44 protein-coding genes and 2 tRNA genes (1 of these 46 running past the window's edge) are annotated in these 57,671 nt (G+C 56.6%); 26 read left to right on the top strand and 20 right to left on the bottom strand.

The window, feature by feature from the left end:
• From RSF91_RS00230 to RSF91_RS00205, 6 genes are all read right to left on the bottom strand, one after another.
• Nucleotides 1-1,129, bottom strand: the 5' end (the start) of a protein-coding gene (locus RSF91_RS00230; RefSeq protein ID WP_332566531.1) for a type I restriction endonuclease subunit R. The gene continues 2,084 nt to the left of window position 1, outside the view; the window shows 1,129 of its 3,213 coding nt (coding positions 1-1,129); its start codon is at nucleotides 1,127-1,129; its stop codon lies beyond the left edge, outside the window.
• 23 nt (nucleotides 1,130-1,152) lie between these two features.
• Nucleotides 1,153-2,457: an McrC family protein gene (locus RSF91_RS00225; RefSeq protein ID WP_332566530.1), complete on the bottom strand. Its 1,305-nt coding sequence runs from the start codon at nucleotides 2,455-2,457 to the stop codon at nucleotides 1,153-1,155.
• A complete protein-coding gene (locus RSF91_RS00220; RefSeq protein WP_332566529.1) occupies nucleotides 2,454-4,820 on the bottom strand; it encodes an AAA family ATPase in 2,367 nt (788 codons plus the stop codon). The genes RSF91_RS00225 and RSF91_RS00220 overlap by 4 nt, the downstream gene beginning before the upstream one ends.
• A gap of 191 nt (nucleotides 4,821-5,011) precedes the next feature.
• Nucleotides 5,012-6,448, bottom strand: a complete 1,437-nt coding sequence (locus RSF91_RS00215; RefSeq protein WP_332566528.1) for a PDDEXK-like family protein — start codon at nucleotides 6,446-6,448, stop codon at nucleotides 5,012-5,014.
• 149 nt (nucleotides 6,449-6,597) lie between these two features.
• Nucleotides 6,598-7,884, bottom strand: a complete 1,287-nt coding sequence (locus tag RSF91_RS00210; protein WP_332566527.1) for a restriction endonuclease subunit S — start codon at nucleotides 7,882-7,884, stop codon at nucleotides 6,598-6,600.
• Nucleotides 7,874-9,433 carry a class I SAM-dependent DNA methyltransferase gene (locus RSF91_RS00205; RefSeq protein ID WP_332566526.1) on the bottom strand — a complete coding sequence of 520 codons (1,560 nt, stop codon included), beginning with the start codon at nucleotides 9,431-9,433 and terminating at the stop codon, nucleotides 7,874-7,876. Before RSF91_RS00205 ends, RSF91_RS00210 begins: the two co-directional genes overlap by 11 nt.
• A 297-nt stretch (nucleotides 9,434-9,730) precedes the next feature.
• On the opposite strand from RSF91_RS00205, the gene RSF91_RS00200 reads away from it, so the two are divergent.
• Both RSF91_RS00200 and RSF91_RS00195 read left to right on the top strand, forming a co-directional pair.
• Entirely contained in the window at nucleotides 9,731-10,813 is a 1,083-nt protein-coding gene (locus RSF91_RS00200; RefSeq protein ID WP_332566525.1) for a ParB/RepB/Spo0J family partition protein, read from the top strand.
• A 221-nt stretch (nucleotides 10,814-11,034) separates the two neighbouring features.
• Nucleotides 11,035-12,492, top strand: a complete 1,458-nt coding sequence (locus RSF91_RS00195; RefSeq protein WP_332566524.1) for a hypothetical protein — start codon at nucleotides 11,035-11,037, stop codon at nucleotides 12,490-12,492.
• A gap of 122 nt (nucleotides 12,493-12,614) precedes the next feature.
• Here RSF91_RS00195 and RSF91_RS00190 read toward each other — a convergent pair whose 3' ends face one another.
• Nucleotides 12,615-12,851 (bottom strand): helix-turn-helix domain-containing protein, encoded by a 237-nt coding sequence (locus RSF91_RS00190; RefSeq protein ID WP_332566523.1) that lies wholly within the window; start codon nucleotides 12,849-12,851, stop codon nucleotides 12,615-12,617.
• A gap of 152 nt (nucleotides 12,852-13,003) precedes the next feature.
• On the opposite strand from RSF91_RS00190, the gene RSF91_RS00185 reads away from it, so the two are divergent.
• The 6 genes from RSF91_RS00185 to RSF91_RS00160 all read left to right on the top strand — a co-directional run bounded on the left by RSF91_RS00185 (nucleotide 13,004) and on the right by RSF91_RS00160 (nucleotide 21,575).
• Nucleotides 13,004-13,432, top strand: a complete 429-nt coding sequence (locus tag RSF91_RS00185; protein ID WP_332566522.1) for a hypothetical protein — start codon at nucleotides 13,004-13,006, stop codon at nucleotides 13,430-13,432.
• Between the two features lie 413 nt (nucleotides 13,433-13,845).
• Entirely contained in the window at nucleotides 13,846-14,328 is a 483-nt protein-coding gene (locus RSF91_RS00180; RefSeq protein WP_332566521.1) for an HAD domain-containing protein, read from the top strand.
• Nucleotides 14,329-14,364: 36 nt separating this feature from the next.
• Nucleotides 14,365-16,734 (top strand): DNA polymerase II, encoded by a 2,370-nt coding sequence (locus tag RSF91_RS00175; protein ID WP_332566520.1) that lies wholly within the window; start codon nucleotides 14,365-14,367, stop codon nucleotides 16,732-16,734.
• Nucleotides 16,735-17,266: 532 nt separating this feature from the next.
• Nucleotides 17,267-18,445, top strand: a complete 1,179-nt coding sequence (locus RSF91_RS00170) for a hypothetical protein (RefSeq protein WP_332566519.1) — start codon at nucleotides 17,267-17,269, stop codon at nucleotides 18,443-18,445.
• Nucleotides 18,435-20,201, top strand: a complete 1,767-nt coding sequence (locus tag RSF91_RS00165; RefSeq protein ID WP_332566518.1) for an ATP-binding protein — start codon at nucleotides 18,435-18,437, stop codon at nucleotides 20,199-20,201. Before RSF91_RS00170 ends, RSF91_RS00165 begins: the two co-directional genes overlap by 11 nt.
• 253 nt (nucleotides 20,202-20,454) lie before the next feature.
• Nucleotides 20,455-21,575 (top strand): IS3 family transposase gene (locus tag RSF91_RS00160; protein ID WP_332566517.1). Its coding sequence is split into 2 segments (ribosomal slippage): nucleotides 20,455-20,716 and nucleotides 20,716-21,575, totalling 1,122 coding nucleotides; the frame shifts between segments, so codons are not numbered across the junction.
• Between the two features lie 62 nt (nucleotides 21,576-21,637).
• On the opposite strand, the gene ampC is transcribed toward RSF91_RS00160, so the two are convergent.
• A complete protein-coding gene (ampC, locus tag RSF91_RS00155; RefSeq protein WP_332566516.1) occupies nucleotides 21,638-22,801 on the bottom strand; it encodes a class C beta-lactamase in 1,164 nt (387 codons plus the stop codon).
• Between the two features lie 277 nt (nucleotides 22,802-23,078).
• On the opposite strand from ampC, the gene RSF91_RS00150 reads away from it, so the two are divergent.
• A complete protein-coding gene (locus RSF91_RS00150) occupies nucleotides 23,079-23,702 on the top strand; it encodes a tyrosine-type recombinase/integrase (RefSeq protein WP_332566515.1) in 624 nt (207 codons plus the stop codon).
• A 223-nt stretch (nucleotides 23,703-23,925) separates the two neighbouring features.
• Here the strand turns inward: RSF91_RS00150 and blaOXA are convergent, their stop codons facing one another.
• A complete protein-coding gene (gene blaOXA / locus RSF91_RS00145) occupies nucleotides 23,926-24,726 on the bottom strand; it encodes a class D beta-lactamase (RefSeq protein WP_332566514.1) in 801 nt (266 codons plus the stop codon).
• Between the two features lie 587 nt (nucleotides 24,727-25,313).
• Nucleotides 25,314-25,390: transfer RNA gene (locus RSF91_RS00140), tRNA-Pro, on the bottom strand.
• 524 nt (nucleotides 25,391-25,914) lie between these two features.
• On the opposite strand from RSF91_RS00140, the gene RSF91_RS00135 reads away from it, so the two are divergent.
• The gene (locus RSF91_RS00135; RefSeq protein WP_332566513.1) at nucleotides 25,915-26,973 is read left to right on the top strand and encodes a porin; all 1,059 of its coding nucleotides are present in this window, start codon (nucleotides 25,915-25,917) and stop codon (nucleotides 26,971-26,973) included.
• Nucleotides 26,974-27,064: 91 nt separating this feature from the next.
• Here RSF91_RS00135 and RSF91_RS00130 read toward each other — a convergent pair whose 3' ends face one another.
• From RSF91_RS00130 to RSF91_RS00115, 4 genes are read right to left on the bottom strand one after another with little or no spacing between them, the layout of a single operon-like run.
• Nucleotides 27,065-27,763: a hypothetical protein gene (locus RSF91_RS00130; RefSeq protein WP_332577748.1), complete on the bottom strand. Its 699-nt coding sequence runs from the start codon at nucleotides 27,761-27,763 to the stop codon at nucleotides 27,065-27,067.
• Entirely contained in the window at nucleotides 27,760-28,749 is a 990-nt protein-coding gene (locus RSF91_RS00125; RefSeq protein WP_332566511.1) for an MlaD family protein, read from the bottom strand. Before RSF91_RS00125 ends, RSF91_RS00130 begins: the two co-directional genes overlap by 4 nt.
• 13 nt (nucleotides 28,750-28,762) lie before the next feature.
• The gene (locus tag RSF91_RS00120; RefSeq protein WP_332566510.1) at nucleotides 28,763-29,566 is read right to left on the bottom strand and encodes an MlaE family ABC transporter permease; all 804 of its coding nucleotides are present in this window, start codon (nucleotides 29,564-29,566) and stop codon (nucleotides 28,763-28,765) included.
• A 57-nt stretch (nucleotides 29,567-29,623) separates the two neighbouring features.
• The gene (locus tag RSF91_RS00115; protein WP_332566509.1) at nucleotides 29,624-30,097 is read right to left on the bottom strand and encodes a Cd(II)/Pb(II)-responsive transcriptional regulator; all 474 of its coding nucleotides are present in this window, start codon (nucleotides 30,095-30,097) and stop codon (nucleotides 29,624-29,626) included.
• A gap of 39 nt (nucleotides 30,098-30,136) precedes the next feature.
• Between RSF91_RS00115 and RSF91_RS00110 the strand changes: the two genes are divergently transcribed.
• The 8 genes from RSF91_RS00110 (at nucleotide 30,137) to RSF91_RS00075 (ending at nucleotide 37,468) form a co-directional block, all read left to right on the top strand.
• A complete protein-coding gene (locus tag RSF91_RS00110) occupies nucleotides 30,137-32,254 on the top strand; it encodes a heavy metal translocating P-type ATPase (RefSeq protein ID WP_332566508.1) in 2,118 nt (705 codons plus the stop codon).
• Nucleotides 32,255-32,362: 108 nt separating this feature from the next.
• Nucleotides 32,363-32,791, top strand: a complete 429-nt coding sequence (locus RSF91_RS00105; RefSeq protein ID WP_332566507.1) for a hypothetical protein — start codon at nucleotides 32,363-32,365, stop codon at nucleotides 32,789-32,791.
• 116 nt (nucleotides 32,792-32,907) lie between these two features.
• Complete coding sequence (locus RSF91_RS00100; protein ID WP_332566506.1) at nucleotides 32,908-33,261, top strand: hypothetical protein; 354 nt, start codon at nucleotides 32,908-32,910, stop codon at nucleotides 33,259-33,261.
• Nucleotides 33,258-34,691 (top strand): TolC family protein, encoded by a 1,434-nt coding sequence (locus RSF91_RS00095; protein WP_332566505.1) that lies wholly within the window; start codon nucleotides 33,258-33,260, stop codon nucleotides 34,689-34,691. The genes RSF91_RS00100 and RSF91_RS00095 overlap by 4 nt, the downstream gene beginning before the upstream one ends.
• 1 nt (nucleotide 34,692) lies before the next feature.
• On the top strand, nucleotides 34,693-36,078 hold the full coding sequence (locus RSF91_RS00090; protein ID WP_332566504.1) for a multicopper oxidase family protein: 1,386 nt from the start codon (nucleotides 34,693-34,695) through the stop codon (nucleotides 36,076-36,078).
• 14 nt (nucleotides 36,079-36,092) lie between these two features.
• Nucleotides 36,093-36,575: a cupredoxin domain-containing protein gene (locus RSF91_RS00085; RefSeq protein WP_332566503.1), complete on the top strand. Its 483-nt coding sequence runs from the start codon at nucleotides 36,093-36,095 to the stop codon at nucleotides 36,573-36,575.
• 21 nt (nucleotides 36,576-36,596) lie between these two features.
• The gene (locus tag RSF91_RS00080) at nucleotides 36,597-37,088 is read left to right on the top strand and encodes a DUF411 domain-containing protein (RefSeq protein ID WP_332566502.1); all 492 of its coding nucleotides are present in this window, start codon (nucleotides 36,597-36,599) and stop codon (nucleotides 37,086-37,088) included.
• A gap of 23 nt (nucleotides 37,089-37,111) precedes the next feature.
• The gene (locus RSF91_RS00075; protein ID WP_332566501.1) at nucleotides 37,112-37,468 is read left to right on the top strand and encodes a copper-binding protein; all 357 of its coding nucleotides are present in this window, start codon (nucleotides 37,112-37,114) and stop codon (nucleotides 37,466-37,468) included.
• 499 nt (nucleotides 37,469-37,967) lie between these two features.
• Here RSF91_RS00075 and RSF91_RS00070 read toward each other — a convergent pair whose 3' ends face one another.
• A complete protein-coding gene (locus tag RSF91_RS00070; RefSeq protein WP_332566500.1) occupies nucleotides 37,968-38,963 on the bottom strand; it encodes a porin in 996 nt (331 codons plus the stop codon).
• Between the two features lie 511 nt (nucleotides 38,964-39,474).
• Between RSF91_RS00070 and potE the strand changes: the two genes are divergently transcribed.
• The 5 genes from potE (at nucleotide 39,475) to RSF91_RS00045 (ending at nucleotide 45,921) form a co-directional block, all read left to right on the top strand.
• The gene (potE, locus tag RSF91_RS00065) at nucleotides 39,475-40,824 is read left to right on the top strand and encodes a putrescine-ornithine antiporter (RefSeq protein ID WP_332566499.1); all 1,350 of its coding nucleotides are present in this window, start codon (nucleotides 39,475-39,477) and stop codon (nucleotides 40,822-40,824) included.
• Between the two features lie 47 nt (nucleotides 40,825-40,871).
• Nucleotides 40,872-43,160, top strand: a complete 2,289-nt coding sequence (locus RSF91_RS00060; RefSeq protein WP_332566498.1) for an Orn/Lys/Arg decarboxylase N-terminal domain-containing protein — start codon at nucleotides 40,872-40,874, stop codon at nucleotides 43,158-43,160.
• Nucleotides 43,161-43,269: 109 nt separating this feature from the next.
• Nucleotides 43,270-43,812, top strand: a complete 543-nt coding sequence (locus tag RSF91_RS00055; RefSeq protein ID WP_332566497.1) for a hypothetical protein — start codon at nucleotides 43,270-43,272, stop codon at nucleotides 43,810-43,812.
• A 210-nt stretch (nucleotides 43,813-44,022) separates the two neighbouring features.
• Nucleotides 44,023-44,493, top strand: coding sequence for a GreA/GreB family elongation factor (locus tag RSF91_RS00050; protein WP_332566496.1), 471 nt, complete (start codon nucleotides 44,023-44,025; stop codon nucleotides 44,491-44,493).
• 225 nt (nucleotides 44,494-44,718) lie between these two features.
• On the top strand, nucleotides 44,719-45,921 hold the full coding sequence (locus tag RSF91_RS00045; protein ID WP_332566495.1) for a leucine-rich repeat-containing protein kinase family protein: 1,203 nt from the start codon (nucleotides 44,719-44,721) through the stop codon (nucleotides 45,919-45,921).
• Between the two features lie 8 nt (nucleotides 45,922-45,929).
• Here RSF91_RS00045 and RSF91_RS00040 read toward each other — a convergent pair whose 3' ends face one another.
• Nucleotides 45,930-46,781, bottom strand: a complete 852-nt coding sequence (locus RSF91_RS00040) for a MetQ/NlpA family ABC transporter substrate-binding protein (RefSeq protein ID WP_332566494.1) — start codon at nucleotides 46,779-46,781, stop codon at nucleotides 45,930-45,932.
• A 199-nt stretch (nucleotides 46,782-46,980) separates the two neighbouring features.
• Nucleotides 46,981-47,817 carry a MetQ/NlpA family ABC transporter substrate-binding protein gene (locus RSF91_RS00035; protein WP_332566493.1) on the bottom strand — a complete coding sequence of 279 codons (837 nt, stop codon included), beginning with the start codon at nucleotides 47,815-47,817 and terminating at the stop codon, nucleotides 46,981-46,983.
• 163 nt (nucleotides 47,818-47,980) lie between these two features.
• Here RSF91_RS00035 and RSF91_RS00030 point away from each other — a divergent pair, with 163 nt between their 5' ends.
• Nucleotides 47,981-49,006 carry a P1 family peptidase gene (locus tag RSF91_RS00030; protein WP_332566492.1) on the top strand — a complete coding sequence of 342 codons (1,026 nt, stop codon included), beginning with the start codon at nucleotides 47,981-47,983 and terminating at the stop codon, nucleotides 49,004-49,006.
• Here RSF91_RS00030 and RSF91_RS00025 read toward each other — a convergent pair.
• Nucleotides 49,003-51,306 (bottom strand): DUF1631 family protein, encoded by a 2,304-nt coding sequence (locus RSF91_RS00025; protein ID WP_332566491.1) that lies wholly within the window; start codon nucleotides 51,304-51,306, stop codon nucleotides 49,003-49,005. The two genes, RSF91_RS00030 and RSF91_RS00025, sit on opposite strands and share 4 nt — an antisense overlap.
• 48 nt (nucleotides 51,307-51,354) lie before the next feature.
• Nucleotides 51,355-53,016: an energy-dependent translational throttle protein EttA gene (gene ettA, locus RSF91_RS00020; RefSeq protein WP_332566490.1), complete on the bottom strand. Its 1,662-nt coding sequence runs from the start codon at nucleotides 53,014-53,016 to the stop codon at nucleotides 51,355-51,357.
• Nucleotides 53,017-53,281: 265 nt separating this feature from the next.
• On the opposite strand from ettA, the gene RSF91_RS00015 reads away from it, so the two are divergent.
• Together RSF91_RS00015 and RSF91_RS00010 are read left to right on the top strand one after the other, a co-directional pair.
• A complete protein-coding gene (locus RSF91_RS00015; protein WP_332566489.1) occupies nucleotides 53,282-55,198 on the top strand; it encodes a DEAD/DEAH box helicase in 1,917 nt (638 codons plus the stop codon).
• 216 nt (nucleotides 55,199-55,414) lie between these two features.
• Entirely contained in the window at nucleotides 55,415-57,163 is a 1,749-nt protein-coding gene (locus tag RSF91_RS00010; RefSeq protein WP_332566488.1) for a M14 family zinc carboxypeptidase, read from the top strand.
• A 109-nt stretch (nucleotides 57,164-57,272) separates the two neighbouring features.
• Here RSF91_RS00010 and RSF91_RS00005 read toward each other — a convergent pair.
• Nucleotides 57,273-57,349 (bottom strand) — tRNA-Arg (locus RSF91_RS00005).
• Nucleotides 57,350-57,671 lie beyond the last annotated feature (322 nt).

Below are 57,671 nucleotides of genomic sequence, written 5' to 3'. Positions count from 1 at the left end.
CAATGCCGCCCGAAGGCCGGTTTTCCAGCAACTGGCGCAACTGCTGGCGCGTATGGGCTTGCACGGGCTGCTCTCGCAGCAGGTCTTGGGCCAGGCTGAACACGCCAAACAACTGGCCGTCCAAATCATTGCGGTCGGTGATGACCACAATCGTCGGGTTCTGCAACTTAGGTTCTTGCAACACACGCGCCGCAAAGCAGGTCATGGTGATGCTCTTGCCTGACCCCTGTGTGTGCCACACCACCCCGCCCTTGCCGCGCACCGTGGCTGCTGCCCCCTTGTCTGCGGCCTGCAGCACGCGGGCAATGGCCGCACGGACTGCGTGGTACTGGTGGTAGCCCGCCACCTTTTTAATCAGCCTGCCGTCATCCTCAAACAGTACGCAATAGCGCAGGTAGTCCAGAAAAATCTCAGGTGCCAACACGCCCCGCACCAGAGTCTCCAGCTCGCTGAACTGACCCAGAGGGTCAATCTCCACACCGTCAATCGTGCGCCACTGCATATAGCGCTCCCGGTCGGCTGAGAGCGACCCCATACGCGCCTCGGTGCCATCGGCAATCACCAGCAGCTCATTGGTGCGAAATAGCTCAGGGATTTGCTCTTTGTACGTCTCTATCTGGTCATAGGCCATCCAGATATCCGCATTCATATCAGCGGGGTTCTTCAGCTCCAGCACCACCAGCGGCATGCCATTGATGAACAGCACCACATCCGGCCTGCGCGTGTGGCGCTGCCCTTTGATGCTGAACTGGTTCACCGCCCAGAACTGGTTATTGGGCACATTGCCCCAGTCCACCAGCTTGGCAAAGTCGCCCCGGGTCTCGCCGTCCACCTGATAGCTCACTGGCACGCCATTGACCAACAGCTTGTGAAATGCACGGTTGGAAGGCAACAAGGCTGGCACGCCCAAATCCAGCACCTGCGCCAGCGCATCCTCACGCGCAGCCTGAGGCATTTTGGGGTTCAGGCGCTGCAAAGCTTCGCGCAGGTTGTCTTGCAGCACCACCTGCTGGTAGTTGCTGCGCAGCGGGGTGTCGCCATCGGGGGCAATGTCCAGGCCATAGCGAATGGTGTAGCCCACCTCCTCCAGCCAGCCCAGTGTTTCTTGCTCTAATTGGTCTTCGGTCATTGCCTCTTTACTCCCCCAATCACTCAACTTGCGATCTTTGACGTATATGACTGCACAAACCCAGCAGGCTGCGCCAGCAACAGCTCTTCTTGGTCTAGGTCAAATGGAACCACATGCAGTTGCAGCTCTCCAGGTAAGGTGAATTCTGCAAGTGCAGCCTGGAAGTTCTGCCAACGCGGATACACCAGATACATCACCCCTTTGCCGCGCATGTAGGTCGTCCCGTAGGCCAGCATTTGGTACATATCACTTGGCGCTATACCGTATTTGCTCTTTCCATCGGATTGCGATTGTTCAAGCCGCTTCCATTTAGTGTCCAGCACAGCCACGGCACAGCCTTGGCTATCTCGCACGACTAAATCAGGCTCTAATTGAAACATTCGCTTTCCGCAGTGCATCGCTAGGAAGTGCTGGCGCTGCTGGGCATGAAGCGCATAGCCTTTTGCCATCTGCTTGTGCAGCGCGCGCGTCACAAAGCTTTCAAATAATTTTTCCATCGGAAAGAGCAAGCTCACGCCCAGCGAATCTCCCTTCAAAGCCAACGGCATGCTCTCGCCCAACACCAACTCACACCAGGGCTTGATAGCCTGATAACGCGCCATTAAGCGACCTGTACCCCAAGCCCGCCAATCTTGCTCCGGCAGCCGGCTTGGCGGAATTTCGTTCAACCGGTGGCTTAGTTCATTGGCCAGCCGCCAAGTGACAGGCTGAGCCGTCGCCTTGCGCACCCGCTCCAAGGCCAAACGCAGCAGCCGATTGGCTGCTTGGTCAGGGGAAAAAACGTCATGCCGTACATGGAAAAGGTGCGCTTTTGTCACGGGTTGACGCATTTGCGCCAGCGTATTGAGTTGCCCCCGTAAAAATGGCAACTCCTCATCCAGCCGCACATAGTCTGAACGCAGACCTTGCTGCAGCAATTGCTGCAAATGCTCCACAAACTGAGCCATCACCCACTCAGTCAGTGGTACGTTGAAACGCTCCAGGGCTGCGGTAGATGTTTCCTTGCCTGGTAAATCCAACAGCGCAGCCACCATCTTGCACAGCAGCTTGCGGCTACTGTGCACATCACTGGCATCAGAAAAAGTCTTGGGTAACACCTCTAAAGTGGTGCCGCAAGGAGTTTGCACTACGCCAACCAGGCTATTGAGCCTGAGCCAAGACTGCCCCTCAATCTCCAACAACCTGGCACCGCCTTTGCTCAACCTTCCCTGCAGCTTGCAAAGCCAGGCAAAAGCCGATACGGACACCTGGTGAGTGTCCAGCGACGGAGTGCAACTGGCCGTGGTGAGCTTGGCGTACTCACGCACGGTGATGGTGGTTGAACTCAATTGTCGCTACCCACCAGCGCTACAGCCTCTTGAAGCACTTGAGCGGCTTCTGCGTCAGTAGCTGCCGCGCGCACCTTAATCACCTGGGCATAGCTTTCTAAAGACTCAAAAGCCAATGGATTGATGCACCAGCGTTTATCCACGGCTTGCACACCATCGTTCGTGCCGAATAGCTCGTCTAGACTCTTGCCATGCCTTTGCACAAAGGCATTCGCTTCAGGCTTGCGATGGTCATTCAGCACCCAAGCAATTCTCTCCCAGTCATCAAAGAAATACTCTTGCAGCAAGGGCAGGACCCGGTTTCTGAAAATCTGCGCCAGCACCTCTCGCGTTGAAGCCTCTCTCAAAGGCATGAAGTACGCGTGCCCCAACTGATGCTCGCGGTCAAGCAATGCCTCGATGCGCTCGTTCATCACCGTCAGTAATTGCTCCACATCCACGCTCACGTTCCCTTCTTGCACCACGACTGTATGCAAAGTGCTGGGGTCAGGCATGAGCTCTTCAAAGTCGAAGCGGCGGCGCAGAGCTACATCCAAGCCAGCCAAAGAGCGGTCGGTGGTGTTCATAGTGCCAATGATGTAGACATTGCTAGGCACGGAAAACTTGGTTTTCGAATACGGCAAAGTGACCGACAAAGCCTCTGGCGCACCGGCGCGCTTGGATGATTCCAGCAAAGTAATCAGCTCGCCAAAAATGCGCGACACATTGCCTCGGTTGATCTCGTCAATCACCAGCACGCGCGCATCGTTTGTATGCGTTGAGGCTGGCGCGCTCCCAGGCTGCACGGCCAGTTGAGCCATGGCTGCAAGCACGTTCTCGTAGCCGTTAATCAAGAACTTCTCAAGAGGAGCATCAGGCACGATATCAAACACCCGCTTTTGGCGAATGTCATCGACTGTCAGTTGACCACTACGCACATAGCCAATCAATGTCTCTATGGGATTGCGCGGCAAATGCAACACCTTGTCCGCATCGCGTGGCTTGCTCAATTCAATCAAGTCATCGCTAATGCGCAGAACCTTATAGCCTGTGCCGATTGTTTGGCCCACATAGAACGGGAAGGCGGAATCTGCCGCAGAGACTGCACCCAGCAAATGCTGCAATTTCTCGCGCACCAGGTTGGGGGCATTCAACGCATATAGCGTCACCTGGCTAAAAGCTCGCTCTAGCAACTCAGAGCAAGGCAGCGATGGACTATATTGACGCAACCACCGCACTTGACGGCGCTGTGCATAGCCGTCATCGTGAACCTCATGCACCCCGGCATATTCGTAATCACTGGTGACCTCGCCAATCGCGCGGAATTTGTAATTGCCGTCACTCACGACAATTAAATCCCCCACCTTCATCTTCACAACAAAGGCTGCCACGCTCGTGACCGCATAGTCGCCGCTGGCCACATCAACGCCTGCCTGCTTATATTTGGCAAGCACGTCTTGTCGGCTCTTGCTTCCGCTGAAATCAATATCACCGCCATAGCCCAGCAAGACATAGCCGCCTTGTAGACACTCGTCATAAATTCCAGCATCCGCACCCTGTGTATTGCCTAAAGACATCTTCCACACCTGGCGCTGCCCAAGATCTATAGCGGCAACCACAGGAGCTACGGTGGTCGCTGCGGCTACTTCGCACAGCGACTTAAACACCCCATCCACCACTTGGTAGCTCAGTTGTTTAGTTTCCTCATCACTGATGGCCCGAATCCCCTCCACAAAATCTTCGTAGCTAAAGCTTTGGTGAAAAGTCGTGAACTGAACCCTGCCTTGTGCGTGTAGCGCGTCAAAGCGCTGCTTCATCTGCTCTCGAAGTTCCTTGGCGGGCAGGCCTTGCCTGTGCAAATCCTCTAGCCAATGGGGTTCCAAAATTTCCAGTGCCTTTCTCACAGTCGCATAGGTCTTACCTGTACCGGGCGGGCCAAACAAGATTTGATTGAGTGCAACTGCTGCTGTTTTTTTCTGTTTTTTTTGAGGTTGCACCGTCATTGGCTCCGTCTGGGCCTTAGCGGTCGCCATAGATCCGCTGGAGGCTGCTGGTTGAAAAGAGAGTTGATATATTTTGTCGCCGGTCTTGGTAATAAGCGCCTTATCACCATCTTTTAATCCAGAGCGTGCAAACAGGCCATTAAAACGCGCTTGAATCCGCTTTCGATTGGCAAGAATAACGGACTGTATGGACTTGCCATTGGGTAAATCCAACGTAAATTGATCTTCGGATGGCGTGCTTTCGTCTACAGCAATACAGCTACCGGGAAATAGGGTCTGTTCACTGGGGATTTTGATATAGCCATTGCGCACAGCTCCATCGCTCAAAATGACCTCTAACCGGCTGTCTGGCTTATCGCTAACCAACTCGCTACTACTCATCATTATTTTCTCAAGAACTAGAACTACAACAATAGCTCACTCAAAAGGCGGTCCCCAGCGCTGTCACCCACTGCACCCTCTCTAGCGCCGAGCCATTTTCTGCGACAAGACCCGCTAAGCAGGACGACGTAAAGCCGCAATGGAGTTGCAATTCAAGTCGCGCTCCAACTCCAACCGCTAATCGCAGCCATTTATTGCACCTGCGCTAAAGCCGCGGCCAGCTCAGCGTGGCGCTGCAAGACGAGCGACACAAAATCCCCGTCGCCTTGCTCGCGCTCCATGGAAAGCCATGGGTGCACAATTTCCTCTGGACTATCGTCTGCACAGCCCTCCGGGGTAAAAACTGGGTCCGTACTGAAAAAAGACCACAGCGGCCAGCCAGCCTCTACATCCTCAGCCTTAGGCAAAGCCACCTGTGCTTTCTGCAAAGCCGCTGTCAATGCTTTGCCCAGCTCTTCAGATTGCTCCAAGTCCAGATCCGTTCCATACACACCCCAGTAAAAGTCGACAGCATTAGCAAAGCCGTCGTACCACTCCATACGCATCACCACATCGCGGCGGCCGGGGAATGACAGCGTGAAATACGCCTGCCTTTTTCGGGGATTATCTGGAGTGACTTTCCAGTTCAGCTCCATATTCGGCGTGCAACGCGCTTTCAGTTGCTGCTCCAACTTTTTGAGCTGATTGCCTTGCCACTGCGCCAAGGTATCGCGTAGCAAAAATGCGTTATGCAAGGCTTGCCTACTCTGGCTAAAAGCTTTGGCGTTGTGTTCCATCTCTGCGCTGTCTGTGTAGTTCAACAAGTCTCTCTCCATCATCTGAACCAAGTCCTCCACAAACCAGCGCACCTTCGGTGCCTGAATGAGGGGAAGGCACTGCTTGAGCGCCTCTAGCAGTTGCCCCCAACTGACACAAACAAAGTGACCGTTGTGTGCCAGCTTCTGGCGAAGCTCGGGGCGCAAGCTTTGGCTGGATGGAGCACCGTGGCCCAAATACACCAAGGTCCAATCGCACTTCTTGCGCGCCGCCAGCAAAGCCAAATGTGCTGCGTAGTCGTCAAGCTGGCCAAGCTCATCCACCGACTCACGCCAGGGCTTGTTCTCAATCGCAAGCAACCCGCCACGCACATGCACGCACAAGTCAATGGCTCGGCGGTTTTTGCCTTTCAACTCCGTGGTGCGGTGTTCTCTATCGACTTGCAGCACCTGTGTGCGTTGCAGCCACTGGCTCACGGCTGGCGCAGGTTGGGGCGCTGCAGCTTGCGCTGGCCCGTGCGGATCTTGAGACAAGGTGTCGTGAGGCTCTGGCGATTCGTCATCAACAGACGCATCGGTACAGCCCGCTTGCTGCGCCAGCAGCACCTGCTTGACCCAGGCATCCCAAAACAAACGGCCTTGGCCGTGCGTGCCCTCAGGGTCTAGCAGCAGTGCCAAGTGGCGCGACACATCGACCTCATGACTGCGGTACACCGAATAAGGTGAAAAGTGCGGGGCCAATTGCGCCGCCATCAATTGCTGAGCCTGCTGCCAGCCGCTTTGCCGAGCTTGCAAGTTCTCTAGCAGGGCTTGCAACGACTGCAGCGTCTGGGCACCGGGCCGTGTGGCTGCTTCACTGGGTGTCGTGCTCATGAATCTCTCCCTCAATCAAGCCGCGTTGTACGCGGCATTGAGTTGTCATTTCTTTGTTATTTTGATAGCTGCTTGCGCTTGTATTTGCTGCATTTCAAATTAAAAACTATTGGAAATGCTTTATTGGTAAGCGCTAGCAGCTATTGTTTTTACTCTGTGACCACTGCTTGTGCCAGCTCTTGCGCTTCGGGCAGGCGCAGTTGGCCGGAGATAAGGCGGGGGAGCAAGATGTCGCGGAGTTTTCCAAGCTGCTCAATTTGTGGACTATTCATTTTTTTAACCATCGGCACTACTATTTCGCAGAACTTCTCCAAAACATCATCCGTTGGCACTGCCACCAATTCAGTTTCCAGAAAATGAGTAGTTTGGAAGTTTGCAATTCCAGTGCTTTGATTTTGATATTCCCACGTCTTCCCTTGCTTATAAATAAAACTCAAATGCTGTGCCAGCAGGTAAGAAAGACTAATCTGCGAAGGTCTGAAAAGCCTGCAAAAACTAGCAGGTTCTAATGGGCAATCAAACCTTGCAAGAATTTCCTCCGTTATTAATATTGAGCGTCCAGTTGGTTGCTCTTTACTGCCACCAGATACTTCAATAACAATATCTCCAGCTTGTAGTTGCCTGCTTTTCAGCTTCTTCTGCGTAGTGAAGCGAATTGGAACTCTGCTTTCGCTACAAGCTTGGAGGTCTGGGATATCAGTTCCACGAATAATCGCAACTCGAGTGTCATTCGTTTCATCAGGAACATCGCTTCCCCAATCACCGCCAATGGTGTGCGACAAAAATTCGCCAAATGGAAGCAACTTCCACCCCTTCGGCACCATCCCCAATTCCGATTCCTCAAAGCCATCCGGAAATAGCGCAGCGGTCGCGGCATCCATGCCTTCGGGCGCGCGGCCTTGTTGCTTGGCGTGGACGGGGGCAAAGTCCACAAACCACGACTTAAACAAGGCTTGGGCCATGGCCTCCAGCGTGGCGTTAGTTTCGCGCAGGAGGGCGATGCGGTCGTCTAAAGCTGCAAGGAAAGCAACTATTTTTCCCTGCTCCTGCACAGAAGGAATAGTCAGTTCCTTTGTATAGATAAAGTTTCTATTTAACGACGGCTGTGCACTACCCGAGTTGTAGCTCGATAGGTTTTGTGCTCCAAGCAAGTAATAGGCAAACCTTGGATTGTTTCCCAAGAAATCTGTCACATATAGGCAAGTGTTGTGCGGCCAGTAGTCTCCATTCGCATAATGAACACGCCCCATCGAGGCACCACTACGCCCAATTACTACGCCTGGACCTTTAGCTAGTGCGGCATCATGCGAGCCGTTAGGACCTGCCGACCCCATGACAGAATAAGGCCCCGGTCGCTGCTCTGAGGCTGTTAAGTCATGCCCTCGCTGGAGACGCACAAAATCACCGAGCGTAATTTGCCTCCACTCAGAACTCATACCCCAGCCCCTCCAGCTTCTCGCGAATCACCGCATCCAACTCCGCACCCTTGCGCATTTGCTCGCCCAATTGCTGGGTGAGACGCTGCATCTTCTCGGCAAAGGCTTCGTCGTCGTCTTCCACTTCCTCCGCGCCCACATAGCGGCCGGGGGTGAGCACATGGCCGTGCTGGGCAATTTCTGCCAGTGGCACGCTGCGGCAAAAGCCTGCGATGTCTTCATAGGCTGCACCGTCCTCGGCCTCACCACGCCATGCGGCCACGGTGCTGGCAATGCGGTTAATGGCCTCGTCGGTCAGCTCGGCCTGCACACGGCTAATCATGCTGCCCAGCTTGCGCGCGTCAATAAACAGCACTTCGCCCTTGCGGTGCGCGGGCTTGGCTTTGGTGAGGAACCACAGGCAGGCGGGAATCTGGGTGTTAAAGAACAACTGGCCGGGCAGCGCCACCATGACTTCCACCACATCGGCCTGCACCATGGCGGCGCGGATTTGCCCTTCGTTGTTCTGGCTGGATGACATGCTGCCATTGGCCAGCACAATGCCTGCACGCCCGGTGGGGTGCAGGTGATGCAGCATGTGCTGCAGCCATGCGTAGTTGGCATTGCCCTGGGGTGGGTCGCCATAGACCCAGCGCGGGTCACCCTCCAGGCTGCCATGCCACCAGTCGCTGATGTTGAAAGGCGGGTTGGCCAGAATGTAGTTGGCACGCAAGTCGGGGTGCTGGTTGCGCGTAAAGGTGTCGCCCGGCTCTTTGCCCAAGTTAAAGTCAATGCCGCGAATGGCCAGATTCATGGCCGCCAAGCGCCAGGTGGTGGGGTTGGACTCTTGCCCGTAGATGGACACATCGCCCATCTTGCCGCCGTGGCTTTGGATGAATTTTTCCGACTGCACAAACATGCCGCCCGAGCCGCAGCACGGGTCGTACACCTTGCCTTGGTGGGGGGCCAGCACGGCCACCAGTGTCTTGACGATGGAAGCTGGCGTGTAGAACTGCCCGCCCTTTTTGCCTTCGGCACTGGCAAATTGGCCCAGGAAGTATTCATACACCTGCCCCAGTACGTCCCGTGCTACATCGGGCGTATCGCCAAAGCCCACGGTGGAAATCAAATCCACCAGCTCGCCCAGCTTGCCATCAGGCAATTGGGCACGGGCATAGCGCTTGTCCAGAATGCCTTTGAGCTTAGGGTTCTCCGTTTCAATCAGTGCCAGTGCTTCGTCAATGCGTTTGCCAATGTCAGGCTGCTTGGCGTTAGAGCGCAGGTCTTCCCAACGCGCACCTTCGGGCACCCAGAACACGTTGTCGGCGGTGTAGTAGTCGCGGTCTTCCAGCTCCGAGGCAATGTCTTCATCAGCGGCATCGCCGTAGAACAATTCATCGTCGGGGTCACGCAGGCGCTGGGCCAACAGCGCAGTGTGGCCGGTAAAGCTGTCGGAGATGTATTTGATAAAGATGAGGCCCAGCACCAGGTGCTTGTATTCCGCTGCATCCATGTTGGCGCGCAGCTTGTCAGCAGCGGCCCAGAGTGTTTTTTTAATGTCGTCGAGCATGGTGTTCTATCAAGAGGCACTTGCGCTGCAGGGCAGCAAAACTTTGTAACGATACCAGTATTACCCTGCTGCGCAGTGATGGAGATGACTGTTAGCGTCCATTCAACACCTTGAAATGAACCACCTCCTAAAATCCACCTGCTTGGTTTTTCCGCCCAAAAATGCCTAGCATTGTTTGTGCTTCTCAGTTTTTGAGAGGTGCAGCACCAAGGCAAATTTGCCCCCAATCACAGTTATGGCGCTCTGCCTAACCTCCTGTGCGTTGCTGCTTGATTCAGTCAACCTATGGAGAGTCTTATGGCCAAACCGTCCATCCCTCAAGATGTCGTCCCCGACATCACCCCCGCGCCGGAAACCACTTCCGACTTGCAAACACAGTCCCCGGTAACTGCCCTTCCCGCAACGAATCACGGCACACCTCCTGAAGTCGTTCTCCTCCTTGATCCTGCTGTGATTGACCCCGGCACTGCGCCGAACCGCACGGCCGATGCGTTGGATGACGAAGCCATGGAAGCCTTGTCGCTCAGTGTGTTTCTGAGCAAAGGCAACCAGCAGCCCATTCATGTGCGTTTGCTGGAGCAAGCCCGAGACGGTTATCAATACGCCTTGATTTCTGGTGCCCGGCGGCTGCAGGCCTGCATGCGTCAGCACTTGCAAGTGCGTGCTTTGGTGGTGGATGTGACGCCCGAGAATGCCTTGGTCGAGCGGCTTATTGAAAACCATCTGCGTGAGCCACTGAGTCCATGGGAGTTGGGCCAGCAGTTGGCGCACATCAAGGCGCAAGCCAGTAGCGATCTGTCCATGCGCAAGCTGGCGAGCCTGATTGGCATCAATGCATCCCAGGTGCAAAAGGCACTGGACATCGCGGCTTTGCCCCACGAAGTGGTGGAGGCATTCACCAGCCCCAAAGACATTCGCTATGCGGATTCCAAAGTGCTCAAAGATTGGGTCGCCACATCGGCAGATGCGGTGATTGAAAAAGCCACTCAAATCAAGGGGCAGGCATTGCCTGCCAAGCAGGTGTTGGAGCAACTGGGCCAAGCAGCCCAGAACACGCCTCTCAAAGAAACCGCTGTTGAACCGTTCAACACCCTGCTGCAAGCCCCTCTCAAAGTTCAAGGCAGCGTGGTTGGTGAGGTAAGAGCCGACAAAACGGGACAGTTGCTGATTGCGCTGCAGACGCCTATGTCATTGCTCCAGCAGCAAGCATTGGCGCAGTGCGTGGAGCAATTTATTGCGCGCAAAGTTTTGCGCATCAAGCCCGGTAAAAACGAAGTTGCTGCAGTTGAAGTGCTACCCAACACAACGGAAGCGGCCAACGATAAAAGCGTCGAATCAGCAACCACGGGCAGCTTCGGTAATGAGGGGGCAAAAGCATGAACTCCTCTTCTAAGAACAGCGCAGCCGATAGCCCGTCGGAGACGAAACCTGCCTTCGATGACGATAGGTATTCCACATTACCGAAGCCCTCTGGCGTAGAGGTGCAAAACACATTGCCGGAGGGTTCGGTAATGTGGGACGGACCCTCTTCGTCAGGAGAGGGGGCGCGCAGCGCAGTCCCTGCACATCAGGGAACGTCACCCTCATATGCAGCAGGTGCTGTGACAAATTCTCCGACCGCCGTGCGGGAGGTGAATTTGGTCGCGGCATCTGCGACCCCTGATGCTCAGCATAAAACGGTAGAAACAACACATGCGAAGCCATCAGCTTCGTCATCGAAAAATTCGTTCTCCGACAGGGAAAGCGCAAACGATGCGGTGTTCGTCTCCGAAACTAATTCGGCTGCGCAAACGAAATCCATCCTTGAGCAGATCCAAGCAAGCCCGCTTGCAGTGCGTGAACATTTACATGCATTGCATGACTGGATTGAGCAATACCGACCTGTTTTCGAGATGAACAGTGTGGCACAAGCAATGCACAAGGTCAGCTCGGGTGGGCCATCAGCAGATGCTGCTGCAGAGCGCTTGGTTGAGCATGCCCGCGAGGTTTTAGCTGAGCTGGACCAACGCCGAACACTGCGTATGGACACGAATCCCTCGCAGGAAACACTGCGCGGCTACCAAAAAGACATCGCTTATCTCACCAAGCAACGTGCTGCTTTTATGGGTAAAGAGCTCAGCCCATGGTTTGAAGTCTTGGCGCAGTTTGGGCTGCGCAAATCTACCTATAACACCTACAGGGCAGCATTGACGTGGTGGGTCACAGCTCAGCTAAAGGGCTTGATGCAGACATGCAAATCCTATGATCTCAATCACAGCCCTGGTTCTTGGAGGGCAGTGTTAGGGCCAGAAATTGGCAGCAAGCTGCTGGAGTTGGTGTCGATCCGTGGATTGACCTATGAGCGAATGCACGGCTGGCTGGACATGCCTAATAAACCCAGCCTCAGCAGAAAGCATGATCTTCGATACCTTCGTGACGGGTGGCTTGATCGATTGGTGGAGTGCTGCGAGACCTCACCAATCTACGGGATGGCATCTGTGTTGCTGCGCTTTGGTGGCATGCGTCCCAAAGAGCTAGAAAACGGTGTAGTGGTAAGGCGGGCTGGCGAATACATTGCAGTGGCAATTAAAGGTGCCAAGGTGCGTGCAACTGCTGGCCAACCATTGCGTGGCTTTGTGCTGCACGCCAGCAGCATGCCCCAATGGTTTTTAGATGGACTTCCGCAAGGACAGGATGTCACGGTGCAGATTGATAAGGATGGTTTTAGAAGCTATTTGAGTAGTCTCACCAAACGCGTGCTGCAGGGTGCCAAGCGAAGCAACGCAAGTGAGATCAACCTGAGCGCCGTTTTGGTCAGACATGCTGTTGCAACCGAGTTGCGCCGTAACTACTGGGCATCCATTGATATCGCCAAGGTGCTTGGCCATGTCTCTGACGCTACCAGCAGGGGTTATGGTGAGCTGAGCACCGGATCTAAAAAGGCAAAGCCTGTGGCGGTACTTAAGAAATCAGCGCGTACAGCTCGACCGGTGAAGGTCACCGATAAAAGTGGGCTTGATAAAGTTCTGAGCCAAAAGGCACAGAAGAACAATAAAGGAAGTAAACGTAAGCGGCGTTGATGTGTGCAGCCAAGGCAATGCACTTGGCTGCATTCACTTCCAAAGAGGGGGTCGAAAAGACATGAGCTGCGAGGCGAAGTTTCCGCTTTGAAAACAGCCGAACCCACAAGCTGTATCGAGCCTCAGCAGTTCTCCAACTGCTGAGCCAATTCCACCAAAGAGATGCCCAGTGCATGGCACCAGCGCATGGTTTCGATGATGTCCAGACGGCGCTCACCACGTTCGCATTTGCTCACAAACACCTGAGTCTCTCCCAACTTCTGCGCAAGCTGTACTTGGGTGATGTTGCGTTCTATTCGTGCAGTCTTGAGCAGGTTGAGGAACGACGTGTACTGCGCCGAATGAATCGATTTGTCCATATACAGGTTCTTGAAAACCCGTGATGGTGCAAACCAAATTGGAATAGTCAAAAATAGAGTATTCTAAATTCGAATATGCCTACTATGCGCTCACCTCACATCATTCACTTCCCTGCTTCAGTCATCCAAGACAGTGAGAGATGGGAGCGATCATGAACACCCTGTTTGTGACCCACAAAGATGAGGATTTGCATCCCAGCGAAAAGATCTACAACCATCGATGCTGGACGGGCGCAAAGCTCCAAACCGACTACATGTTCCTAGTCAAAGGCTTCGACAGCAAAGGCGTTTGTCAGAAATTCATCTTCAGCCATCCGTTCAGGGCTGTGGAAAAAGTAAAAGAGCTTTCTCACCGCTCCATCGCGCGTATCGCCCTGGTGTATTGGCCCGATGACGAAGACAGTTGGACTACAGAGCACGTTCAATACATCCGCGGAACCCCCTCTCTAACGGACTTCAAGGTCAAAACGACCGAAAGAATGTGCACCTATAAAAACAAGAGAACCAAGGAGCCCAGACGCCCGGAGCCCTTCTGGTTGCTCTATAGCGATGGGGAAGATGCGGATCTGAACGAGGTATGAGCAGTTGCCCGAGCTAAAACAAAGAGCACCACAGCAGAGGAAGGGGCCGCGTAGCGCCGCGCCCCTCCCTTCTGGATTACCCGCCCCACGCGCAATTTGCATGGGCGCAAAGCGCCCAATGCAAATGTGAGGAGCATCTCCAAGATGCAAGGCGAGAGATTGACTTGGGCAGAACCTATTCTGGGCGATTCACGACGCTGGCCGAATTCAGATGCAGTGTGTGAGGAGGCTCTGTGGCGGAATATGACCTGAATGCAGTCCGGCACTCAACGGTGATCATCCCCGCTATACGAAGGGCGGGCTGCAATCCACGCTTGCAAGGTGTGTCTGCCGCCCTCGTCCCATCCAGCAAAGTCTGCAGCGACAAAGCTTCATTTGCTCATTGAACAGATCAGATCCAAGAAAAGCCAACCATGCTTCAGCCACACCAGACTCGCGTTGTATTTTTAGATTTTGATGGGGTTCTGCATCCGCCCAAAGCGATTGCTGGAGCCCAACCTCCACTGACTCCTGCGCAAATCCAGCAAGGCTGGTCGGGGACTTTTGTGCATTTGCATGTCCTCCAAAAACTTCTGGAAGGACACCCAGAAATCGCCGTGCTCGTCTCCAGTTCGTGGCGCTCATACTTGAACGCTGAGGAGCTCAAAGAGCTTTTGAATCCCATCAGTCCATGGTTTGCAGGTGCCGTGAGAAAAGGCAATCGAGATGAGGCCATCAAGGAATGGCTGGAGCAGCATTCCATTCAGGACTATGTCATCCTTGATGATGTAGCCAAGTTTTTTCCGGGAGTCTGGCCCAGGCTGATTCTGTGTAATTCAGCGCTCGGAATTTCTGATCCTGCTGTGCAGCAAAAGCTACAGCTCTGGATTCAGGGAGAGCACTCCATTTATCCGTAAAAATTCTGACCATCCACCGATTCGTTCTTCAGTTCTGTGCCAGCTCATCCTCTTCTCGGTTTTATCTTGACCCGCAACTGGCGGGATACCAGTGCTGGTACTGAAATCGAATACTGGCTGGCCACGGAGTCAGGGCCGCTGAAGGTGGTTTTGACGAAGCAGATATCTGTGGCGTTTGTGGAAGCACAGTACAAGGCGGTGGTGCAAGCCAAGCTGCTGGGTGCATCGAACATGTACTGGCGAGAACTGGATCTCAAGAGCTTTCAGAACCAGCCTGTCTTGGGGATCTACGCCAAGAAATTTCGTCAGCTAGGCAAGCTGGCACGTGCACTACAGCCGCAAGGGGTTCCTCTCCTTGAAGCGGATGTACGCCCGCACGAGCGCTATCTGATGGAGCGCTTCATCACCGCAGGTGTGGAGATCCATGGGGGGCAGCTTGAGAATTCGGTGTGTATCGACTGCAAGCTTGCGCCAGCACCAGATTTTCGGCCAGAGTTGAAGGTTGTCTCTCTCGACATTGAAACCGGCCAGAACTTTGACCTCTACTCCATTGCCCTGGATGGAGTTGCGCAGCGCGTGGTTTTTATGCTGGGTGAACCCGTTGATGGAGCTGCCGAGTCCGCGGACTTTACGCTGCGGTATTTCTCAAGCCGCAAGGCCATGATTGAGGCGCTCAACGACTGGTTTGAGCTGCACGACCCAGACGTCATCATTGGATGGAATGTGGTGCAGTTCGACTTGCGAGTGCTGCAAAAAAATGCCGACGAAGCCAAGGTACCCTTGCTCTTGGGACGTGAGCGCCAACCCATCAAATGGCGTGCCCACCCAGGCAAACAGGAATACCTCTTTGCCCCGATGCCAGGGCGTGTTGCCATTGATGGCATTGAAGCACTACGGGCTGCCATGTGGAGTTTTGCATCGTTCAGTCTGGAAAACGTTGCCCAGCAGTTGCTGGGCGAAGGCAAAGAAATTGGCGATGAGTACGACAAGATGGCGGAGATCGAACGTCGCTATCAGGAAGACAAGCCTGCATTAGCGGCCTACAACATCAAGGATTGCGAGCTGGTACTACGTATCTTTGACAAAGCCAAGCTGTTGTCATTTGCCATGGAGCGGGCCCATGCAACAGGCTTGGAGCTCGATCACTTCGGGGGCTCCATTGCGGCCTTTAGTCATCACTATCTGCCACGCATGCATCGCTTGGGCTATGTGGCACCCAATGTGGGAGATATTCAGGGAAAGTCATCGCCAGGGGGCTATGTCATGGACTCCAAGCCCGGCTTTTATGACTCCGTTTTGGTTCTCGATTACAAAAGTCTGTACCCCTCCATCATCAGGACCTTTCTGGTCGATCCTGTGGGCTTGATCGAAGGCACACAAGCCAGCTCCAGCAACCCCATCCACGGCCCTCTGGAAACACTTTTTTCTAGGGAGAAGCATTGCCTCCCAGGCATCGTGACGAGCTTGTGGCAAGCACGTGATGCAGCCAAGCGCAGTCAAAATGAGCCACTGTCCCAAGCTCTGAAGCTGGTGATGAATTCATTCGCAGGCGTGCTGGGAGCATCTGAATGCCGGTTCTTTAACCCGAAGCTTATTTCTGCCATCACATTGCGCGGGCATGCGATGGTCAAAGCCACCCGAGACTTGGTAGAGCAGCGCGGCTATGAAGCCATTTATGGCGACACCGACTCCATTTTTATCTGGCTCAAACACAGACATACCAATGAGCAGGCACACGCTGTGGCGGGTGAACTGGTCAAAGACATCAATGCCTGGTGGACGCAGACATTGCGCGAAGAACAAGGCTTGGAGAGCTTTCTTGAAATCGAGTTCGATACCCATTACCAGAAGTTCTTCATGCCGACGATTCGAGGATCGGATATTGGCAGCAAGAAGCGCTATGCAGGACTGAGCGTTGATGCCGATGGCAAGGAAGCCATGATTTTTAGGGGCCTCGAGATGGCGCGCAGCGACTGGACACTGCTTGCACGCCAGTTCCAAGAAGGCTTGCTCGCCCGCGTGTTTAAAGGCAAGCCGTACAAGGATTTTGTTGCCGAGTACGTGGATGCCACCTTGGCTGGCGAGAAAGATGAGCAACTCATCTACCGCAAGCGCTTGCGCCACCACCTGGATGACTACGTCAAGAATGTGCCACCACAAGTGAGAGCCGCACGCACCGCTGACGCATACAACGAACGCATGCAGCGCCCTAAGCAATACCAAAACGGCGGCTGGATTCAGTACGTCATGACCAAAAATGGACCAGAGCCTCTTGAGGCTCGCTCCTCGCCCATCGACTATGAGCACTATTTAAGCAAGCAGCTTCAGCCCATTGCAGATGCCATTCTGGTGCCGCTTGGCGACAGCTTCACTGGGCTAACCTCCCCTCAAAAGCTGTTGTTCTGATGTGAACTATTTTCTTGGGACCGCCGAGAAGCAGTAGCCAGTCTGTAAGACTACCAGTGGGCAATTGATCAACTTCTAGGCCAATCACGCGCTCAAAGCACGTTTTTGGTTCTCCAGCATTTCACGTTTTTTGTGCTTTCCAACGCATAGGCATGCGTCAAGCAGAAATTAGTTGAAATGCATCGTATGCCTCTCTGTATAGAAGTCAACTTTGCAGCGATTTCTGCTAGCCATGCTGCAAAGTCGATGTTCTATTTTCTGTCAGGTTGCCGTCATGCTAAGTGTCATTGATGTCATTCTTCAACGACTGATTGCCGGAGAGGAGCGGACATTAAGGAAGCCGTGGCTTAAAGCGGCTATGCCCTCCAAAGCTGCTCCAATGCAATCTTAATCGCTGAAAAATCCTGTGTGAATCCCAAAAAATTTGCATTTTTCCAACAACTGAATAGATATTCAGAATTATGTTAAATGTAGGGTGACCCATTATGTAAATACTGGTAATATTATAAAGCAATCACTTGAAAAATAAAAAATGGGACGTTCAGCAGACTACACAATTCAGGGTTTTTTGTACCAGTTTAATCTAACGCTTTCTGAACTATTGAAGGCATCGGATGACTCTGTAATTACTATCGAGGGAATTGTCGAAGACATTGAGGTGGCAAGCTTTGCCGGAACTAAGGCGATTCAGTGCAAATACCACGAGACACAGGATAATTACACCCCGAGCATTATTTATGATCCGTTGCTTCAAATGATGAAGCACTTTAAGTCCAATCCAGGTGCAAAAATAAAATATCACCTATTTGCGCATTTTCCCAATAGCCCATCAGTTGTCGTTTCCGATGTAGAAATCAAGGCGGCTCTTATAACAAAAAATAAGGATTTAAAAAAACTAGCCGCCGAAGCTGCGGGTGTTGATATCGATGGTTTTCTTAAGGTTTTTACATTTTCTATCAAGCCGAAATACGATACTCTTATGGAGGAAAATACCAAAGAGCTTGAGGCTGCTGGTTTTAACAAAGAAGAAGTAGAAACGCTATTCTACCCGAATGCCATTCAAATCATTGCTGATCTAAGCATCAAGCATGATGCAAATCTGCGAAAGATTTCCAAGAAGGACTTCTTGGAAGAGTTGCGACGGATTAGATCCACAGCGGTATCTCAATGGACGCTTGCACTGAAGACACGGAAAAAAATTTTGGAAACGCGACACAAGCAGCTCAAAGCGAGTTTAGGTGTAAATGCTCGACTTCGTCACTTGATAATATTTCCTAAATTTCTTAAAGATTTCGATAATCAGATAGTGCTCTTCATAAAGTCATTTATCGATAAATATCACTTTAAAGTAGCACATATACAGACACCGTTGTTTGCACTGGATGTTCCACAAGATTTTTTTGATCAAATTGCAGAGCGACTAATCGGGAAGGATGTAATCCCAAACCACGGGCGGCTGGTCAGGACATTTACTGAGGCTCATTTCTTTCGCGAGCCACTGGTTCAAAAGGATAAGAAAGAATTTGTTCTGAGATTAATTCGCTGGGACGATTATAAAAATCTTCAGACCAAAGTAAAGGCAGATGATGTTTTTGTCATCGGAGATGGGGATATCACGAATTTAGATGTCAAGGACGTAAATCTCGAAATCCTCGCCACTGAAAATTTCGACGAAATCAAATACATGATTGGAATAAGCAATGTCTATTAAGATTGGCGCGGTACTCTCGTGTGCGCCTGAGGCGGTTATCGTGGCAGTGGATAACCTTGAAGTGTTTGAGAAAAATAAAGAAGGACTGCAGGTTGGCCGCTTCTTGAAGATTGCACAAGGCAATCGCGACTTTACGATTGCTACCATTCGGAACATCAAAGGCACGAATACGATAGGACTGGATGGAGTGCCAGTCTGGAGTTTTCAGATTGAGTGCCAAGCGATTGGGACATTGGTGGAAGACAAGACGTTTGATCGTGGCAGCCTCTTGTTGCCCGTGCCAACTGAGCATGCGTTCATTGTAGAAAAAGAAACCTTGGACAAGATGTTCTCGATCGATGGAGATCACGATTTTCCGCTTGGCAAGCTTTCCATGAACAAATCCATTGATCTCATGATTAATGGCAACAAATTCTTCAGCAAACATATAGCTATTGTCGGCTCAACCGGTTCTGGAAAGTCATGCACGGTTGCGCGAGTTCTACAGGATGTAGTTGGAATTGCGCAGCACAAGAATAACAATAAAAACAAGAAAAATAACTCACATGTAGTGATATTCGATATTCACGACGAATACTCCGCAGCGTTTACTTTAGGAAAGGAAGAGTCATTCACCCTGAGCCGACTCGATATTGACTCTCTACAGCTTCCGTACTGGTTGATGAATTCAGAAGAGCTGGAGAGTATGTTTATCGAAAGCAATGAGGCGAACTCCCATAATCAGGTGAGCCAGTTCAAGCATGCCGTTGTTTTGAACAAGGAGAAGCACAATCCGAACGTTAAGGAGGTCACTTACGACACCCCCGTTTATTTCTCCATCAAGGAGGTCCACAACTTCATTGAAAACCTGAATCGCGAGGTTATCGGGAAGTTAGCTGGGGAAGATAAGCCTAAGCTGGCCAATGGAAAGTTGGTGACGGATAAGAACATCTATTTCGACAAGGTCCACGACTTCATTGCTAACTCCACAGCAGTTGCGACCAAAGCGACAAGCGGCCCATTCAATGGGGAGTTCAACAGGTTCGTTTCACGGTTGGAGGCGAAACTGGCAGACAAACGCCTCCGGTTCCTATTGAATGCGAAAGCGGCTGGCGGGCAGGCTCACGTCACAGAGGACTTTGAGGCGCTGATGAAGCAGTTCATCGGCTATATCGACAATGCGAATGTCACCATTGTGGACTTGAGCGGTGTTCCTTTTGAGGTTCTTAGTATCACCGTCAGCCTAATCTCTCGCCTCATCTTTGACTTCTGCTTCCATTATTCCAAGTTGCAACATGCTCAAGAAAAGCTCAATGACATCCCGGTGATGCTTGTGTGCGAGGAGGCACACAACTACGTTCCGAGGCACGACAGCGCAGCCTATCGTGCGTCCCGAAAGTCTATCGAGCGGATCGCAAAGGAGGGCCGTAAATACGGCCTTAGCCTGATGGTGGTAAGCCAGCGGCCCTCAGAGGTGTCAGAGACTATATTCGCCCAGTGCAACAACTTCATGTCTCTGCGCCTCACGAACGAGGCTGATCAGACCTACGTGCGGCGGCTCTTTCCCGACAACGCCAACGCGATCACTGAGATCCTGCCGAACCTTGCTCCGGGCGAGTGCGTTGTGGTCGGTGATGCCGTGCTGCTGCCGGCCGTGATCAAGATGCCACTACCGGTCCCTGAGCCACATTCACAAAGCGTTAAGGTATATAAGGAGTGGAATGAACAATGGCGGGATGTTGTTTTTGCACACGTGATCGAGCGCTGGCGTAGATAGAAGAAGTGGTCATCAGTCGTTCAGCAATCCCCTGAGTGGCAATCAATCCCTGCATTGATATTTTGAGGTTCGGGCAATACTCCACGATTGCTGGAAAATGGAACGGCTGCAATTGACTCTTGCACTACGCTGTTGAGCGATCTGTAATAGTTAGTTCCAGAGTTAGAGGTGGCTCCGTTTTTTTGAACAGTTAGCTAAGCGAGATCTCTATCCGTAAAAATGGCCTGGCAACAGGCCGCATCTGGAGAGATCTATGACTATCAAATCACGTCGCAAACACAGCGCCGCCTTCAAAGCAAAGGTGGCCTTGGAGGCGGTGCGCGGTGAGCGCACCGTCGCTGAGCTGGCTCAGCAATATGAGGTACACCCTAGCCAGATTGCCGATTGGAAACGGCTGTTGCTGGAGCGGGCTGCGGATGTGTTCGGTGCTCCGCCTGCACCCACAACGCCCACGGTTGACCTCAAGGATCTGCACGCCAAGATTGGCCAACTCACCTTGGAGAAGGATTTTTTGCAAGGTGCGCTGAGCAAAGCGGGATTGCTCAGCGTAGGTCGATGATTGACCGCAGCCATGGCCTGTCACTGGGACGGCAAGCCCAGCTTGTGGGTATCAGCCGAGGCTCTCTGTACTATCAGCGCAAGCCGCCCTGCAAGGCGCAGGTGCAGTTGATGCATCGCATCGATGCTTTGCATGCCGCCCACCCGTTTGCGGACTCTCGCATGCTGCGCAGCTTGCTCAAGCGCCAAGGCCAATGCGTAGGCCGTCGGCATGTTCGCATGCTGATGCAGCGCATGGGGGTGTGTGCGCTGTACTGTCAGCCAAACACCAGTGCTCGCCACCCGCAGCACAAGGTCTACCCGTACTTGCTCAGGAACAAGCCTGTGATCCATTCCAACCAGGTCTGGGCTATGGACACCACCTATGTGCGAATGCACAAGGGCTGGCTGTACCTGTGTGCCGTGGTCGATTGTTATAGCCGCAAGGTGCTGGCGTGGAGGCTGTCCAACACCATGGACGTGCAGTTCTTTGTAGACGCCGTACAAGAGGCCATCACACGCTGGGGGACGCCTGCCATCTTCAACACCGACCAGGGCAGCCAATTTACGAGCGATGCCTTCACTGGGCTGCTCAAGCGCCATGGCATCCGCATCTCCATGGATGGCAAGGGTGCTTTTGTGGAGCGCCTATGGCGCTCCATCAAGTACGAGGAGATCTATCTCAAAGCCTATGACAGCGTGCGTGCTGCACGCTGTGGGATTGCTCAATACTTGCAGTTCTACAATGCAGATCGACCTCATCAGGCACATGGCCAAGCCACCCCTGATCAGGCGTACTTGGCAGCCTTGCCTTTTGCACAAATGCAGGCTGCTTGACCCCGATGATCTCGCTTAGCAACAGGGCTGAGTTGTTCAAACGAGCGGGACCACTTCTGCGGTCACTGCTTGCCGTTTAGTTTGCTATAAATTTCGTGAGCAATTTCTACTCGTTCAGCATTGGGGTAGTTTTTATTGGCAAGCAATACAACCCCAAATTGCTTTTCTGGTACGAACGCAACGTAAGCACCGAAGCCATTGGTGGCACCTGTCTTGTTGACCCATACATTGCTGTTAGGTTTAGCAGAAAGTTCTTGGATCCTTACTGGGGTTGGATTCAGGATAAGTTTGGGAGCATTTCCTTCTTGGAGAGTAGGCAAGTCAACAGGCATTGCATACTCCTCCCAGATGAGGTCTTGAGTCATCTTGCCTACGCTGAAATAGCTCTTGCGGGTATTGTTTAAAGCTGCTTGCAACGTTCTATCCAATGGCAAGATGCCCATGTTGGCTTTTACAAAGGTGCTAAGGTCAGAAGCCGTGGTTTTGATACCGTAGGCTTCACTGTCCAACATGCCTGGATTGACGCGAACAGGCTTCTTATCCTTGTTGTAGCCCCAAGCGTAGTTGGACATCTTTTGTGTAGGGACGCTCAAATAAGTGTTAGTCAAATCAAGGGGCTGGAAAATGGTTTGAGTCATAGCGATGCCGAAATCTTGGCCCATGCTTTTCGCCGTAATCCACCCTAGAGCACCGATGCTTGGGTTCGCATAAGTGCGCATCGTGCCCGTTTTGTATGCAGGAGTCCAAGTACGGAAATATTCGAGGAGTTGTTCCCGGTTTTGAACTTCATCTGGCACCTGCAGAGGAATTCCGCCAACGGTGTGTGTACCCAAATGGAAAAGCTGCAAATTGCCGAAGTCCGTACCTACCAACTCAGGCAAATACTTTGCTGCCGTATCGGTCAACTTCAGCTTTCCAGTGGCTTCTGCGTGCGTCGCCAATGTGGCCGTGAAGGTCTTGCTGATAGAGCCAATCTCAAAAATCGTCTCGTCAGTTACTGGTGTTTGCTTCTCTACATCTGATACGCCGTAGTTAAAGACATAAGTCCTGTCACCCTGTACCAGTGCCACAGCCATACCAGGAATCTGGTTCTTTTCCATTACAGGTAGCACGGCTGCAGAGATAGCTTTCATCGCTTCAGCACTGGATATGTCAGCAGCATTGACAGCCGAGCTAAGACCAAAGACAGCGGTTGTCAGAAGGGCAGTGATAAGAGGGTTTTTCAATTTTTGCCTTGCGGGTGAGGAAGGAACGCTGACGTTGGAACTTGGGATGCAATTGAGCGGTTTAGTGCTACGAGATTGCGGCTCTAAAAATGATAGCAAAGTAGTTCAGCATCACAGCACTATGAGTGACTGCTCTTGGCCGACAACGGTACCTCAAAGATACGCCAGTTAGCAGTCGTTCTCCAGCAAATTCAGATGGCTGAAGCAAGCCCGGAGCATCGACTTTTAGGTCAATCAAGCGCATCGTTGTTATCCCTCAACTCGATGGGAGACCATCATGGGATCCGTAGCCAGCGCTATCCATCGCGAGCCTTGGAATAAGGGAAAAATCGTAGGCCAGAAGGCCCCGTTCAAGGTCAAAGATATCTGGGCACTGCGTGTCCGATTGCAGATGGAACACAGAGTCCGAGAGCTTGCACTTTTCAACTTGGGCATCGACAGCAAGTTGCGGGGCTGTGACCTTGTTGCGTTGAAGGTTCGGGACGTATGCCATGGCGACCAGATGGCAGCACGCTCCATCATCATGCAGCACAAAACGCAGCGGCCTGTGCAGTTCGAAATTACCCCAACAACTCGGGATGCATTGCATACCTGGATCAGCCAAGCTGGACTGAAGTCTGATGACTTCCTGTTTCCAAGCCGGCTTCACGCATCGCCTCACCTGGGGACGCGCCAGTACGCCCGCATTCTTGGTCGTTGGGTGGATGAATTGGGCCTGGAGCGAGCCAGCTATGGAACCCATTCAATGCGGCGCACAAAGGCTACGCTCATCTACCGGCGCACCAAAAATCTGCGCGCCGTTCAGTTGCTGCTTGGTCACTCGAAGTTGGAGTCCACGGTTCGATATCTCGGCATCGAGGTAGATGACGCGCTAGAGATTTCCGAACAAACTGAAATCTGAACCCTGCTGACGGTCGTGCTGCCTTGGCCAGAAGCCGGGCAGCACGGCTTGAATGCGTGCTTTACGGCGAAGGCTTGGAATGACACACTCGGCCAATAGCCGACCTTCCTAATGCCCCTCGAATGTTCGCTAGAGCGTTGCTTTGAAGCTCGCGAGCGGGGATGCTAGAGCCGCACTCAAGGGGTCATCAAGGCGCAGCCCAGGCTGCACTCTGGGCCAGAATCTATGGCGCAGTAGGTAGCGCGTTAATGGAGCGCAGAATATCGCGCGTAATGCTCTGGCGCTTGGCAAGGTCGCCGAGCCTGTTCGGAGTGTCCATGTTCAAGGCGAAGAACACGGGGCCGCTGGGCCACTCGACCCAACCCACCCACCAGCCGATTTTTCCGGTCCATCCCGTTTTGGCGCGCAGTATCCAGTCAGGGCCCGCTTCATTGATCATCACATCCTTGACCAGCCTCTGGTGTTCGACTTGGAAAGGCAGTTGGTTGCGGTAAAGCCGCTGTAGGAACGCAATCTGCTCAAAGGATGAGATGGCAAGGTCGCCCTCCACCCAAAAGGGCTTGTCGCCTGTGGCAAGCGCATTGCCGTACCCGATCTTGCGCATATAGGCGGTCTCGCGTGCATCGCCGAGTTCCTTGGCGAAACGCTCATACACCCAGACGGTGGAATTTCGCATCGCTGAACGCAGGTTCTGGTCCGCGTTCCAAGCCGCCGTGGGTCGCTTCACACCATCCCACGGGATGGCTTGAAATTCGTCACGTAGCAGCCCTGCATCAAGCGCGAATAGACTGTGTGGGATCTTGAAGGTGGAAGCTGGCGAGTAGCGCTGCTCGGCACGCGATACGTTGTAGACCAAGGTAGTTTCAGATTTGCCTCGCGCGTCGAGCACAACGATGCTGCCTTGTGCATCGGCTGCAGAAAAGAAGCGAGACCAGTTGGTCATTTCTTGAAACTGCGGGCCAGCCACTGCCACTTGAACAAACCCAGCAGCCAGGGCGGATAACACCAAATTTCGTCGATTCATGCGACAAGTTTAGAGGTAAAAGGCACACATTTCGAGGTGGCTTGGATCGTGGCAGTGAGACGCCTTTCGTCGAGGGCGAACGTCTCTTGTGGGTCGTCAGCACCAGTTCGCAGCTTACGAGAGTTGCCGTTTGGGCTGCCTGGCTGACTGCGATTCAGCCAATTTCCGGTTTGAGGCGCACAGCGGACGTCTGGCCAGATAGAAAGTCAACGCCTGGTATCGGCGGCAGCGGTCACAAGTCTGACAAACCTCAGCGGCTGCAACCTGCCTAAACCGGCCGCACTCCGACGGTTGCATCCACAGCCGAACTCAGTCGGTCACGACCAGCGGACTGGTCAGCAGAAAACGGCACCGGGTGGTCAGTCCAACCAGAATGAACACTGCGTCCAATTGGAGGTGCGATAGCGAGGTTTGGACTGTGGAACTAACTCATCCCTCGAGGCCGCCCAACCCTAGTCGGAGATTGATGCAACAAGGGCACAGTGGATGAACTTCACAGTTACCCCAAAAATTACCCCAATTTCAATGAAAATTGAAGCAATAGAAAAAGGGCTCCTAACTTGATAGCTAGGAACCCTTATCTATATTGGTCGGAATGGCGGGATTCGAACTCGCGACCCCTTGCACCCCATGCAAGTGCGCTACCAGGCTGCGCTACATTCCGTGTTGTTGCTGCGAATTATAGAGAGGAAAAATAGCCTCCCCGGGCAAAACACTCACTTTTTTCAAAAAAGTGCCAAAAGGCTTCCCAAAAGAGCTTTCTGCGCTTCCTGCACATGCGCCTCTATGCCGCTATATGCCTCAGCAGGCAGGCTTCTGAGATGAAACCCAATGGGCAATGCCAATGCTCATTCATTAATGCGCCAGAGCACAGGCATTCATCAATGGGGTGACTCTGTGGGTCACGAGGCAGCACCGCACATCAGGAATGACTGTTATTCCATGCACACCATCTCGCGAGCACCCACTCTCACCAGCGCATTTGCGCTGACTCGCTCCAGTTCACAAACTCTGTGCACCAAGCTTGTGCACACCCGTGATTCCCCTGTGTAAATGACGCGAAAAAACCACTGCTACGCCTTTGAAAAGATGATTTCATCGGCTTCCATGGATTCGTAGCGCTGGCTGTATACAAACCGCCGCTATATTTCAAAACGTAAATTTAATAACCAACTCGAGAGAACACACATGAAGAATACTTTCATCGCCCTGGCAGCTGCCCTGGCCTGCTCCGGTGCCGCTTACGCTCAGAGCAATGTGCAACTGACAGGCCTGGTGGATATGTACGCCGGCTCTCTGAAGGCTCCTGCGGGCGAGCGCACCTCCGCTGTCGGCTCCGGTGGCATGACCACTTCCTGGTGGGGCCTGAAGGGTACTGAGGACCTGGGTGGCGGCCTGAAGGCAGACTTCAACCTGACCGCCTTCTTCCGCGCTGATACAGGCGACATGACTCGTGGCATCCCCAGCGACACATTCTTCTCTCGCGATGCCAACGTGGGCCTGAGCGGCAGCTTTGGTCGCGTGGGTCTGGGCCGTGACAAGGCTCCCAACTTCCTGCCTACCATCCTGAGCAACCCCTTTGGCGATTCTTTTGTTGTTTCGCCTCTGGTTCTGCACGCTAACGTGCCCAACTTCGCTGCTGGCTGGACCAACGCCCAGACCACCACTGGTACTGATACCGGCTGGAGCAACCAGATCATCTACTCGACTCCCAGCTTTGGCGGACTGAAGGCCAATGTGCACTACCAGTTTGGCGAGCAGACTGCACAAGGCAAGCGCGGCAAGAAGAACGTTGGCGCCAACGTTCTTTATGGCGCAGGCCCTCTGAGCCTGGTTGCGTTCTATGAGCGTGTGCAGATCGCAAAGCCCACAGGCATCGACGTTCAAGACACCAAGACCGACTGGATGGTTGGCGGCAATTACAACTTCAACGTCGTGAAGCTGTACGGTACCTACGGCCAAGCAAAAATCAAGGCTCAGACTTTGCCTGTGGACGTGAAGAACACCACCTACTCCCTGGGTCTGGACGTTCCTGTGACCACTGCTGGCACCATCAAGGCTGCTGCAGCTCACACCAAGTCTGAAGTGGGTGCAGCGGAAGGCAAGCGCACCACCTTCACCGTGGGCTACGATCACTTCCTGTCCAAGCGCACCGACGTGTACGGCGCTGTGATGTATGACCGCATCAAGTGGACTGAATCCAAGTCCGGCACCAGCGTGGTGGCTGGTATTCGTCACCGCTTCTAAGCGTTTGATGCAGACAGGCCTTTCGGCTTGTCACTCTGCAAAAAGCGAGGCTCCGGCCTCGCTTTTTTCATGCTAGAGCCTGATAACCGCGCTACTTGAGCACCGGCGCTTGCAGCAACTTCAGGCGGCGCTCCAGCTGTGCAGCTTTATCGCTGTTTCCGGCCTGCTGCTCGGACTTGAGCTGCAGCAGTAGCCAGGCCATCAATGGTCGCCGCCAGCCCTGTGCCGATGCCGTATCCACCGCCTGCTGCAACAATGCTGGCGATACTCTGCCACTGCGCAGTTGCACGCCTGCGGCAACCAAGCTGGACAGTGGGTCCTTGATCTCGACGGGCGCAGCACCTCCAGCACTGCCTAGCTGCTGCGCCACGGCGCGCTGTGCTTCGGGTAATAGTTCTATGTCGGCCGGTTGAGGCCTGCCCTGCAAATAGCGTGCATAGGCCTGATCTTCTTGAGCCGCATCCTGCGCCAGCGCTTCGTAGGCCGGGCAGTCATCCCACTCCAAGCTTGCTACCTGCGCCGCGCAGCGCATTAATTCCACTTTGGCAGCCAGAGCAGGCTGCCCCGTACTGGCCACCGCATCACGGGCTTTTTGCCATTGCAGGGCTTCGACGCGCTGCTGGCCCTGCAAATAAGCAGCCGTGGCTTTTTGCGTCGCGCTTTCAGCAGCCAAGGCCCAGTCCGGCGCGGGGGGCTGGCTGCTGCAGGCCGCTAGCGCTATCACGGAGATAGCAGTCAGCGCTTTTCTGTATTGGCCTAGAGGCCGTTTTGACTTGAAATCAGGCTTCATGGCAGCTTCAGCTCCGGTTTGTGGGCAAACGGCCATTTGCGCTGCAAATCATTGAGCACAGACTCCAGCCGGATCAGATTGCTTTCCACCTCAGCACGCAACGCACCCAGATCCGTTGACGCCTCACGGGCATTGCTGCCCACGACCTGCATATCGGCCAGAACCGCGTCTACCTTGCCCATGCTTTTGCGTGTATCTGCCAGCAGGCCATTGAGCTGCTCCACCGTGGCTCGCACCTGGGGCATGACGCCATTGGCATCAAAAACCTGACTATCGGCCCGGGCGACCATGCGATCCATGCGGCCCAGAACGGAGCTGGCGCGCTCCAGCAGCTGAGTGACTTTTTTGGTTTCTTCATCGCTACCCAGCACCACGCCCAGGGCTCCGCCCTGGCCCTGCATACGCTCGGCAAGCTTGCGCACTTCGGCCAGTGAGCCGCCCAGGGCTGAATCAGTCGCCGTCAGCGACGCCACATTGGCCAACACTTCCTTGGCGGAGTTGATGATTTGCGGCAACTCAGCCGTGGCATCGCCGCTGAGCACGGGGCGCACGGAATCCGGCGGCAGCAGTGCATCACTGAGCATGCCGCTATATGCCTTGATGGTGGTGCCGCCCACAATGCCTTTAACCAGCGTGAACACGCTGGACTGACGCAGCCAGTGCGCGTCTTTCTCGGGCACATCAACCAGAATGCGCACCGAGCCATCTTCCGCCAGCTCAATCTTGTTGACGCGGCCAATGGGAAAGCCTGAGAACGTCATGTCCATACCCACCACCACGCCTTCGGAGTCATCAGCCGTCAGCACCAGCCGCTGCGTAGTCTCAAACACGCCGCGCGCATACAGCAGATAGCCTGCGGCGCTCAAGATCAGCAACAGGGTCAGCACCAGCAATGCTGCAGCCTTGGCGCGCAGATTCGCGACGGGTTTGAGGCTGAGCAGCTCTTCGTCAATCAGCTGCTCCTCGGCCATCCGGGTTTCGCTCATTGCTCCATCCTTCTTAGTAATAGTTGCCCATGAGCGAGACGATCTCGATCAGGAGCAACACGGCAAACATGCGCGCAAAACCGCCCAGTTCCGCCCCGCCCTGCCGATGCCGTGCAATCGGCGTGTACATGGCAGAGGCCAGTGGCATGACCGCCACCGTGAGGCTGAAAAACCAAGTCTTGAGCGCAAACACTAGCGTCAACGATGGCGTGAAAATCTGCCCAAAAATACGGGTGTAGCCACCAAACCCGGCCATGCTGAAGCCGTACACGCTCAGATAAACGGTGACCAACGCCACGATGCAGCTAAGCGCTGCCAGCGTAATCGCCGCAAACACGCCCGCCGCCGCACGCGGCACCAGTGCGGCACGTATGGGGTCGATGCCCTGCGCCTTCCACTGCCCCAGCACCCCTTGTGTGCGCATCTGTACCACCTGCATACCAGCAGGAATGGTGCAGCGCATGGCCACAAAAAGCGCCGCCGTCAGCGGAATCAGCTCAATCACCATCACGCGCACCACCAGAGCCTGCGCATAGCGCGACAGGCCGTAGCTTTGCGCGGTGACGATGACGATGCGTGCAATCACCGCACACAGCAAGGCGGCCAACGCGGTGAAGCCCATCAGCACAGGGGCGGTCTGCGCATACATCTGCTGGGCCAGCATGGCCCGCCCGCGCTTTCGGTAGCTGGAGGGCGACAGAATCAGTACCAACAGCACCGCCGTCAGATAAATGCTGCGCCACCACGCCAGCGCCTGCGCGCCCAGCGCGGCCACAATGCGCCCCGGCAACTTGATGGTGGTTTCGCTCCAGCTCATGCAGGAATGATAGCGCCCGCACCCGGCCGCAGCCCCATGCCGCAGTGCGGATAGTTGTCAGACATGGCGCTTTGCGGCGCTGCCGCCCTGCAGGTTAACGGGCAGTGGCTCATCGGCCTGAGCGTGCAGGGCCTCGATGATGTGGCAAAAGCTGTCCGAGCCATCACACTGGCTGCGCAGCTGCATCAGCTCGTGTTCCAGCGCCTGCAGCTCGGCCAGTCGCTCGCGCACATGACCCAGATGGGCGTCGAGGGTTTTATTGGCGGCCACGCAATCATCCTTGCGCGCACCGTCCAGCGCCAGCAGGGTACGCACCTCGTCCAGCGACATGTCCATGGCCCGGCACAGGCGGATAAAGCGCAGGCGGTGCACATCGCCATCGGTGTAGAGGCGGTACTGGTTGTCCTCGCGCACGCCGGGCGACAGCAGTTGCTCCTTCTCGTAATAGCGGATATTGGCCGCCGCAATGCCCGAGCGCTTGGCGGCTTCACCAATGCGCCAGCGCGGAATATCCGAAGAATTGAGGGACATGCTTGACCTTAAAGTGACTTTATTGTTTTCAATACTGCCATGAAGCCAGAAAGCCTGTCCACCCACACCCATGCAGGGCACGATCATGACCACAGTCATGAGCCAGTCCGTGCCACCTCAAAACCCATAGCAGCGACCGCAGGATCAGCCTGCGGCACAAGCTGTTGTGCACCGTTTTCCATCAGCGAGCCTGTCAAAAGCCATGGGCACGCGCATGATGAAAAAGACGGCCATGATCACGGCAACGACCACGGGCACGACCATGGCGTACTGCCCGGCTGGCCCCGCATCTACGCCGCACTGGTGGCGGCACTGGCGGCAGAGGCTTGCCACTGGTTTGGCAACGCCAACCCCACACTGCAATACCTGGGCATGGCACTGGCCGTGATCGGTATTGGTCTCTCGGGCCTAGGCGTCTACAAAGCTGGCATCAAGGATTTGTTTCGCTTCAAACTCGGCATTCATGCGCTGATGGCCGTGGCTGTGACCGGCGCCTTCATCATCGGCCAGTGGCCTGAGGCCGCCATGGTCATGGCGCTGTACGCGGCTGCCGAGCGCATCGAAGATCAGGCCATGGACAAGGCCCGCCTGGCCATCCGCAGCCTGCTGCAGCTGGCACCCGAAACCGCCGATGTGCTGCAACCCGACGGCAGCACCCAACGCATGGCCGCCAAGGATGTGCCGCTGGGCGCGGTATTGCGCGTGACGCCCGGTGCACGCGTGCCCCTTGATGGCCTGGTGACCGAAGGCGAAAGCTCGGTCAACCAAGCCCCAATTACCGGCGAGAGCGCGCTGGCCCACAAAGGCCCGGGCGATGAGCTATATGCCGGCTCCATTAATCAAGATGGCGAGCTGCACCTGCGCGTGACCGCTCCTGCCAACGACAGCCTGATCGCCCGCATCGTTCATGCCGTGGAGCAGGCCCAGTCCTCCAAGGCGCCGACCCAGCGCTTTGTGGATCGCTTTGCCGAGATCTACACCCCCATCGTGCTGGTTCTGGCCATTGCGCTGGGCGTGCTCGCCCCCTGGCTGCTGGGCTGGGCCTGGCATCAGGCCGCATATCAGGCGCTGGCCTTGCTGGTCATTGCCTGCCCTTGCGCGCTGGTGCTGTCCACGCCCGTCACCGTAGTCAGCGCGCTCACCGCTGCCGCCAAGCGCGGCATCTTGATCAAGGGCGGCAGCGCGCTGGAGTCGGCCCGCAAGCTCAAAGCCATTGCCCTCGATAAAACCGGCACGCTGACCACAGGCTCACCAAAGTTAGTGGACTGGCAGAGCTGGAATGGCTCCTACAGCGAAGCCATGGCAGCGCATGCCTATGCGCTGGCCTCGCGCTCCGACCACCCTGTGTCTCGCGCCATTGCACAAGGCCTGCAAACCCAGGCGAGCAGCCGCTTTGCCGAGGCTCAGCAGCTTCAAGCCCTGCCCGGACGCGGCGTGCAGGCGCAGGTCAATGGCGAGCTGTGGACGCTGGCCAATCTGCGCTGGGCCGCCGAGCAAGGCTGGGACAGCGCCGAACTCAAAGCCGCGCTGATGCTGCACGAGCAGCAAGGCCGCACCGTCACCCTGCTGGCCAATAGCCAAGGCGTGCAGGCCCTGTTTGCCGTGGCCGACCCGCTGCGCCCGCAGGCCAAAGAAGCCGTGGCGCAGTTGCAGGCGCTGGGCGTCAAACCTATTGTTTTGAGTGGTGACAACAGCGCCACTGTGCGCACCGTCGCGGCAGAAGCAGGCATTGACGATGCACGCGGCAATATGCTGCCCGAGGACAAACTCAAAACCCTGAGCGAGTTGCAGCGCAGCATAGGCCCAACGGCCATGACGGGCGACGGCATCAACGACGCACCAGCGCTGGCCCAGGCCGATATCGGCTTTGCCATGGGCGGCATGCACGCCACCGACATGGCCATGGAAACCGCCGATGTGGTGCTGATGAACGACGACCTGCGCCGCATCCCCGATGTGGTCGACCTCTCGCAGCGCGCCCACAGCGTGCTGTGGCAAAACATCGGGCTGGCGCTTGGCATCAAGCTCGCGTTCTTTGCCCTGGCCATCAGCGGCAACGCCAGCATGTGGCTGGCCGTGCTGGCAGACATGGGCGTCAGCCTGCTGGTCGTGGCCAACGGCCTGAGACTGCGCCACTGGAAGAATGGTGAAATTTAATCAAATCAACCCTTGACGCTTTAGCAGCAAGCGCAAGCAGCTCTCTTTTTTGATAGCACCTTAACCTGGGCGGGGAACTAAAGCCCGCCCATCGTTATCATTCAAGCCATGCGTCGTTTTCTCTCCCTGTTCATGGTTTTGCTGCTGGCCCTGCGTGGCCTGGCAGGCGACGCCATGGCCATGGAGCAAAACACGGCTCCCGCCCACTCCATGGGACATGAACAAAGCCAGAGTCATGCCCAGCCTCTGGGCGAGATGGTGGCCATGGCTCAGCACCTGCATCACGACATGGGCTCGCACCATGAAGCAGCGCCCAATACAGCAGCCACTTGCAGCGCAGATGCAGCCAGCAGCGATTGCCACCAGCATGAAGGCCATTGCACGGCCTGCGGCATCTGCCACTCAACGTTGGCCACGCCAGAACTGTTGAGCCCTCACGCCAAAGCACCCCGAGCCGTGCTGCTGGCCCATGGCACTGCGCGCTTTGCCAGCGCAGCGCCTTTTCAGCTCGTCAAACCACCGATTTCTGTCCTCTGACGCCCTAGGTGCGTCCGCATTTTTGATAGCAGCCACCGCGCTTGCTATCTAGGCTAGAGCCTTTTATCGCTCAAACCTGCGGACCTTCTCTTGGTTTTAGACGACAGGAATCCTCTATGCGCAAAGCGCATCCTCTTTCTCTGACGGCAATCGTGCTTGTCACAGCGGCCAGCCCGCTGGCTTTTGCCCAGACCACAGCAGCGCAACCACAGGCCAGCACCCCAGCTCAAGACAACCGCGTCTTCAGCCCCTCCGCGCCCACCCTGCCCCTGCAGCACCAGCCGCTGACCGCCAGCGGCACCATCGTGACCCAGCCCGGCGATTGGAAGGCCGCCAATGCGGCCGTGGCCGAGTTTCCGCGTGGCCATGGCGATGTGCTCAAGTGGGAAAAAGCCCAGAACCCCACCACAAAAACCACAGATCAGGCTGCGCCTGCGCATGGCCATCACGACCACGGAGGCCCGCGATGAAGCGCACCCTGACCCGACTCTCGCCCCTGCTGGTAGTGCTGGTGCTGGCCGGCTGCGCCAGCATCTCGCCCGACGGACTGCGCGGCGATGTCGCCCAGCGCACCGAAGGACGTTTGCCCGCAGGCGCACAACTGCCATCGCCAGATGCCAAGGCCCAGCAAAATGCACAAGCGCAGGTCGCAGACTGGCTAAAAACGCCCGTCGATGCCGACACCGCCGTGCGCATTGCCCTGCTCAACAACCCCGGCCTGCAGGCCCAGCTGGCGCAACTGGGCATTGCCGATGCCCAGCGCGTGCAGGTGCTGACTCTGCCCAACCCCAGCTTTACCTTTGGCCGCTTTCGCAACGGCCACGAGCGCGAGATTGAGCGCCAGCTCAGCTTTGGGCTGGTGCAGCTTGTCACCCTGCCCTGGCGCAGCCGCTGGCAAGGCTGGCAGATGGAGCAAGCCACGATGACGGCAGCCCAGCAAGTGCTGCTGCTGGCCGCAGACACGCGCCGCGCCTGGCTGCGCGCCGTGGCGGCTGAACAGGCGCTGGCCGCCAACGAGCGCATGCACGATGCTGCTGCGCTGGGCGGCGAGCTGGCAAAACGCATGGCGCAGGTCGGCAACTTCAGCAAGATGGATCAGGCCCGTGAGCTGGCCCAGCAACAGCAAGCCGCCGCCCAACTGGCGCGTGCACGCCTGAACGCCCAGCTGGAGCGCGAGCAACTGGCCCGCCGCATGGGTCTGTGGGGGCAGAAGCTGGCTTTCAAGCTGCCTGCGCAACTGCCTGCCCTGCCCAAAAGTGCAGAGCTGCGCAGCGGCGATGACGCCGAAGCCACGGCCCTGCGAGAGCGTCTTGATCTGGGCGCGCTGCGCCGCGATCTGGATGTGACAGCAGGCCGCCAGGGCTGGGCCACGGTTGGATCCATCTTTGGAGACATTGGCGCCACCTACAGCAACAACACCAGCACCGACCGTGCTACCGGCCACAGCGACAAGACCCAGGGCTGGGAGTTCGATGTGCCACTGCCGCTGTTTGACTGGGGCTTTGCCGCACGCGGCATGGCGCGCAATCAGGTGCTGCGCAGCGCATCACTGCTGCGCGACAACGCCATCCGCGCGCGCAGCGAAGCGCGCAGCAACTGGCTGAGCTACCGCACCGCCTACGACCTGGCCCAGCAACAACAGGCCGAGGTGCTGCCGCTTGCCAAGCTGATGCAGGAAGAAACCGTGTACCGCTACAACGGAATGTTCATGAGCGTGTGGCAGCTGCTGGCACAGGCCCGCAGCACCACGCAGGCCGTGGTCACAGCAACCGAGGCGCAGCGCGACTTCTGGCTGGCAGAGACTGATCTGCAACTGGCCCTGACCGGTACATCACCGGGTACATCACCCACCGTCAACACCACCGCAGCGCCTGCTGCAGCTCCTGAGGCAGGTCACTGATATGCAACGCCGCAACTTTTTCACCGGCGCTGCCGCCGCAGTCGCTGCAGCCTCCGTCAGCAAGGTCGCCATGGCCGCCCTGCCCGAGCCCGTCATGCAAAGCAGTGCCGACACGGCCGCGCCGCTGGCGCCGCCCAACGGCCGCCCCTACCACCCCGTGGTCACGCTCAACGGCTGGACCACGCCGTGGCGCATGAATGCGGGGGTCAAGGAATTCCACCTGGTGGCAGAGCCCGTGGTGCGCGAGGTGGCACCGGGATTTTTCGTCAACATGTGGGGCTACAACGGCCAGTCGCCCGGCCCCACGATCGAGGTGGTGGAAGGTGACAAGGTACGCATCTTTGTCACCAACCGCCTGCCTGAGAACACCACCATCCACTGGCATGGCCAGCGCCTGCCCAATGGCATGGATGGCGTGGGTGGGTTGAACCAGCCGCACATTCCGCCCGGCAAAACCTTTGTCTATGAGTTTGAAGCACGCCGCCCCGGCACCTTCATGTACCACCCGCATTCGGACGAAATGGTGCAGATGGCCATGGGCATGATGGGCTTGTGGATCACCCATCCCAAGGGCAAGCACCCGCTGATCGACGATGTGCAGCGCGACTACGCCTTCTTGCTCAGCGCCTACGCGGTCGAGCCCGGCACCATGACGCCGCGCATCAACGAGATGACGGATTTCAACATCTGGACTTTCAACAGCCGCGCCTTCCCCGCCATCACCCCCATGGTGGCCAAACAAGGCGACCGGGTGCGTATCCGCGTGGGCAATCTGACCATGACCAACCACCCCATCCACATCCACGGCCATGAGTTCGAGGTCACAGGCACCGACGGCGGCCCCACACCCAAGGGCTCGCGTTGGCCCGAAGTGACGACGGACGTAGCCGTGGGCCAGATGCGCCAGGTGGACTTCATCGCCGACGAGCCCGGCGACTGGGCATTTCACTGCCATAAGAGTCACCACACCATGGGTGCCATGGGCCACGACGTGCCCACTATGATCGGCGTGGACCACCGGGGGCTGGTCGGCAAGATCCAGAAAATCGTGCCCGACTACATGCTGATGGGCGAGCGCGGCATGGGCGATATGGGGGCCATGGAAATGCCCTTGCCCGACAACACCTTCCCCATGATGACGGGCACCGGCCCCTACGGCGCCATCGAGATGGGCGGCATGTTCACCAGTTTCAAGGTGCGCAAAGGCCTAGGTGCCAGCGATTACAAGGACCCCGGCTGGTACCAGCAGCCCAAGGGTACGCAAGCCTATGAATGGAAGGGCGCGCCGCTGGATGCCACCGCCCCGCGCCAGACCCCACCCGGCACCGCCCCCGGCGCAGCCAGCGTGCGCAAGCCTGATACCGGCAAAGACCACGCCCACCATTGAAAGGAGTGCCCATTATGAAAACTATGCAATTCATAGCTGCCTGCGCTTTATTGGCGGGCGCCAGCGCCACATTTGCACATGGAAACATCAGCCATGCACCCACAGCCGCCACCCCAGAACAAAAGGCCTGGGGGATTGCAGGCAACGCCAAGGATGCCCAGCGCACCATCACTCTGAACATGACCGACGACATGCGCTTTGCGCCCAGCCACTTCAGCGTAAAAAAGGGCGAAACCCTGCGCCTGCGCGTGGTGAACAAAGGCCAGGTGATGCATGAAGTGGTGCTGGGCACCCAGACCAGTCTGGATGAACACGCGCAGATGATGCTCAAGTACCCCGGCATGGAGCATGCCGAGCCCTATATGGCCCATGTCGCGCCCGGCCAAAGCGAAGACCTGGTCTGGAGCTTTAACCGCGCAGGCAACTTTGACTTTGCCTGCCTGATCGCTGGCCACTACCAGGCTGGCATGACAGGCCGCTTCACCGTCACCGAATAACACTTGAAAAGGAATCACCCCATGCAAACTACCACCCGCCGCCACGCCCTGCACCTGCTGGCCGCCGCCGCCGGCATGGCTGCCCTGCCCGCCTTGGCGAACAAAGCCACGGCCAAGACAGCTATGGAAGTCTGGAAAGACCCGAACTGCGGCTGCTGCAAGGACTGGATCGTTCTCATGGAAAAAGCCGGTTTTGCCGTCAAAGTCCACGACGTGGGCAACAGCGCCGTGCGCGCCAAGCTGGGCCTGCCCCAGCGTCTGGGCTCCTGCCACACCGCACTAGTCGGCGGCTATCTGATCGAAGGCCATGTGCCCGCAGCCGATGTGCACAAGCTGCTCAAGGAAAAGCCCAAGGCACTGGGCATCACCGTGCCCGGCATGCCCATTGGCAGCCCCGGCATGGATGGCCCTGAATACAACGGACGCAAAGACCCCTACGACGTGCTACTGGTCACCAAGAACCTGATGAACAGCGATGTATCGACCCGCGTCTTCACCAGCTACCGCGGCTGAACTATTCCTTGAAGGAGAACACCATGAACAAGACGATATACACCCTGATCACCGCACTAGGCCTGGCTCTGGCTGCCCCTGCCATGGCGCAGGATCACTCCAACCACAGCCACAACGGCAGCGCCCCGACTGCTGCGACCAGCAGCGGTGCCGAGGCCGTGCTGACCGCTGGTGAAGTCACCCGTGTCGATGCCCGTAGCGGCAAGCTCACCATTCGCCATGAAGAAATCAAGAACCTGGACATGCCCCCCATGACCATGGTGTTTGCGCTGGCCGAATCGGCCAAACCTGCAGAATTCAAAGCCGGCGACAAGGTGCTGTTCCGCGCCGAGGAAAAAGAAGGTGCGTTGATCATTACGCGCATTCAGCCGGCATCCTGATCAATGGATCCGCGTGGCAGGCGGACCCAATCTCTCTTGCCCGCTTCACCATTCTTGCTGCGGTCAAGCCCCACCTGCGGCAGCTGAGCCAGAAACGGGCGTAGTGCGCAAAAATCATTGCGACTGACCTCGCCCATCGCTGAAGATGCCCACTAAAAAAGCCCAGAACTCAGTGCGAGTTGCTGGGCTTTTGACCATCATGAATAGGCAGGCAAACACTCCATCACTTTCCATTCTGTTTGACCACTCCGCTGCTCGACTTTGGGGACTGCGAACGACGCTGCTTTCTGCACAGGCTGGCGCTAATACGCCTGATGTCAGTGCCTTATTTGGCAGTGCTCCAAGGGCTGACGGACTATCCATTTGCCGCACCGCAGTTGGCCTGAGCTGCACCGATGTCGGCATGCAGGTTTTACTGGCACTTGCAGGGAGTATTTAAGTCCTGAGGCGTCTGCTGACTCATTGAGGTGCCTCAGGGGCCGTCATCGAGTCAATTCGCTCAGAAGTACTGACGCATGCCTACGGCGAAGGAATGAAAGCTGACGCCAGGCTCGCCCGTGCGGTAACTGGCCTGCGCGCCGTTGTGTATGCGGGTGTAGAGCGCATAGACCTTGGTACGCTGGCTGAAGTTGTAGTTATAGGCCAAGGTCCATTGCAGAGCTTGGCTCTCAGCCCGGTGGTTGGCGGCGCTGGCACGGCCTATATTGGCATGAAGCTCGTTGGCGCCGGTGGTGTACATGACCGCAACACGCGTGGTGCGGTGGCTGCCGCGTGTGGGGTCCACCGCATAAAGCACGGTATCCCAGTTGCGGCTGTGCTGGTGGTAGGCCCCAAAGGTCCAGGCGCCGACGCTGTAATTGGCGCGCAACGTGGCTTGGCGCGCAGGCCCCCACTGGTCATAGCCCAGACCAAACGACCAGTCTCCTACGTCGTAGTTGGCGGCCAGGTCCCATGCATTCTTGGGTGGGTTGACAGTTTTCTCGTGCAGGCTGGTGCCGACTTCCACCGTCAATTGCTGCCAGGAAGGAAGGCGCCAGGAGATGTGATTTTTGCCATTGGACACATAGGCATAAAGGGCGTCGGCCGATGCTCCGGTGTCGTAGTTGTGCGGGTTCACGCGGTCGGCGGTGGCGTAGTAGGCCTCGCTGATCAGCGTGCCCAGGCGCAGCATGCCAAAGCGCCCACTGAGGTTGACTTCGCTCTTGCGTCCAAAAAAGCCGTCACTGCTGATAGCGCCGGTGTCCACCGCTACTCCGCCTTCAAGCACAAAGCCGGCGCGCAAATTTCCGCCCAGATCTTCTTCTCCGCGTAAGCCGAATAGCGAGTCGTTGTCGCGCAAGCCAAAGACCGCGGACTGCCCGTCGATTTTGACCCGCTCGACCGAGGCGTTGATGCGGCCATAGATTTGCAGCGATCCGGCTTGGGCTTGAGCGGCAGTTGCAGATAGGGCGGCGAGGCCTGTCAAGGCCAGTCGCCAGGCAGTAGGTGGATTCACAGAGACTCCAGGAAGAGCGGCATACGCACTGTTTTTAGTGTGCACGCCCGCCCCAAAAGTGACAAGCCGCTACGAGTCGCTGTCAGAAAACACTGCCTTAGAAAAACAGCACCCTGCTTCAGGGGAGGGAAGCCTTAATACCCTTAGTACCATTTAAAGCACCTCCCTGATACGCCGTTACTTCGCTTTTTTGACATTAGTAATACAGCCTGAGTCAAGTCAATATTTCGACAAATTAGCAAAGGACTTTTCAACAAATGTCAATTCTTGAAAAATAATTGTTTTTTGATAGATTGATTTCAGTCTCTTCAGCGCTAGGGGTAAATCAGAATTTTCATAAAACCTTTTGATTCCAAACAAAACAGGCATCAATAAGGCTTCTTATCTTTGAGCGCCTTCACCACCATACCGAAGAGACGCAGATACTTAGGCACGATCCACAGATCGCTACCCAACTCCGCTTTATCAGAAACCCACCAGGTTTTTCAACTAAGGTTCAAGAGGGGAAAAAATGACACAAGGCAAAAAAATGACGGTGGTGCAGCTCACCATGCTCACCGTGGTCAATATGCTGGGCTCTGGCATTGTGCTGCTACCCACCAAACTGGCGGAAGTCGGTGCGATCTCCATTCTTTCCTGGCTGGTGACGGCCACAGGCTCATTAGCTCTGGCTTACTGTTTTGCCCAATGCGGCATGCTGAGCCGCAAGTCTGGCGGCATGGGGGGCTACGCCGAATATGCGTTTGGCCGCTCCGGAAACTACATCGTCAATTACACCTACGGCGCCTCGCTGCTAATTGCCAATGTGGCCATTGGTATTACGGCGGTCGGCTATATGACTGAGCTTTTCGGCATGAAGCTCAGTCCTATAGGGGTTGGCTTGACGACGATCGCTCTGCTATGGATTACCACTTTCGCCAACTTCGGCGGAGCGGGCATCACCGGCAAGATCGGTAGCGTCACCGTCTGGGGCGTGATTTTGCCGGTGGTGGGTGTTTCCACCTTCGGCTGGTTCTGGTTCAGCCCCAGCACCTATGCCGAAGCATGGAACCCTCATGGCTTGTCGTACTTCCAGGCTGCCAGCTCCTCGGTGGCGATCACGTTGTGGGCTTTTCTGGGCATGGAATCGGCTTGCGCCAACTCCGATGCGGTAGAGAACCCCGAAAAGAACGTACCGATTGCCGTGCTCGGAGGCACGATTGGTGCCGCCGTGATCTACATCGCCTCGACCAACGTCATGGCGGGCATTGTCTCTAACCCCGACTTGGCCGCATCCACGGCGCCGTTTGGCCTGGTGTTCGCCCACATGTTCACACCACTGGTCGGCCAAATCATCATGGGTCTGATGGTGCTGGCCTGCATTGGCTCGCTGCTGGGCTGGCAATTCACCATCGCTCAGGTGTTCAAGAGCTCGGCCGACACCGGCTATTTCCTACCCATCTTTGCCAAGGTCAACAAAGCCGGCACACCCATCGTGGCCATGCTGATTTTGCTGGCCGCACAGACCGGTCTGGCCTTGCTGACCATCAGCCCCGATCTGACCAAGCAGTTCGACACCCTGACGAACCTTGCCGTTGTCACGAATCTGGTGCCCTATGTGCTGTCCATGGCCGCACTGATGACCATCCAAAAGGTGGCCGGCGTGCCCCCGAAAAAGGCCTTGATGGTCAACATCATCTCCTGGGTCGCGGCCGCCTACAGCTATCTGGCCCTCTACAGCTCGGGCACCGAAGCCCTGCTGCTCGGCGGCGTGGCGACCATCTTTGGCTTCACGCTCTACGGCTTTGTTAGCACCCGCATGCTGCGCCTGGACCAAGAACGCGCCGCCGCAGCCGCAGCCACCGCTGGCAAGACAGCCTGAACCCCCTACCCCTTTCCATCCCTCGACCCCTGTAACGGAGCCTGACCATGTTTTTCAAAGCCCTGGACTATCCGACCGTCATCATCGACAGCGAGTTCGAATCTCCGCGCCTGCGCGGCACCATCATCCGCTCCTTGGCGGAAGAACTGGAAAACTCCAACCAGCGCGTAATGGCCAATCTCACGCTGGACGATGCGCGCGTGGCAGCGCGCACCTATCTGGCCGCTTCGGCCGTGCTGATCTCCATAGACGCCGACGAGGATGCCACTCAGCAATTTGAGCAAATCCAGCAACTACTGGAAGAGAACCTGGCGCGCCACCCCCATCTGCCGGTCTTCTTCTACGGCGAGCGCGGTTCGGTGGAAAAAGTGCCGACCAACCTGGTGAAGTACGCCCGCGGTTATTTCTACCTGTTTGAAGACACCAAGAGCTTTATTGCCCGCCAGGTGATGCGTGCCGCCGATGAGTACATGGAGCATTTGCTGCCGCCGTTTTTCAAGGCACTGATCAAGCACACTGCCAAGTCCAATTACTCCTGGTACACGCCAGGCCATGCCGGAGGCGTCGCTTTCACCAAGTCTTCGGTGGGCCGGGCTTTTCACCAGTATTTTGGTGAGAACACGCTGCGCAGCGATCTGTCGATTTCCGTGCCCGAACTGGGCTCGCTGCTGGATCACAGCGGCCCGATACGTCAGGCCGAAACCGAGGCAGCCAAGAACTTCGGCTCCGACCATACATTCTTCGTCACCAACGGCACCTCGACAGCCAACAAAATCGTTTGGCATGGCACGGTAGCGCGTGGTGATGTGGTGTTTGTCGACCGCAACTGTCACAAGTCCTTGCTGCACTCCTTGATCATGACCGGCGCCATACCGGTGTATTTCTCGCCCAGCCGCAATGCCCACGGCATCATCGGTCCTATCAGCGAGGATCAGTTCTCGCCCAAAGCCATGCAGGCCAAGATTGCACAAAACCCGCTGGCCGCCCAAGCCATGAAGAACGGCGCCAAGCTGCGCATCGCTGTGGTCACCAATTCCACCTATGACGGGCTTTGCTACAACGCCGAGAGCATTGCCAAGAAGATCGGCAACGCCGTCGATTTTCTGCATTTCGATGAAGCCTGGTATGCCTATGCGGCCTTCCACCCCTTCTACGAGCACTACTACGGCATGGCCAAGGGCAAGCCGCGCGAGCAGGACGCCATCGTCTTCACCACCCACTCGACCCACAAATTGCTGGCGGCCTTCTCCCAGGCATCGATGGTCCATGTGCGCAACAGCCGCAAACGCCAACTGGACATGGGGCGCTTCAACGAAGCCTTCATGATGCACACCTCGACCAGTCCGCTGTACCCGGTGATCGCAGCCTGCGATATCGCCTCGAAGATGATGGAGGGCAAGGCAGGAGAGTCGCTGGTGCAGGAAATGCACGACGAATCATTGGCATTTCGCCGCGCCATGCTGCAGATTGAATCTGATCTGGACAAGAAAGACTGGTGGTTCAAGGTCTGGCAGCCTGAAGTTGTGGCCAAGAATCTGCAGAAATCCTCAACCCATATTCCGCCCGCCCAGCCCAAGGACTGGCAACTGCGCCCCGACGGCAAATGGCATGGTTTTGACCAGCTGAGCGACAACTTTGTGATGATCGACCCGATCAAGGTCACACTGACCATGCCGGGCCTCGCCATGGATGGACAGATGGGCGAGCAAGGGATTCCCGCCAGCGTGGTCAGCAAATTCCTCTGGTCTCGCGGGATCGTGGTGGAAAAGACCAACCTCTACTCGCTGCTGGTGCTTTTCTCCATGGGCATTACCAAGGGCAAATGGGGCACGCTCGTGGCCGAACTGATGAGCTTCAAGCAACACTACGAGGCCAACACGCCACTGGCGCTGGTCCTGCCCGACCTGGTGGCAAATCACCCGCAGGTGTATGCAGAAACGGGGTTGCGTGAACTATGCGACCGCCTGCACCAGTTCAACCGCCAGCACAACGTGCCCAAGGTCATGCGCGAGATGTATGTCGAGCAGCCAGATATGGCCATGATTCCTGCAGAAGCCTACAACCAGCTGGTGCAAGGCAATGTCGAGAAGGTGGAAGTCAAAGAACTCAAGGGCCGCATTGCCGCGACCATGCTGGTGCCTTACCCTCCCGGCATTCCACTCATCATGCCCGGCGAGCTGTACAACGAAAAAGCCGATGCCATCTTCAACTACCTGCGCATTGCCGAAGAGCAGGACGCCCAGATTCCCGGCTTTGAATCGGATGTCCACGGCCGAGAGGTCGAGGTAGATGACAAGGGCCAACGCCGTTACGTCGTCGAAGTGCTCAAAAACTGAGTACATCTCCATTACAGAGCCGCCTTCGGGCGGCTTTTTCGTCCCTACCAGGGGACCTCGGCATAAGTCACCGATAATTGGCTGATTAGACAAGGCCCGATCCGAGTGTTTGGATCGGGCTTATTTTTTGGATGAAAACATGACAAGCATCACTGAAGACTTGCGCTTTGTAGGCATTGACGACGAAGGCTATGCGCAGGCGGTCGCTACTGCCAAGGCCTTCAAGTATGGAGATGACGAATCAGGCTTCGCTTTCACGGGCAAGGCAACGCTGATGTTCCAGCGCGAAAAGGAAGATTGGGCCCATGACTCTTTCAGCAGTACGCCCATGATTGTCTTTATTGATCCTATGCAGGGGTCACCGGAAGCATTAGATCCGCAAGACGATGAGTTTCTGCGTGCCGTCAGCGACCGCGTGACCTTCATGCACATTCCATCACAGTGCAGAGATATGCAAGTCGATGACGTTTGGGGCATCGACTGCGAGTTTCTGATGTTTGCAATGCCGCACCCGCAGGAAGAAGGTGCAACGGCTTGGCTGCTCATCGCGGGACCCGACAACCGAGCCATCTCTTCCAGACAGACGGTGCAGGACTACCAGTTCGCAGAATTGAAGAGAGCGGCGGCAGAGTTGGGTCTGCAAGGCGACTAAGAGCGGCTAACACTAGCCAGCAAACCGAAGGTTTGCGTTTGAGACGAGACGCGAAGCCGCAGGCAGTACAGAAGTACGACAAGGCGAAGCAACGACGTATCAAGGGTTGTGTTTGCAGCTCTAAGAGTCAAAGCAGCACTGATTCATGCGGCTGAGGCCCTTCATGGGCAAGGCCTCCCTCACACTTGTTCGAGATATATACCTTTCACTATGGATAAATCGTTGCTGCAGCAGCAGGTGCTGGAACGGCTTGCCGAGGACCTGCTGCAAGCCGAGCAGGCAGCGCGGGCGGCTCATGAATCGGCGACCCATGAAGAAAACATCGCCGAAAACAAATACGACACCTTGGGTCTCGAAGCCGCCTACCTGGCCACTGGCCAGGCCAGGCGTGCCGAAGCCATCCGCCAGGCGATAGCCCATTGGAACCAGTTCCGCCCACGCCCCTACAACGCCAGCGAGGGTATACAGCTCGGCGCGCTGGTCTGCCTGGTAGATGCAGGCAACAAGCAGCAACTTCTTTTTCTTGGCCCGGATGGGGGAAGCATGAAACTGGTCTGCGGCGCTGAACTCGTTCAGGTCATCAGCAGCAAAGCCCCCTTGGGCAGAGCCATGCTGGGCAAGTGCGAAGGTGATGAGGTATCAATACAGGTCCAGCAGTTTGAAGTGCTGTGGGTTCAATAGGCCCACTCCCGTTCACGCTGAGTTGACCAGAAATTATTCACTCCACCCACTTCAGGAGCGCTACCGGCCGAGACAGACTCACAGCGGGTAGCTCTACGCTGAAGATTCCCGCTGGCTGAGCGGCAAGTCCAGCCAAGCCGCCTTATCCAGCTCTGCCAGTGCCTGCGCCAATGCCCGCAAGTCGTTAAAGATTTTCATTAGATGCGGGGCTTAGACTGCTGCACCATGTTGACGCTCAAGCAATTCCACTCTCAGTTAGCCCAAGGTACGCTGGCCGGTGCCCGCCATATCCGCATCAGCGACGCGCTGACGGAGTTTCCGCAGGCGCTGTATGTGCTGGCCGATTCGTTGGAGATTCTGGACCTGTCGGGCAACCAGCTCAGCCAGCTCCCCGCCGACCTGCCCCGCTTCAAAAAGCTGCGCATTCTGTTTGCCTCGAACAATCCGTTCACCGAGCTGCCCGCAGTGCTGGGCCAGATGCCCGTGCTGGAGATGGTGGGCTTCAAGGCCTGCCAGATTGCCCATGTGCCCGAGCAAAGCCTGCCGCTACGTCTGCGCTGGCTGATCTTGACAGACAACCGGCTGCAAGCCCTGCCCGAATCCATCGGCCAGTGCGCGCGCCTGCAAAAGCTCATGCTGTCTTGCAACCAGTTGCAGCAACTGCCTGAGAGTCTGGTGCAATGCCAGAGGCTGGAGCTGCTGCGCATTGCCAGCAACCGTTTTGAGCAGCTCCCAGAACTGATCTTTGCACTGCCGCAGCTGGCCTGGTTGGCCATGGCTGGCAACCCCATCACTCAAAAAAGTGAGCTACTAGCGCTTTATGAACATGGGATAGAGGCCATTTCTTATCAAAACCTGCAGCTGGGTGAGAAACTGGGCGAAGGCGCCAGCGGCCACATCTACCGCGCCAGCCATGCAGGCCATGATCTAGCGTTGAAGGTTTTCAAAGCCGCCCACACCAGCGACGGCACGCCGCAATCTGAACTGGCAGCAGGGCTTGCGGCAGGCAGCCACCCAAACCTGTTGACGCCGCTAGGCCCGGTCAGCGGACTGCCCGAGCAGCAACTGGCCATGGCTTTACCGCTGTTGCCAGCCGCCATGCAAGCACTGGCGCAGCCCCCCAGTTTTGATAGCTGCACACGCGATGTCTACGGCGCTGAGCAGCGCTTTTCACCGCAGGCCGCCCAGTACCTGCTACAAGGCATGCAAAGCGCTGTCGCCCACCTGCATGCGCGCGGCGTGCTACATGGCGATCTGTATGCGCACAACATTCTCTGGAATGCGACAACGGGCGAAGCCGTGCTCAGCGACTTTGGCGCCGCCGCCCTGCTGCAGTCACTTCCCCAAAAGCAAATAGCGCAGCTGCAGCAGATTGAACTGCGTGCGCTGCGCCATCTGGAAGAGGAAATTCAGGCCCGGCTGGCCTGATCTAAAGCCTACTGAAGAAAAGCGGGTTTGGCGTAACCCGCAAACTTGCGATCAACGACCGACTTGAAGTCGGCGGATCGGTAGGCCTCCGCCAGATCTTTGGCCCACTGCGAGTCTTTGTCCTTGGTCTTGACGGCCACGATGTTCAGGTAGTGCTCCGGCGTCTTCTCCAGCAGCACCGAGTCCAATAATTTAAGACCCGAGGAGATGGCAAAGTTGCCGTTGATGATGGCGTACTGCGCATCATCCAGCGCGCGTGGCAGATGGGCTGCGTCCAGCGGCACCAGTTTGATCTTCTTGGGGTTCCAGGCCAAATCCAGCTCGGACACGCGCAAGGGGTTCACCCCTTCTTTGAGCTTGACCAGCCCGGCCTGCTGCAGCAGCAAAATGCCCCGCGCCAAGTTGCTGGGGTCGTTAGGCAGGGCAATGCGGTCGCCCTCTTTCAGCTCGGCCAGAGTCTTGCGCTGCTTGCTGTAGACGCCCATGGGGGCAATCGGCCCCTGCACCAGCGCCGTCAAGTCCAGCTTGCGGTCGCCTTTGAACTGGTTGAAGTACACCTCGTGCTGGAAGAAGTTAGCATCAAGAGAACCGTCGGCCAGCGCCAGATTGGGCTGCACATAGTCATTAAATTCGACCAGTTTGACCTTGTAGCCCTTCTTCTGAAGGATGGGGACAATGCCGTACTGCAGCTGGTCAATGTTGGAGCCCGCCGTACCGCCAATGATCAACTGCTTCTTGCTCGCATCCTGCGCGCCAGCCGGAAGGGCTCCCAGCGTCATACCGGCCAAGGCCAGCACGGTGGTGGCCAGAATACTGCGGCGGCTACGGGGACTGCGCGCTGCGGAAAAAACAGGGTTCATGCATTGCTCCTCATCCGGTTGAAATATCAGGGTGCGGTCTTCATCAGCCAGCACTCGATTTCAGTATCGCGACAAGTCAATCCATTTCAAACCAATAAAAACCCATGCCTATATTCAGATTTCATCTGAGAAGTGGCTTCTTGCAGGCATGAAAAAGGGCCGCAATGCGGCCCTTCAGTAGCGTTCGCGACTCTGCTGCTTACTTCAGGAAAGCAGGCTTGGAGTAGCCGGGGAACTGGGTGTCCACCACGGCCTTGAACTCGGGCGAGCGGTAGGCTGCAGCCAGGTCCTGCGCCCATTGCGACTTTTCATTGCCGGTCTTCACGGCCACCACGTTCAGGTACAGATCAGGGGTCTTTTCCAGCACTACGGCTTCGCTCAGCTTCAGGCCAGACGAAACAGCAAAGTTACCGTTGACCACCACGTAGTCAGCATCTTCCAGCACGCGGGGCAGTTGAGCGGCTTCCAGCGCCACAAACTTCAGCTTGTGGGGGTTAGCAGCCAAGTCCAGCTCGGAGATACGGGCTGGGTTCACGCCTTCCTTGACCTTGACGAGGCCAGCCTGCTGCAGCACCAGCAGTGCGCGGGCGAGGTTGCTGGGGTCATTGGGCAGAGCGACCTTGGCGCCGCTCTTGATATCGGCCAGGCCCTTGTGCTTCTTGCTGTAGACGCCCATGGGAGCCACGGGGCCTTGAGCAATAGCGGTCAGCGCCAGCTTGCGGTCGGCGGTGAACTGGTCAAAGTAAGCACGGTGCTGGAAGAAGTTGGCGTCGAGCGAGCCATCCGACAGGGCAAGATTGGGCTGCACATAGTCGTTGAACTCGATCAGCTTGATCTGGTAGCCCTTTTTCTGCAGCTGGGGCAGGATACCTTTTTGCAGCAGGTCGTAGTTGGAGCCTGCGGTGGCGCCAATCAGCAGGTTTTTCTTGGCTGCGTCTTGCGCCATAGCGGGAGCGCCCAGAGTGACGGCAAAGGCCAAAGCAGCAGTTGCCAGCACTGTGCGGCGGTTAGCGGCAAAAGAGAAATGGGCAGACATGAATCACTCCTTGAATTGAATGCGCTTTCGCAGCACAGTTCTCATTTGTTTACCGCGCTGCAACAATGTGAGTAAGTATGAACCTTCTTAGAGCACACTCTTAAGAATAAAAACCCATCTGTTTATCTTGAAAAGCATATAAAAGATCTCCGGGAGCCTGCACATGACCTCTATCTCGTCCATCCAAGACCTGCTGGCCCACCAAGGCCATATCGCCCGCGTCAAAGGCATTCGCGTGGGGCAGTTCACCGATGCGCGCCGCCCCACGGGTTGCACCGCCGTGCTCTGCGCTGAAGGGGCTGTCGGCGGCGTGGATGTACGAGGTGCCGCACCGGGCACGCGCGAGACGGATTTGCTGCACCCCAGCAATCTGGTGCAGGAGGTACACGGCATCATGCTGGCGGGTGGCAGCGCCTGGGGGCTGGACGCCGCCACCGGCGCCGTGCAATGGCTGGAAGAGCAAGGCGCAGGCCTGAACATTGGCGTGGGCCGCATTCCACTGGTACCCGCCGCCGTGTTGTTTGATGTGATGCTGGGCGATATGCGCATACGCCCCGATGCCGCTGCGGGCTACGCCGCCTGCCAGAACTCCCACACCGATCGCCCCGCCGAAGGCAGCGTGGGGGCAGGTGCTGGGGCCGTAGTGGGCAAAGTCTTTGGCCATGAGCGCGCCATGAAGGGCGGCATTGGCACCGCCAGCTTTACCGTAGATGGCGTGACCGTGGGCGCCATCATTGCCTGCAATGCACTGGGCGATGTGTTCAACCCCTTCAATGGCGAGCTATTGGCGGGAGCACGCACCGCTGACGGTCAACAGTTGCGCAGTACGCGTGATGCCTTGCTGGCGGGCGAAGAGCCCCGCCCCATTCTTGCCGGCAGCAACACCACGATTGGTGTGGTCGCCACCGATGCCGTCATCACCAAGGCGCAGGCCCATCGATTGGCCGTCGTGGCCCATGACGGCCTGGCCCGGGCTATCAACCCCGTGCACACCATGAGTGATGGCGACAGCCTGTTTGCACTGGGCACAGGCCAGAGCGGTAAAAATCTGGGAATGATGACGCTGAGCACGCTGGCAGCAGAAGCCGTTGCGGTGGCAACGGTCCGCGCTATTTTGCTGGCGCAGTCGGTGTCGATCGCAGGACAGGCTACGCTGCCCAGCTATCAAGATTTCAATGCAAAGAATTAGGCCATTGCCTCAAGGCGACGCAGCTGACCCTGCGTCAGCAACTTGTCGCGCATGCGCCGCGTCATAGACTGGGTGCTGCCATCCTCGGCGGTAAAGAGGAAGAGGCTTTGTTGCGGACTAACCCAGGTCAGCTTGGTGCGCAGTTGCTGGCGCTCGTTGCGCAGCTCTACCCAGGTGCCCAGCGGCCATTCGGAGAGATCAGCACCATTGGGCTGCGGGGCGTGGACGGACGCAGGAGCAGCCACCGGTGCGACCACGACAGCATGCTCTCGCCTCACGGGTTCAGGCTTGAATGCGAACTGCACCGCTGGCTTGAGTGGGTGCACCGGCTTGGCTTCAGGCTCCGGGGCGAAGTCAAACACCACATCCATCATCTCGGTCAAAACCGGCGGTGACGAGTCCAAGCCCGCATGCACGGTTTCCGTCACCCCATCGAGCCCAACCAGCATGCTGGGCAACTCATCCAGCACATCTGTTGCGACAAAGCTCTCTGAGCGCGGACGTGCAGCTTCGGCAGCATCCAGAGCGCGCTGCTGCAAGCTACCCAGACGAGCTGCCAGCGCCGCAATCTCAACATCCGTACGGCCCACGCCGCGCAGACCCCGCGCCAAGCGTCGCTGCAGCTTGGGGGCAATGGTCACCAGCCGCTCTACATCCTGAGCAGCCTGAGGCGACACGCTCCACAGCAAACTGGGCACCAAGGCCAGATAACCACCGGGATCACGCTCCTGAGCAGCCCCTCCCTTTTGCAAAGCCTGTTGCTGCGCCTGTGCAATGACACCCGCCCAAGGGCCGGTCACAAAATCCAGAATATCTTCAGGCACGCCCTTGGCACTGGGCAGACTGCGAATCATCTGCGCCAGTTGCGCGGCATCGGGCTGCGCCTGCTCCATCGCTGCGCTCACCATCTGGCGGTCTACCAGTCCCAAGGCCGAGCTCATCAACCCTTGCTGGGTAGATTGCTCACCATCTGCCTGCGAGCCCAGTGCGGCAATACGGCTCATACGCCCTTCTGGTGGCCACTGCTCACGCACATATTGCAGTGCCTGGGAAAACATGGCTGCATTCACCTGAGCAAGGCTGGCGAGCTTGTTCGCAGCCGCTTCGGCCACAGCGATAAAGTGCACAAAGCCCAGAGCAGATTCGCTGGAAAACCACAGGCTGCGCGCCGTCAGCTCATCAAGCAATTGCCGCGCCGGATGCATGCGATCGTCAAAAAAGGCTCGATCGTGCGTCACGAGCTGATGCAGCACAGGCTCCAGCTGTTGCAGCACTTTTTGCACTGCGGGCAACAAACGTCCGTCGCTAGTCATATGGCTCATCATGCGCTGCAGCGTGCGAATATGAATCAGCGAGATGGGGGCCTGACTCGGCTGCACCGGTCGCAACCCACCCAGAGAACTGGATACCCAAGGCTGATGCGTAGTCTGCAATGCAGAGGCGGAATACGAAGTCCAGCCCGGCTGCAGGCCTTGCCCACGGCCTGGCATCGCGACGGGTGCAGGCTCAGTCGAAGGCCAGCCCGCCAGCATGGAATCGGTCAACGACTGCGGCACGGTGCAGCCCATGTCGTCAATCCAGCGCAGGTCTGATGCCATTTCCTGCAGCAAACGCAGGGTCAGCAGGCACTGAGGTTGGGCATCAAAGTCTGTGCCATAGCGCGCAGGCTGAACGCCTTGCTGGCGCAACAGATTCGCGGCGCGGGAATATTCGCTAACGAGTAGCGCGCCGAGTTGCTGCACCATGAACTCACGCCAGCAATCGGCCACTTCTGTCGCGGGCTGTAATGCCGTCAATGACTGGCTCAGGGCGCGTACATAGTTTTCCAGTCGCAGCGGGTTGCACTCGGGCTGGGCAGATTCCAGACCCTGTGCACCACTCATCAACGCATCCAGGTCGGCCAGTGCCAGCTCGACCTGCGGGGAAACCAGTTGCACCAGTTTGTGCTCAGCCTTGAGCTGACGACTTGCTGACTCCGCCATGGAAGCCAGTGGCAAAAGCTGTCCAGTGCCGGTGTCCATCGTCTGGGCACTGAAAGAAAAAGGTTGGCGCGCTGACAGGACCAGTGCTTCCAGCAAGTTCTGCGGAAAGCTGTTGATGATCGAGGCACGGTGCTGCTGCAGGTTGTGCAGCGCCGCACTGAGCACATCGCGCCTTGCAGAGGAAAAATCCGTTGAGAGCGTCTGCTCCAAGGAGTATTCGGTGCGCTGCAATAAACGCAGCGCGAATGCATCAGCGCCACGTACCGCCTGGACTAGGCAAGTACGCAGCACGGAGACAGATGCATGTGCGAGGCTCATAGCCCCTAAGAATACCCGCTCCAGCCGAGGCTGGAAGCATTTTGTCGTTTACTTCAACGCTTTGTAACGCATGCGCTTGGGTGCAGCACCCTCAACACCCAGACGCTTCTTCTTGTCGGCTTCGTACTCTTGGTAGTTACCGTCGAAGAACACCCACTGCGAATCGCCTTCAGCTGCCAAGATGTGGGTAGCGATACGGTCCAGGAACCAGCGATCGTGAGAAATCACCATCACGGTACCCGCGTATTCCAGCAGCGCGTCTTCCAGCGCACGCAGGGTTTCCACGTCCAAGTCGTTCGATGGTTCGTCCAGCATCAGCACGTTGCCGCCCTGAATCAGGGTCTTGGCCAGGTGCAGACGACCGCGCTCACCACCGGAGAGGTTGCCGACCTTCTTTTGCTGGTCTTGACCGTTGAAGTTGAAGCGACCTGCGTAGGCACGCGAAGCCATCTGGAACTTGCCCACGGTGATGATGTCCAGACCACCGGAGATGTCTTCCCACACGGTCTTTTCGTTGGCCAGCGCATCGCGGTGCTGGTCCACAAAGGCCATCTTCACGGTCTGACCAATGTCCACGGTACCGGAATCAGGCTGCTCCTTGCCAGCGATCAGCTTGAACAGCGTCGACTTACCCGCGCCGTTAGGACCAATGATGCCGACGATGGCACCGGCTGGAATGTTCATCGACAGGTTGTCGATCAGCATGCGGTCGCCAAACGACTTCGACACGTTGTTGAACTCAATAACCTTGGAGCCCAGACGCTCGGCCACAGGAATAAAGATTTCCTGTGTTTCGTTGCGCTGCTGGTATTCGTAATCGCTCAGTTCCTCGAAGCGTGCAATACGCGCCTTGGACTTGGCCTGACGACCCTTGGCGTTCTGGCGCACCCACTCCAGCTCCTTCTTCAGAGCCTTGGCACGGGCCTCTTCACCCTTCTGTTCCGCTTCCAGGCGGTTGCCCTTCTGGAGCAGCCAGTCGGAGTAGTTGCCCTTGTAAGGAATGCCGTGACCACGGTCCAGTTCCAGAATCCACTCAGCAGCGTTATCCAGGAAGTAGCGATCGTGGGTAATCGCCACCACAGTGCCGGTAAAGCGGTGCAGGAACTGCTCCAGCCAGTCGACAGACTCAGCGTCCAAGTGGTTGGTAGGTTCGTCAAGCAGCAGCATGTCGGGCTTGGACAGCAGCAACTTGCACAGCGCCACACGGCGCTTTTCACCACCAGACAACTGACCCACGATGGCATCCCAGGCGGGCAGGCGCAGCGCGTCAGCAGCAATTTCCAGCTGGTGCTCGGAGTCTGTACCAGCGGCAGCAATCACTGCCTCCAGCTCGCCCTGCTCTGCGGCCAGCGCGTCAAAGTCAGCGTCTTCTTCAGCATAGGCTGCGTAGACTTCTTCCAGACGAGCCTTAGCGTTGTTCACCTCGGCCATGGCTTCTTCGACAGCCTGACGCACGGTGTGCTCGGGGTTGAGCTGAGGCTCCTGGGGCAGATAGCCGATGGACAGGCCCTGCATGGGGATAGCTTCGCCTTCGAATTCCTTATCCACGCCAGCCATGATCTTCAGCAGCGAAGACTTGCCCGAACCATTCAGGCCCAGCACGCCAATCTTGGCGCCAGGGAAGAAGCTCAGCGAAATACCTTTCAAGATCTGGCGCTTTGGCGGCACCGTCTTGGTCAGCTGATTCATCGAAAAAACGTATTGAGCCATGTTCGAATTGCTTTGAGTTGCTTGAATTTATGCAAAAAAGTGTGCCGCATTTCACGGCAAACAAACCATGATTATCGGCGCATGCGACAATACCCCTCGCAATAGGCGTCCAGTTGCCTTCTGCAGCAGCACTTCAGCTGGGGACAACGGAAGCGTTTCCAAGCTCCCAACACGCAACTTTATCTGCCTACAACTGGCCAGGCAGCCCAACGGGCTGCCATGACAGGCTGATACCCCGCGCCCAGGATTGGCGCAATTGATCACAATGACATTTGAAGAACTGAATCTGGCTCCGGCCATTCTCAAGGCCGTACAAGAGCAGGGTTACGAAAACCCCACCCCCATTCAGGCGCAAGCCATTCCGCTGGTTCTCGCAGGTCACGACCTGCTGGCAGGCGCCCAGACCGGCACCGGCAAGACGGCAGCGTTTACGCTCCCCATGCTGCAGCGTCTGGCAACTGGCACAGCGCCCAAGAACCGATTTGGCGGCAAGGGCATTCGCACACTGGTGCTGACGCCTACCCGCGAGCTGGCCGCTCAGGTTGAAGAAAACCTGCGCAGCTACGCCAAATACATGGACATCAACTCCACCGTCATCTTCGGTGGTGTTGGCATGAAGCCACAGATCGCCCGCATCGAAAAAGGCGTGGACGTTCTGGTCGCCACTCCCGGCCGTCTGCTGGATCTGGCAGGCCAGGGTTTCATGGACCTGTCTACCGTCGAGATGCTGATTCTGGACGAAGCCGACCGCATGCTGGACATGGGCTTCATCCACGACGTCAAGAAGGTGCTGGCACTGGTGCCCAAGGACAAGCAAAGCCTGCTGTTCTCGGCCACTTTCAGCGATGAAATCCGTGATCTGGCCAACGGCCTGCTGCGCAACCCGAAGTCCATTCAGGTTACGCCCAGCAACACGACAGTGCAGCGCATCAAGCAGGTGATCCACCCCGTGGGTCGCGGCAAGAAAAAGCAGGTTCTGCTGCACATCATTCAGGAAAACAACTGGAGCCAGGTGCTGGTGTTCACCCGCACCAAGTTTGGCGCCAACAACGTTGCCGAGTACCTGACCAAGAATGGCGTCTCCGCCATGGCCCTGCACGGCAACAAGAGCCAGAGCGCCCGTACTCAAGCCCTCGAAGGCTTCAAGACCGGCGAACTGCGTGCGCTCGTAGCTACTGATATTGCAGCACGCGGCATCGACATTGACGAACTGCCCAACGTGGTCAACTACGAGATTCCTAACATCTCCGAAGACTACGTGCACCGCATTGGCCGCACGGGCCGTGCAGGTCGCGAAGGCAATGCCGTGAGCCTGGTCTGCATGGACGAAGAAGGCTTCATGATGGACATCGAACGCTTTACCAAGCAAGAGATTCCAGTGGCGCTGGTCGAAGGCTTTGGCCCCGAAGAAGGCGAAGTGGCTGAGCCCATCGCCATGGGTCGCCAAACTCTGTGGGGCGGCGCAGGCAAGCCTCCTAGCCGCGACGTCATGCAAGCGGCTGCCAAGGCTGCTCGCCAGGAAATGATGGATCGCATCCGCACCAACAAGGCCCCTAACGGTGGCCGTGGCGGTGCTCGCCGTCCCGCAGCAGACGGCCAGGGCGAGGCCGAAGGCGAAGCCCAGCAACGCCCTGCACGCCAAAACAAGCCACGCAGCAACAGCCGCTTCGGCAGCCCACGCCCTCAAGGCCAGGGCCAGCAAGGCGCAGAACGCAGCAATGGCCGCAATTCGGACCGCGGTTTTGACCGCCACTCCGAGCGCAGTTCTGAACGTGGTGCTGAGCGCGGCTCCGATCGCAACCAGCAGCAAGGCCAGCCACAATTTGGCCAAGGCGAACGAGCACCCCGCCCTTACAACAACGATCAGCAGCGCGCGCCCAAGCGCAACGACTCTCGCCAGTTTGGCGACCGCGAACGCGGTGGCCGTTACGACGACCAGCCCCCACGCGCTGATGCGCACCTGGGCACTCAGCAAGGCCATGCTCGCAACAATGGCGCGCGCGGCAGCAATGGCGGCCAGCCTGATCCTATGCGCACCAGCGTAGACAGCATGGCCGACCGCGGTCGCCGTGGCGGCTTTGGCGGTGGTAACCGTGGCGGCTTCGGCGGCGGCAACAGCAACGGTGGTGGCGGCAATCGCGGCGGTAACCGTGGTGGCTTTGGCGGCGGTTACGGCCGCTAACCGCTGGCTTAGCTGAAGGCGTGAAAACGCCGTCAAAGCAATTCACACCTCATCAAGGGCTGCAATAGCAAATATTGCAGCCCTTTTGTTTTTTCTGGGCTCGGCAGCGCTACGCGCTGACAGCAGATCGCAAGCCAGTCGGCCTAACATCCGATCTGGATGTGCGAAGCTTAAGGTTTCGCGCTTGGCGTGCTCTTTTTTATTTGCGTTGAACTTATGACATTTCTAACCAAGCCCGTTTTCTCTCAAGCCAAGCGCCCTCAGCCTGTCTGGGCTCATCGCATGCTCAAGCTGACGACCCTGGGCTCGGCAGTGTTGCTGACAGCCTGCGCCAATGTGCAGCTACCGCCTTGGACTGGCATGTCAAACAGTTCACCAACAAAAACAAGCCAGCCAAGTGCCAGTGTGACTTCAGCACCTGCAGTGCAGCCGGCCGTTAGCCGCCCCGTCGCACCTGCTCCACAACTCGCAGCGCTACCCTACAACCCCTCGATCGAATCTCTTTTTCCAGACCCAACAGCCCTCTACGCCACGCCGGGCCTGGGTGCGAATCGCCAGCAGTTCAGCACACATACAGAAATCGCCACTTTGCTGCAATCGCTGAGCAGCAAAGCTGGCAGCGGTTACCAGCTTGGCACGACAGTCATCGGCACCTCTCAGCGCGGGCTGCCAATTCAGGCACTGATTGCAACGCAAGGCCAAAGCACGCAAGCCACCGCCATTAACAACAATGGCAAGCCCACTGTGCTGCTCGTCGGCGGACAGCGTGGAGATGAGCCCGCCAGTACTGAGGCCTTGCTGGCTGTCGCCAGCGAACTAGGCCAAGGCGGCCTGCTCGCTCCCTTGCTGCAGCAAATCAACATCATCATCGTGCCGCGTGCCAATCCTGATGCAGCAGACACTGCCAGCCCCGTAACAGCAGACGGCACCGATCTCACGCACGATCACCTGCTTTTAAACACCCCAGAAGCACAGGCACTCGCCCGCCTGACGCGCAACTATCGCCCAGCGGCCGTCATCGACCTGCATGAATTCACTGCTGGCGGTGCTTTTCTGCAGAAATTTCAGGCCGTACAGCGCTATGACGTACTGCTGCAACCCGCCGCCACCGCCAATGCGCACGAGTTCATCAACAAAGCTGCCCGCGAGTGGTACAGCCAACCTGTACGCTCAGCCCTCAATCAAGCAGAGCTCAGCAATGAATGGTTCTTTCAGCCCAGTGCTCAGCCGGGTGACAAGTCACTCTCCATGGCCAGCCTTGATGCAGACACGCTAATCAACGCCAGCAGCCTTAAAAATTCGGCCGCTCTGCTTATCGCCAGCCGCGGCTCCGACTTAGGCCGCATGCATATCCAGCGTCGCGTGCACAGCCTTGTGATCGCCGCTACTGCCTCGCTGAGAGCAACTGCTGAAAAATCACAGAACCTGAAGCAAGTCGAATCCTTTGTGTCCCGCGACATCTCGGCTCTGGCTTGCCGAAACACTCTCGCCATTAAGGCAGTTCAAACGCCTCAGCAACACAGCATCCGCATGCTGCAAGCCGACTCAGGGCAAGAGGTCGAAGCACGCGTGGACTGGAAATCATCCCTGAGCATCAAACCTGAACAGACACGCCCACGCCCCTGCGGCTACTGGCTATCCGCAGACTCAGGCAGAGCGGTAGATCGCCTGCGTCTGCAAGGTGTGCAAATCATGCAAATTGCAGAACCCGGCCAAATGCTCGCCGACAGCTACAACGCAGCTCGCAGCGGCAGCAGCTCGCCAGTGCTGACACGCGGAGCCATTGACACCCCCATGGGCAGCTACTACATCACCCTCAACCAAGCTAAAGCCCATCTGGTCACCGCCGCACTGGAGCCAGATACGCCGTTTAGCTATGTCAGCAAGAGCTTGATCACATCGCCAGCAGACATAGGCCGAGTCGTCGCCGCGCCTTCGGTCGTATTTGAAGAAGAAATGGAATAAAAACAACAGTTAAGTCGCAGAATTGGCTCGCATCCGCAGCGAATTCTGCACAAACCACTGCTCCAGAAACACAAAAGCCGCTCATGTAAAGCATGAACGGCTTTTTCAGTGGCCTGCCCGACAGGGATCGAACCTGTGACCCACAGCTTAGAAGGCTGTTGCTCTATCCAACTGAGCTACGGGCAGTCTGATTGTGAAACAACCCAGCGTGCGCTGGGTTGTTTGTAGGTGGTGGAGCTGGCGGGAATTGAATCTTTCTTTGAAACCCGCATAGAGCAAAGGTTTCATAAAATTTTTTCACCCCAATGTTCCCCACGTTGTTCCCCCGCAAGTCCAAATTTAAGGCTGGATTGTGTTGGAACGCTTAAGACGTTGATGGTTGTCCAAATTATTGCACATGCACGACTCAAAAATGACTAAATTAGGTGCGATACACGGATTTGAATGAGGACCGTGTTGATTTCCACCCAGAAGTGACCCACTAGACCCCGGTTTTTCCATCTCAATC

Source organism: Comamonas sp., from assembly GCF_036643215.1.
Lineage (GTDB): Bacteria > Pseudomonadota > Gammaproteobacteria > Burkholderiales > Burkholderiaceae_C > Comamonas.
The sequence above is the reverse complement of the archived record's forward strand: the minus strand, read 5'-3'. Positions and strand labels throughout refer to the sequence as shown.

Bases quoted from the DNA above. Each gene is read 5' to 3' on its own strand.
- RSF91_RS00220 (WP_332566529.1), bottom strand. From the start codon at position 4,820: ATGAGTAGTAGCGAGTTGGTTAGCGATAAGCCAGACAGCCGGTTAGAG.
- RSF91_RS00215 (WP_332566528.1), bottom strand. From the start codon at position 6,448: ATGAGCACGACACCCAGTGAAGCAGCCACACGGCCCGGTGCCCAGACG.
- RSF91_RS00210 (WP_332566527.1), bottom strand. From the start codon at position 7,884: ATGAGTTCTGAGTGGAGGCAAATTACGCTCGGTGATTTTGTGCGTCTC.
- RSF91_RS00205 (WP_332566526.1), bottom strand. From the start codon at position 9,433: ATGCTCGACGACATTAAAAAAACACTCTGGGCCGCTGCTGACAAGCTG.
- RSF91_RS00200 (WP_332566525.1), top strand. From the start codon at position 9,731: ATGGCCAAACCGTCCATCCCTCAAGATGTCGTCCCCGACATCACCCCC.
- RSF91_RS00190 (WP_332566523.1), bottom strand. From the start codon at position 12,851: ATGGACAAATCGATTCATTCGGCGCAGTACACGTCGTTCCTCAACCTG.
- RSF91_RS00185 (WP_332566522.1), top strand. From the start codon at position 13,004: ATGAACACCCTGTTTGTGACCCACAAAGATGAGGATTTGCATCCCAGC.
- RSF91_RS00180 (WP_332566521.1), top strand. From the start codon at position 13,846: ATGCTTCAGCCACACCAGACTCGCGTTGTATTTTTAGATTTTGATGGG.
- RSF91_RS00170 (WP_332566519.1), top strand. From the start codon at position 17,267: ATGGGACGTTCAGCAGACTACACAATTCAGGGTTTTTTGTACCAGTTT.
- RSF91_RS00165 (WP_332566518.1), top strand. From the start codon at position 18,435: ATGTCTATTAAGATTGGCGCGGTACTCTCGTGTGCGCCTGAGGCGGTT.
- RSF91_RS00150 (WP_332566515.1), top strand. From the start codon at position 23,079: ATGGGATCCGTAGCCAGCGCTATCCATCGCGAGCCTTGGAATAAGGGA.
- blaOXA (WP_332566514.1), bottom strand. From the start codon at position 24,726: ATGAATCGACGAAATTTGGTGTTATCCGCCCTGGCTGCTGGGTTTGTT.
- RSF91_RS00135 (WP_332566513.1), top strand. From the start codon at position 25,915: ATGAAGAATACTTTCATCGCCCTGGCAGCTGCCCTGGCCTGCTCCGGT.
- RSF91_RS00130 (WP_332577748.1), bottom strand. From the start codon at position 27,763: ATGAAGCCTGATTTCAAGTCAAAACGGCCTCTAGGCCAATACAGAAAA.
- RSF91_RS00125 (WP_332566511.1), bottom strand. From the start codon at position 28,749: ATGAGCGAAACCCGGATGGCCGAGGAGCAGCTGATTGACGAAGAGCTG.
- RSF91_RS00120 (WP_332566510.1), bottom strand. From the start codon at position 29,566: ATGAGCTGGAGCGAAACCACCATCAAGTTGCCGGGGCGCATTGTGGCC.
- RSF91_RS00115 (WP_332566509.1), bottom strand. From the start codon at position 30,097: ATGTCCCTCAATTCTTCGGATATTCCGCGCTGGCGCATTGGTGAAGCC.
- RSF91_RS00110 (WP_332566508.1), top strand. From the start codon at position 30,137: ATGAAGCCAGAAAGCCTGTCCACCCACACCCATGCAGGGCACGATCAT.
- RSF91_RS00105 (WP_332566507.1), top strand. From the start codon at position 32,363: ATGCGTCGTTTTCTCTCCCTGTTCATGGTTTTGCTGCTGGCCCTGCGT.
- RSF91_RS00100 (WP_332566506.1), top strand. From the start codon at position 32,908: ATGCGCAAAGCGCATCCTCTTTCTCTGACGGCAATCGTGCTTGTCACA.
- RSF91_RS00095 (WP_332566505.1), top strand. From the start codon at position 33,258: ATGAAGCGCACCCTGACCCGACTCTCGCCCCTGCTGGTAGTGCTGGTG.
- RSF91_RS00090 (WP_332566504.1), top strand. From the start codon at position 34,693: ATGCAACGCCGCAACTTTTTCACCGGCGCTGCCGCCGCAGTCGCTGCA.
- RSF91_RS00085 (WP_332566503.1), top strand. From the start codon at position 36,093: ATGAAAACTATGCAATTCATAGCTGCCTGCGCTTTATTGGCGGGCGCC.
- RSF91_RS00080 (WP_332566502.1), top strand. From the start codon at position 36,597: ATGCAAACTACCACCCGCCGCCACGCCCTGCACCTGCTGGCCGCCGCC.
- RSF91_RS00075 (WP_332566501.1), top strand. From the start codon at position 37,112: ATGAACAAGACGATATACACCCTGATCACCGCACTAGGCCTGGCTCTG.
- potE (WP_332566499.1), top strand. From the start codon at position 39,475: ATGACACAAGGCAAAAAAATGACGGTGGTGCAGCTCACCATGCTCACC.
- RSF91_RS00060 (WP_332566498.1), top strand. From the start codon at position 40,872: ATGTTTTTCAAAGCCCTGGACTATCCGACCGTCATCATCGACAGCGAG.
- RSF91_RS00050 (WP_332566496.1), top strand. From the start codon at position 44,023: ATGGATAAATCGTTGCTGCAGCAGCAGGTGCTGGAACGGCTTGCCGAG.
- RSF91_RS00045 (WP_332566495.1), top strand. From the start codon at position 44,719: ATGTTGACGCTCAAGCAATTCCACTCTCAGTTAGCCCAAGGTACGCTG.
- RSF91_RS00040 (WP_332566494.1), bottom strand. From the start codon at position 46,781: ATGAACCCTGTTTTTTCCGCAGCGCGCAGTCCCCGTAGCCGCCGCAGT.
- RSF91_RS00035 (WP_332566493.1), bottom strand. From the start codon at position 47,817: ATGTCTGCCCATTTCTCTTTTGCCGCTAACCGCCGCACAGTGCTGGCA.
- RSF91_RS00030 (WP_332566492.1), top strand. From the start codon at position 47,981: ATGACCTCTATCTCGTCCATCCAAGACCTGCTGGCCCACCAAGGCCAT.
- RSF91_RS00025 (WP_332566491.1), bottom strand. From the start codon at position 51,306: ATGAGCCTCGCACATGCATCTGTCTCCGTGCTGCGTACTTGCCTAGTC.
- ettA (WP_332566490.1), bottom strand. From the start codon at position 53,016: ATGGCTCAATACGTTTTTTCGATGAATCAGCTGACCAAGACGGTGCCG.
- RSF91_RS00015 (WP_332566489.1), top strand. From the start codon at position 53,282: ATGACATTTGAAGAACTGAATCTGGCTCCGGCCATTCTCAAGGCCGTA.
- RSF91_RS00010 (WP_332566488.1), top strand. From the start codon at position 55,415: ATGACATTTCTAACCAAGCCCGTTTTCTCTCAAGCCAAGCGCCCTCAG.